This is a genomic window from Moorena sp. SIO1G6, from assembly GCF_010672795.1.
Classification (GTDB): Bacteria; Cyanobacteriota; Cyanobacteriia; order Cyanobacteriales; family Coleofasciculaceae; genus Moorena; species Moorena producens.
Genome location: NZ_JAAHFZ010000008.1, coordinates 194,324 through 251,994, shown reverse-complemented (window position 1 = coordinate 251,994; position 57,671 = coordinate 194,324). Strand labels below are relative to the sequence as shown.

Annotated in this window: 37 protein-coding genes and 3 pseudogenes (1 of these 40 cut by a window edge); 21 read left to right on the top strand and 19 right to left on the bottom strand. The window is 44.2% G+C overall.

Annotated elements, in window-relative coordinates:
• The 7 genes and pseudogenes from F6K63_RS10375 to F6K63_RS37735 all read left to right on the top strand — a co-directional run.
• Window positions 1-764, top strand: a pseudogene (locus tag F6K63_RS10375) (hypothetical protein); its annotated part reaches 193 nt to the left of the window's first position; the annotation flags it as partial.
• A gap of 139 nt (window positions 765-903) precedes the next feature.
• Entirely contained in the window at window positions 904-2,115 is a 1,212-nt protein-coding gene (locus tag F6K63_RS10370) for an RNA-guided endonuclease InsQ/TnpB family protein (RefSeq protein ID WP_008181204.1), read from the top strand.
• Between the two features lie 27 nt (window positions 2,116-2,142).
• Entirely contained in the window at window positions 2,143-3,126 is a 984-nt protein-coding gene (locus F6K63_RS10365) for a hypothetical protein (protein ID WP_287311982.1), read from the top strand.
• A gap of 384 nt (window positions 3,127-3,510) precedes the next feature.
• A complete protein-coding gene (locus tag F6K63_RS10360) occupies window positions 3,511-3,879 on the top strand; it encodes a hypothetical protein (RefSeq protein WP_287311981.1) in 369 nt (122 codons plus the stop codon).
• Between the two features lie 66 nt (window positions 3,880-3,945).
• The gene (locus F6K63_RS10355) at window positions 3,946-5,049 is read left to right on the top strand and encodes a mechanosensitive ion channel family protein (protein WP_287311980.1); all 1,104 of its coding nucleotides are present in this window, start codon (window positions 3,946-3,948) and stop codon (window positions 5,047-5,049) included.
• A gap of 14 nt (window positions 5,050-5,063) precedes the next feature.
• Window positions 5,064-5,465 (top strand): annotated as a pseudogene (locus tag F6K63_RS37740) (DUF8459 domain-containing protein); the annotation flags it as partial.
• 273 nt (window positions 5,466-5,738) lie between these two features.
• Complete coding sequence (locus F6K63_RS37735; protein ID WP_502708298.1) at window positions 5,739-6,839, top strand: mechanosensitive ion channel family protein; 1,101 nt, start codon at window positions 5,739-5,741, stop codon at window positions 6,837-6,839.
• A gap of 7 nt (window positions 6,840-6,846) precedes the next feature.
• Here the strand turns inward: F6K63_RS37735 and F6K63_RS10345 are convergent, their stop codons facing one another.
• The 5 genes from F6K63_RS10345 to psaA all read right to left on the bottom strand — a co-directional run bounded on the left by F6K63_RS10345 (window position 6,847) and on the right by psaA (window position 16,275).
• Window positions 6,847-7,305 carry a pentapeptide repeat-containing protein gene (locus tag F6K63_RS10345; RefSeq protein ID WP_287311977.1) on the bottom strand — a complete coding sequence of 153 codons (459 nt, stop codon included), beginning with the start codon at window positions 7,303-7,305 and terminating at the stop codon, window positions 6,847-6,849.
• A complete protein-coding gene (gene corA, locus F6K63_RS10340; protein WP_287311974.1) occupies window positions 7,298-8,458 on the bottom strand; it encodes a magnesium/cobalt transporter CorA in 1,161 nt (386 codons plus the stop codon). The genes F6K63_RS10345 and corA overlap by 8 nt, the downstream gene beginning before the upstream one ends.
• Before the next feature lie 137 nt (window positions 8,459-8,595).
• Entirely contained in the window at window positions 8,596-11,097 is a 2,502-nt protein-coding gene (locus F6K63_RS10335; protein ID WP_287311971.1) for a bifunctional serine/threonine-protein kinase/ABC transporter substrate-binding protein, read from the bottom strand.
• Window positions 11,098-11,661: 564 nt separating this feature from the next.
• Entirely contained in the window at window positions 11,662-13,878 is a 2,217-nt protein-coding gene (psaB, locus tag F6K63_RS10330) for a photosystem I core protein PsaB (protein WP_287311969.1), read from the bottom strand.
• Between the two features lie 174 nt (window positions 13,879-14,052).
• Window positions 14,053-16,275 carry a photosystem I core protein PsaA gene (gene psaA, locus F6K63_RS10325; RefSeq protein ID WP_287311967.1) on the bottom strand — a complete coding sequence of 741 codons (2,223 nt, stop codon included), beginning with the start codon at window positions 16,273-16,275 and terminating at the stop codon, window positions 14,053-14,055.
• 685 nt (window positions 16,276-16,960) lie between these two features.
• On the opposite strand from psaA, the gene F6K63_RS10320 reads away from it, so the two are divergent.
• Entirely contained in the window at window positions 16,961-19,018 is a 2,058-nt protein-coding gene (locus F6K63_RS10320) for a hypothetical protein (RefSeq protein WP_287311965.1), read from the top strand.
• 104 nt (window positions 19,019-19,122) lie between these two features.
• On the opposite strand, the gene F6K63_RS10315 is transcribed toward F6K63_RS10320, so the two are convergent.
• Complete coding sequence (locus F6K63_RS10315; protein WP_287264680.1) at window positions 19,123-19,248, bottom strand: hypothetical protein; 126 nt, start codon at window positions 19,246-19,248, stop codon at window positions 19,123-19,125.
• A 289-nt stretch (window positions 19,249-19,537) separates the two neighbouring features.
• On the opposite strand from F6K63_RS10315, the gene F6K63_RS10310 reads away from it, so the two are divergent.
• Window positions 19,538-20,074 carry a retropepsin-like aspartic protease family protein gene (locus F6K63_RS10310; protein ID WP_287311964.1) on the top strand — a complete coding sequence of 179 codons (537 nt, stop codon included), beginning with the start codon at window positions 19,538-19,540 and terminating at the stop codon, window positions 20,072-20,074.
• Here the strand turns inward: F6K63_RS10310 and F6K63_RS37160 are convergent.
• Together F6K63_RS37160 and F6K63_RS10295 are read right to left on the bottom strand one after the other, a co-directional pair.
• Complete coding sequence (locus F6K63_RS37160; RefSeq protein ID WP_353812991.1) at window positions 20,052-22,970, bottom strand: VIT domain-containing protein; 2,919 nt, start codon at window positions 22,968-22,970, stop codon at window positions 20,052-20,054. The genes F6K63_RS10310 and F6K63_RS37160 overlap by 23 nt on opposite strands.
• 139 nt (window positions 22,971-23,109) lie before the next feature.
• Window positions 23,110-23,298: a CPXCG motif-containing cysteine-rich protein gene (locus F6K63_RS10295; protein WP_008181174.1), complete on the bottom strand. Its 189-nt coding sequence runs from the start codon at window positions 23,296-23,298 to the stop codon at window positions 23,110-23,112.
• 222 nt (window positions 23,299-23,520) lie between these two features.
• On the opposite strand from F6K63_RS10295, the gene F6K63_RS10290 reads away from it, so the two are divergent.
• Both F6K63_RS10290 and F6K63_RS10285 read left to right on the top strand, forming a co-directional pair.
• Window positions 23,521-23,991, top strand: coding sequence for a GNAT family N-acetyltransferase (locus F6K63_RS10290; protein WP_008181172.1), 471 nt, complete (start codon window positions 23,521-23,523; stop codon window positions 23,989-23,991).
• A gap of 144 nt (window positions 23,992-24,135) precedes the next feature.
• Complete coding sequence (locus tag F6K63_RS10285; RefSeq protein WP_008181167.1) at window positions 24,136-25,404, top strand: cyclic nucleotide-binding domain-containing protein; 1,269 nt, start codon at window positions 24,136-24,138, stop codon at window positions 25,402-25,404.
• Window positions 25,405-25,528: 124 nt separating this feature from the next.
• On the opposite strand, the gene F6K63_RS10280 is transcribed toward F6K63_RS10285, so the two are convergent.
• Both F6K63_RS10280 and F6K63_RS10275 read right to left on the bottom strand, forming a co-directional pair.
• The gene (locus F6K63_RS10280) at window positions 25,529-27,046 is read right to left on the bottom strand and encodes a serine/threonine protein kinase (RefSeq protein ID WP_008181165.1); all 1,518 of its coding nucleotides are present in this window, start codon (window positions 27,044-27,046) and stop codon (window positions 25,529-25,531) included.
• A 1,034-nt stretch (window positions 27,047-28,080) separates the two neighbouring features.
• Window positions 28,081-28,356 carry a hypothetical protein gene (locus tag F6K63_RS10275; protein ID WP_008181161.1) on the bottom strand — a complete coding sequence of 92 codons (276 nt, stop codon included), beginning with the start codon at window positions 28,354-28,356 and terminating at the stop codon, window positions 28,081-28,083.
• 91 nt (window positions 28,357-28,447) lie between these two features.
• On the opposite strand from F6K63_RS10275, the pseudogene F6K63_RS10270 reads away from it, so the two are divergent.
• Window positions 28,448-28,759, top strand: a pseudogene (locus F6K63_RS10270) (hypothetical protein); the annotation flags it as partial.
• Window positions 28,760-31,083: 2,324 nt separating this feature from the next.
• Window positions 31,084-31,620: a hypothetical protein gene (locus tag F6K63_RS10265; protein ID WP_008181158.1), complete on the top strand. Its 537-nt coding sequence runs from the start codon at window positions 31,084-31,086 to the stop codon at window positions 31,618-31,620.
• 176 nt (window positions 31,621-31,796) lie between these two features.
• Here F6K63_RS10265 and F6K63_RS10260 read toward each other — a convergent pair whose 3' ends face one another.
• From F6K63_RS10260 to F6K63_RS10245, 4 genes are all read right to left on the bottom strand, one after another.
• The gene (locus F6K63_RS10260) at window positions 31,797-34,973 is read right to left on the bottom strand and encodes a hybrid sensor histidine kinase/response regulator (protein ID WP_008181157.1); all 3,177 of its coding nucleotides are present in this window, start codon (window positions 34,971-34,973) and stop codon (window positions 31,797-31,799) included.
• Between the two features lie 47 nt (window positions 34,974-35,020).
• Window positions 35,021-38,443: a methyl-accepting chemotaxis protein gene (locus tag F6K63_RS10255; protein WP_287311962.1), complete on the bottom strand. Its 3,423-nt coding sequence runs from the start codon at window positions 38,441-38,443 to the stop codon at window positions 35,021-35,023.
• A gap of 152 nt (window positions 38,444-38,595) precedes the next feature.
• Window positions 38,596-39,129 (bottom strand): chemotaxis protein CheW, encoded by a 534-nt coding sequence (locus F6K63_RS10250; protein ID WP_008181153.1) that lies wholly within the window; start codon window positions 39,127-39,129, stop codon window positions 38,596-38,598.
• A 223-nt stretch (window positions 39,130-39,352) separates the two neighbouring features.
• The gene (locus tag F6K63_RS10245; RefSeq protein WP_287311961.1) at window positions 39,353-40,423 is read right to left on the bottom strand and encodes a response regulator; all 1,071 of its coding nucleotides are present in this window, start codon (window positions 40,421-40,423) and stop codon (window positions 39,353-39,355) included.
• A 1,450-nt stretch (window positions 40,424-41,873) separates the two neighbouring features.
• On the opposite strand from F6K63_RS10245, the gene F6K63_RS10240 reads away from it, so the two are divergent.
• A complete protein-coding gene (locus F6K63_RS10240; protein WP_008181150.1) occupies window positions 41,874-42,023 on the top strand; it encodes a hypothetical protein in 150 nt (49 codons plus the stop codon).
• Window positions 42,024-42,029: 6 nt separating this feature from the next.
• Window positions 42,030-42,329, top strand: coding sequence for a hypothetical protein (locus F6K63_RS10235; RefSeq protein ID WP_008181148.1), 300 nt, complete (start codon window positions 42,030-42,032; stop codon window positions 42,327-42,329).
• A 404-nt stretch (window positions 42,330-42,733) separates the two neighbouring features.
• Here the strand turns inward: F6K63_RS10235 and F6K63_RS10230 are convergent, their stop codons facing one another.
• Window positions 42,734-42,877 (bottom strand): hypothetical protein, encoded by a 144-nt coding sequence (locus F6K63_RS10230; RefSeq protein WP_154659709.1) that lies wholly within the window; start codon window positions 42,875-42,877, stop codon window positions 42,734-42,736.
• A gap of 176 nt (window positions 42,878-43,053) precedes the next feature.
• Between F6K63_RS10230 and F6K63_RS10225 the strand changes: the two genes are divergently transcribed.
• On the top strand, window positions 43,054-43,341 hold the full coding sequence (locus F6K63_RS10225; RefSeq protein ID WP_008181143.1) for a 2Fe-2S iron-sulfur cluster-binding protein: 288 nt from the start codon (window positions 43,054-43,056) through the stop codon (window positions 43,339-43,341).
• A 142-nt stretch (window positions 43,342-43,483) separates the two neighbouring features.
• On the opposite strand, the gene F6K63_RS10220 is transcribed toward F6K63_RS10225, so the two are convergent.
• Entirely contained in the window at window positions 43,484-44,239 is a 756-nt protein-coding gene (locus F6K63_RS10220; RefSeq protein ID WP_143764197.1) for a hypothetical protein, read from the bottom strand.
• Between the two features lie 651 nt (window positions 44,240-44,890).
• Between F6K63_RS10220 and F6K63_RS10215 the strand changes: the two genes are divergently transcribed.
• Complete coding sequence (locus F6K63_RS10215; RefSeq protein WP_131826959.1) at window positions 44,891-46,525, top strand: porin family protein; 1,635 nt, start codon at window positions 44,891-44,893, stop codon at window positions 46,523-46,525.
• Window positions 46,526-46,750: 225 nt separating this feature from the next.
• On the top strand, window positions 46,751-49,102 hold the full coding sequence (locus tag F6K63_RS10210; RefSeq protein ID WP_008181137.1) for a tetratricopeptide repeat protein: 2,352 nt from the start codon (window positions 46,751-46,753) through the stop codon (window positions 49,100-49,102).
• Between the two features lie 225 nt (window positions 49,103-49,327).
• Here the strand turns inward: F6K63_RS10210 and F6K63_RS10205 are convergent, their stop codons facing one another.
• Window positions 49,328-50,950, bottom strand: coding sequence for a cation:proton antiporter (locus F6K63_RS10205; RefSeq protein ID WP_008181135.1), 1,623 nt, complete (start codon window positions 50,948-50,950; stop codon window positions 49,328-49,330).
• A gap of 96 nt (window positions 50,951-51,046) precedes the next feature.
• On the opposite strand from F6K63_RS10205, the gene F6K63_RS10200 reads away from it, so the two are divergent.
• Window positions 51,047-52,288, top strand: a complete 1,242-nt coding sequence (locus F6K63_RS10200; RefSeq protein ID WP_008181133.1) for a tetratricopeptide repeat protein — start codon at window positions 51,047-51,049, stop codon at window positions 52,286-52,288.
• 119 nt (window positions 52,289-52,407) lie between these two features.
• On the opposite strand, the gene F6K63_RS10195 is transcribed toward F6K63_RS10200, so the two are convergent.
• Window positions 52,408-53,385, bottom strand: a complete 978-nt coding sequence (locus F6K63_RS10195) for a metal ABC transporter substrate-binding protein (protein WP_287311959.1) — start codon at window positions 53,383-53,385, stop codon at window positions 52,408-52,410.
• Between the two features lie 235 nt (window positions 53,386-53,620).
• Here F6K63_RS10195 and F6K63_RS10190 point away from each other — a divergent pair, with 235 nt between their 5' ends.
• Window positions 53,621-54,439, top strand: coding sequence for a metal ABC transporter ATP-binding protein (locus F6K63_RS10190; protein WP_287311956.1), 819 nt, complete (start codon window positions 53,621-53,623; stop codon window positions 54,437-54,439).
• A 145-nt stretch (window positions 54,440-54,584) separates the two neighbouring features.
• A complete protein-coding gene (locus F6K63_RS10185; protein ID WP_287311954.1) occupies window positions 54,585-55,472 on the top strand; it encodes a metal ABC transporter permease in 888 nt (295 codons plus the stop codon).
• A 162-nt stretch (window positions 55,473-55,634) separates the two neighbouring features.
• Here F6K63_RS10185 and F6K63_RS10175 read toward each other — a convergent pair.
• Window positions 55,635-57,671, bottom strand: a 2,037-nt coding sequence (locus tag F6K63_RS10175; protein WP_502708294.1) for a lectin-like protein, incomplete at its 5' end; no start/stop codon positions are given.

Below are 57,671 nucleotides of genomic sequence, written 5' to 3'. Positions count from 1 at the left end.
CTACCAAGTATAGGAATCAGTGGACTCCTGAATTGGAATCAGAATTCTGGGTGCGAGCCAACCAGGCAATTCAGTACTACGATGGGTTAGGTTATGGCAACAACTACGGGGAAAATGAGAAGCGGTCTTATCCCTATGCCATGTTTGATTTTATTGTTGGCAATCGGGACAAAGCCCTAGAGTTTCTGCAATCAGAAGATGCCCAAGCTCAAGATAACCAACATACTGAGGGTATTGACTACTATTACGCTTTCACCCTCAAGGGACAAATCCGAAAATACTTCTTCTTTGGGCAGTTTCTCGACCCGACCTACAAACAGCGAATGTTTGACGGTGCCAAAACCTGGACAGAAACAGACCCCAATGGGCGTCCTCACCCGATTTATGGTAAGGGAAAAGGTGGTGATGGTTGGGGACCGGATGTGCGAGGAGGTTGGGTGGATGGACGCAACACGGACAATCTCCGGGCAATGCGAGAGATTTCCGTTTATCTGATGGCGGAGGAAACCGGAAATGAAGAGACTAGGCGTCTGTATAAAAAGAAAATTCAGCGCTATGTCTGGGCGCTATACAACATTGGTATGGGAGAGTGGGACTCAGAGACTTACCATGGTCACACCTTTGCGGCTTACCTAAATCTCTACGACTTTGCGAAGGAGCCGGAGGTGAAACAACTGGCCAAAGCGGCTCTAGATTGGATGTCAGCGGCGGCAGCAGTGAAATATTATCGAGGTGGTTTTGGTGGACCGACTAAGCGGGATTACAAAGAATCAACGATGCTTTCAGCCCCGTGTCTAAAGACTGGGGATGAAAGCGAGATGGTGGCTTTAGCCGCCGTGAAAAATATTCAGAGATTTTCCGGAATCTTGTAGAATAAAATAAAGCAGTTAAAGGTCCAGACTGATGATCATTCTGGAGTTCAAGGCATACGGCAAAAAACCTCAATATTTGGCTATTGATGAGGCGATTAGGACAGCCCGTTTTATCCGAAACAGTTGTCTCAGATATTGGATGGACAACAAGGGCGTCAATAAATACGATCTGTCGAAATACAGCAAAGTTTTAGCCCATCAGTTCCCGTTTGCTAATGAATTGAACTCTACTGCTCGTCAGGCCAGTTCTGAACGGGCATGGTCATCAATTTCTCGGTTCTTTGACAATTGCAAAAAAAAGGTACCTGAAAAAAAAGGTTTCCCAAAGTTCCAAAAGCGTGGCAGATCGGTTGAATACAAACAGTCTGGCTGGAAATTGTCCCCAGATAAAAAGTCGATCGTGTTCAGGGACAAGAAGGGAATTGGGAAGCTCAAACTCAAGGGTAATTGGGACTTGTGGCGCTTTGATAAGAAGCAAATTAAGCGGGTTCGGATAGTTCGACGAGCTGATGGCTACTATGTCCAGTTCTGTGTTTCAGTTGACATAACGGAAGAACTGGAGCCAACTGGAACAGCCATCGGGTTAGATGTCGGGCTGAAGGATTTCTACACGGATTCCGTTGGAAAAACTGAACCTAACCCCCGGTTTTATCGGATTGGTGAAAAGCGCTTAAAGTTTTATCAGCGTCGGGTATCTCGAAAAAATAAAGGCTCATCCAACCGCAAGAAAGCTGTTAATAAACTAGGTAGGACACACCTTAGAATAAGTCGGCAACGTGAAGAACACGCCAAGAGACTGGCACGTTGCGTAATCCAATCTAACGATTTGGTTGCCTACGAAGATCTAAGGGTTAGGAATTTGGTTAAAAATCATTGTCTGGCCAAGTCTATTAATGATGCGGGTTGGTATCAGTTTAGGAAATGGTTGGAGCATTTTGGAACTAAGTTTGGCAGGGTCACTGTTGCAGTCAACCCCGCCTACACTAGCCAGAACTGCTCTGAGTGTGGTGAGGTCGTAAAAAAGTCTCTATCAACTAGGACTCACACCTGCAAATGCGGTTGTCAATTAGACCGCGACCACAACGCTGCCATCAATATCCTCAAGAGAGCCTTGGGTACGGTGGGGCACACCGGAACCTGGATCCTAGATCCGAACGTTTTGGGAGATTTGGCCTCTACTTTTCCTGGTTCCGACCTGGTTAAGCAAGTCGAGTCTGCGAACAAAGAATCCCCGCGTCTTTAGACCGGGGAGTGTCAAGGCAAAAGTAATGTGGTGTACGGAGCCAGTGCTGCCCGTCTGTTCTGGCTTTATTTTGGCGATGTTACCTTAGTCAATCCTAAGCCAGAACGGGATGTGATTCACGTAATTACTAGCGCCTATCGACCTCCCCAGGCAGTGGTAAAGTTAGCTCGTAAGCAGTTTCAGAAGCCTGTGGAAATTCTGGCTAGTAAACCAGTCTACGAAAATTGGAAACCTGGAGGTGAAGATAAACCAGGATATTGGGAAACTACCTTCTTTGGTCATACCTATCAGTTGGGGAGTTTGGCGGGTGAATTCCCCGATGGTGATGTCGGGCCATTCAAGCTAATGGCATACAATCAAGAGCGGGGTGTGGATTTTTTTGTTGCTAATACCGGTGGTGATTGGGTGAAGCCAGGAAAAAATCAGGGAGACCAAGTTGGGCAATACCGTAACCTAGTTTTGTGGTTAAGACCAGCAAAGGATAGACCATTCTTTTTCCAATTACCTAAGATGGCTCAAGCAGAAATAGAAGACGGTATTTGGTTCTTTAAACTGGAGAAAACCTGGTTAGCGATTCGCTCGATTAATTTGGATACTTATACTGAGGTGGCTATACCGAACCAGAAATTCGCCCAGCTCTATAGTCAGGAAAAAACTCTCAAGGCAACAACCCTAGGCAATAGCTATGCTGGCTTTGCTCTAGAAGTAGGAGAAGAGGAATCTCATGGTAACTATGAGGATTTTAAACAGGCAGTTAAGGAAAAAAGTCAGTTAGATTTACGTGAAATTGACCTAGGTAAAGTGCAGTGGATTGGTAGCACTGGTGAGAGTATTGAACTGACCTACAATCCTAAAAATGATTTGCCAATTATGAAGCGAAATGGGAAAGAACACGACTGGTCAAAACACCTTGATCTCTACAAACCAGTTAATGGTAATGGACCGATTTCTCTAGGTTGGAAAACAGGTAATCTCCGGGTTGAAGCAGGGGATTTGGTGTTTCAAAATTGATTGTTGACTGTAGACAGTGAATATAGGTGACTAGACCAGGAGAGTTAGCCGAGGCTAACTCTCCCCTAACCAACGGAAGCTAACTCTCCCTGATAAGCGATCGCAAAATCTCCTGTAATAGGAAATCCTGGTGTATACTTACTGTATACGGGAGGCTAACAATCCCCTAATCAGCGGAAGCTAACTCTCCTCTAATCTGAAATCTGGGTGTATATTTACTGTATAGCTGAAGTTCCCATAGCATTTTGGTAATGGCAAGCACAAACACATTCTGTTAAGCGTTGACCAAGCCTGGTGGCAAACCAGGGACTTGGTAGAGTGGCCGGAAGGGGTAGATTGAGAATTTCTGCCCTCCTACTCCCCTCAAGGCTAACTACTCAGCCAATGAAACCTTTGAACAGTTACTGCCTTAGGGTTTTCCCGGATGGTTCTAGACAGTTTGTCAATATAGAACCACCGGCCATTAACATCATTGTCTACTTACAATCAGGGGAAACAGCAGTTCGATATGGCGTGAATACCCAAGCCTACAGTTGTAAACCAGGAAATCCCCTGGAAATAACCGCTACTCCCGATACTCCCATCAACCAACTCTGGGCAGAAAATCTCTCGGAGCAGCAAGTGGAACTGAAAATTGATGTTTTGGAAACTGCAGTCACTGCTGCTGAAGATGAAACTATAACTCCAAAAAAAAATTTGAGTACAACAATTGAGTCAGAGAATCTAAAATATAAGCTCAAGAGTAATTGCTAACAAAATTTGGACGAGAATTTCTCTGCCAATCCTTATTCCTTATTTTCGTTTATTTGGAGTTGATTGATGCTTGAGGCTTTGCCAGAAAACCTTATTCTTATCGACATAAGGTGGTTACTAATTCCAGTAGCATTAGCTGGAATAGGTTTAGTTATTTTCAGCTTCTGGTTTGTCCCCAAACTTTTGAGGCAGTTACAAGAGCTTTTGATCCATTCCCAGATCTACGCGGCCTATCAAAAAGTGGTTGTTCCCTACAAAGGCTTAGTGTGGTTGGTAAGTAGTTTAGCGATCGCTGATGTAATTCTTATCAATAAGTCTCAAGTCTCTTTCCTGAGACTTATTGAAATTTCAGTTAGCTTATCACTATTAATTATACTTGGCTGGATATCTTCTCAGTCATTTAACTATTTTTTTGATGTCTATCTACTAAATAGTACCCTCAAAAAAGGAGGCAATATTAACAGTGAACTATTAATTTTAATTAAGTTAATAGCTAATTTTTTGATAGTCGTCATTGCTATTATCACTTTTGCTCAAACTCACCAAATCAATATTTTTGGTTTGATCGCCAGTTTAGGAGTTGGTGGTATTGCTATTGCCTTTGCTTCTCAAAAAACCTTGGAGCAGTTATTGGGGGGAATTATTATTTACATTGACCGTCCCTTTATTGTCGATGATTACATTGGTCTGCCGGATGGAACCTTTGGCAGAGTTGAATCTATTGGTTTGCGCTCCACCAAAATTCGCACTTCTGGGAAGGGAACTTTGATGGTAGTTCCCAATAACTATTTAACTCAGGTAAATATTGAAAACTTCACGGGTGCTAAAAAAGTAATTTCAATTCTATATCTCACTTTTTATCGAACCATAACCAATGATGATAGAGCCTTAATTCGTCAGGTAATTTTAGAAAGCACTGGCGATATACCCGGAATTAATTCCGGACGTACAGACGTAGTATTTAGAGTTTTTTCTAGTGCAGAGCATCAAGAAATAACTCAAGCACAAACTACCTTTTTTATTCTAGGTGCTGGAGAAGTTTCCATGGAGTTACGTCGCCAACTACTTGATATTGCCCAGTACAATATTAATAATAAATTGCAAGAATACGGCATTGAATTCGATATTGAACAGCCAAGTATTTATGTTGATTCCCCGATTACTATCTGACGGAGATGCATTGAATGATAAACAAATATTTTAAGGGCAAATTCTACCAATCTCAGAGCTTCAAATTTCTGAAAATCCTAGGAATTACTATTGCGCTACTGTTAATGGTGTTGTTAGTTCCAACGACAGCGCAGTCAAAAGAATTAGCTCCTGTAGTCTTCGATGGTCGGCAACTTTTTGAGGTCAGTAACTCTGAACCATTTACTGCTCAGGGAAGAGCAGACTGGATTAACTCTCAACTCCAAACTCTAGTAGAGTCCGAGGAACCTCCCAAAATCGAGATTGAGCAACGCAATAAGTCTCCAATTATTCGTATCAATGGTCGCTACCTATTGACTGTAACTCAAAGGGATGTGGTTTTGGAGAACTCTCCTGAAGAACAAGCCGTAATCTGGAGCCAAACCATTGACCAGGCGGTGAAGAAAGCCCGGAAAGAAAGGAGTAGCCAGTTTCTGTGGCAAGCATCGTTGTTAGTTTCTGGAAGTTTAGTGCTGGCAATCTTCCTACATTGGGGCTTGGGCAGGTTGTGGAGATATTCTCTGGTAGGTCCACGACAGTTACCAGCAGTAGATGACAACACCCAGGAAAGGCAATCCCTAGCATCAAATCTCTATTCTAACCTGACACTGTTACTAGCACGAACAATAGTTTGGGTGTGGGTAAGCCTATTCTCCCTCAACTTGTTTCCCATCACCCGACAGTGGAGCTACCGCCTTGGTGAGGATTTACTGATTACCTTAATTTTCTTCCTGCTCTCAATTTTCTTTTCTGTCATAGCTGGACAATATAGTCCTTCACTGGTAAGGGCAGCTATCTTGAGATTTTCACCGGAACCAATAACGAATATTTATGAAAACTTCGTCGAACCGATTATTAACTTGTTTAGACTAACTGGTAGTTTAATTTTACTTTCTTTATCTTTATTTTGGCTAAGCAAATATGAATTGATTTATGGTTTTATTCGGTTCTTTATGGATTTAGGATTAATTGTCAGTCTAGCTTGGTTACTTTCACGCTTGTTCCGGCAATTTATCCGGATATACGGAATTGACATAGTCCGCAAGTTAGGGTGGGAAGTTGATGAATTAATATTAGTATTTGAGGCTTTAGCCAATGTAATTATTGGGTTTATCGCCATTCTCGCCTTTGCCCAGGGTCGTTTTGATTTGATTGGCTTATTAGCTGGTTTAGGAATAGGAGGATTAGCGATTGCTTTCGCCGCTCAAAAGACTTTGGAGCAGCTTTTGAGTACTATTGTTTTGTATTTAGACCGTCCTTTTGTATCTGGAGAATATATTCGTTTACAATCAGGATTAAATCCTCAAGGTTTGTTTGGTCGAGTTGAATCGATTGGTTTACGCTCTACCAAAATTCGGACTCCAGCCAAAAGTACGTTGTTCGTTGTTCCTAACTCTATTTTCGCGAATCTGGAAATTGAAAATATTAGTAGAGGTAAGAAGATCATGGTTTTACTATACCTAGATTTTTCCCAGTTACTAGCAGCTCCCGAACAAGCTTTGGTGCAGGAAGTAATCAAGGAAAGCACAAACTCTTTGTTTGGTATTGACCCAGGTAGTACTAAGATCAATTTTCTAGACCTACCTGAGCCAAAATTTACCCGTGCTAGAGTGACCTTTTTTATCCTTGGCTCCAGTGAGAATTCAGTGCAACTGCGTAAGCGTCTACTGGAGTTGGCGAATGCAACCATGTCTAAGAAGCTGATAGCTTATGGGATCGACTTTAAAATGGAGGAACCAACAATTTATGTAGAGTCCCCTGTTACTATTTAAAATCACCTTATTCACAACCGCGATGGGAGATAGTGCCATCAGGCATCAGAGCATTGCATAGATTAGCACCGTTCAAGTTAGCCCCACTTAAGTTAGCACTAATTAGCTTGGTGTTAACTAGCTGAGCGCTAATCAATTTGGCGCGACTCAAGTTAGCGCGATTGAGATTAGCATTATTAAGGTTAGCTCCCGTAAGATTGGCTCCCGTTAACTGAGCACCACTGAGGTTAGCACCATTGAGATTAGCTTTCTTGAGTTGAGCATAACTTAGATTAGCATCCTTGAGGTTAGCGCCATTTAACCGAGTGTAACTCAGGTTAGAGTAACTTAGATCGCAGCCTGGGCAATTCGCTGCTTTTGCTTGTTGGGTTTCAATTTCAGAGTTTTTTGATTCTTCAGCTACCTTAACGCAACCTGAAACGCTCATTCCTACCAATATAACTAACACTAGAACTGAATTAACCATTGTTGATTTTAGAAAAACTCGAAAACCAGCCACACCGCCAAAAAAAGTAGATTAGCCCAGAAGCAATCACTATCATCACAGCCCAACAAAGTGGATACCCCCAATACCAGTTTAGCTCTGGCATGTTCCAGGGAGAAGCTTCCGGGTTAAAATTCATCCCATAGATTCCAGCCACAAAAGTCAGAGGAATAAAAATAGTTGAGATTACTGTCAGCAGCTTCATGACCTCGTTCATTTTGTTGCTAACCGAGGACAAGTAGACATCCATCAAACTCGATGCTAATTCTCTGTAGGTTGACATAATGTCTAAAAGTTCAACGGTATGGTCATAACAATCTCGTAAGTAAATTTGCACATCGGGACTAATCAGAGGACTTGGGTCTCGAATCAGGGTACTAATTGCATCCCGTTGTGGCCAAAGAACACGACGCAGTGCCAGTAATTCCCGCTTAAGTTGATAAATTTTTGCTAAGGTTTTGTTGGTGGGGTTGATCACTACTTCATCTTCTAATTCATCAATTTGCTCACCGTAGGCTTCTAGTACGGGGAAAAAGCTATCGATAATTGCATCCCATAGGGCATAGGCTAAATAATCAGCTTGGCGCTTGCGGATGATGCCTTGGTTGTGGCGAATGCGCTTCCGAACTCGGTTAAAGCAATCTCTTTCTGGTTCTTCCTGGAAGGTGAGCAAATAATGTTTCCCCAAAACAAAACTCACTTGTTCAATCCAAAAACCACTAGCTTTTTCCTTGGGCATGACCATCTGGGTAATGACCACTAGCTGCTCTTCATAGTTTTCCACTTTCGGTCGCTGAGGTACATTGACCAAATCTTCCAGCACCAGCGGATGTAATTTGAAAACTTGACTCAAGCCCTTTAAAATATCTTCACTACCTAAGCCGAGTACATCAATCCACGAAACTGAATTTGTTTCTAGGTAAGAGCCACAAGCTTCTGGCGTTAGGTTAGCGATGCGTCTGACTTGCTCTTGATTATAGTCAATTAGAACGATTGTGGATGGTCTAGCATCTTCGTCAATGCTGATTGTTCCCGGTATCGTGCCTGGTTGATCGTAGAAGTAATCAAACAAGTCTTCTTGTTCTTCATCGGTTGGTGTGGGTACACCAAAAGACCCAGAAAGTCTTTGTGTCATGTAATTTAGCTTGGAATTCCCTCGAAGAGTATCAACTAGAGTTTAGACGAAACTCCAGTGGCAAGAGGTTTAATTTTTTAAATTAGACAATTATTACACAATTAGAGTAAGCTATTAGCTAACTAAAACTACTCAAACTAATTAGAAGGTATGGGAAGGAAATCGTAACCGCTGGAAGTGCTCGGATTCGGAAGAATTTTTACCAGTTGGACTGAGCCATTGCGATCGCCTGAACGCAAAAACCGAATCGAACCAGATACTCCAGGCGCTACAAAGTCTGAGGATGATAGGGCTTCTTGAACACCAGCACGAGTAGGATTACGTTTCAGGGCTTCTATCAAAGCTTGGGTTCCATCGTAAGCCATGGCTGTGCGCCAGTTAACCTCGGCATTCCAAAGGGCTTTGGATTTACGGACAAAGTCTGACTGAGGGTTGCTATCAATATCCCAAAAAACAGCTACCACCATTTCACCAGCATTTTCTGCACCTTTCTCTAAGGTCTTGGGAGAATACATTACATCTCCTCCCAACAGAATTAGACGTTTACCATTGACCTTAACAACCTCCAAAGCTTGATCTAGAACTGCTGAGTTAGGAGCTAAGAATAGCACCTGTGCTCCCCGCTGAATCGCTTGTTCTACAGGTATAGCAGGATTAAAATCTGGATTGGAGATGTCAACCTCATCAACAACTTGTCCTCCTCCTAGGGAAACTGCTGTGACAAATTCAGTTTTGAGAGATTTGCTGTAGTCACTCTTAGAATTATAGAAAACCGCTGCATTCTGCTTCTTCAACTGTGTGATCATGTAGTTAGCTAAGGCTCTGGCTGAAAAAGCATCATTTGGTACTGAGCGAAATACATAGGGGCTAAAGTTTGACAACTTTACTGAAGTACTAACGGCAGACATGGCTGCTAGTTTACCGGAATTATATACTTCTCCTGCAGCTAAGGTTACACTGCTAGCAGAATGACCAATTACACCTAATATTTCCGGATTGTTGACCAATTCTGACGCAATTTTTTTAGCAGTATCGGGATTTTGATCATCACTCGTAATGACTACTTTGAGGGGTACGCCATTAATTCCCCCAGTTTTATTGATTTCATCTTGAGCTTGAGCAACGCCACGCAAAATTGCTAATGTGCCATCGGGGTCAGTAGCAATCGGTCCAGCAACAGCAATAGTATAGGATTTCTGATTACCAATACGAGCATTATTGAGATAAATTAGAGTTTCAGGAGCGTTGGGGTATTTCCGAATTGCTGCTTCAAAGTCACTCACCGCTTTGTCATAATCACCAGCAGCCATGGCTGTCATACCCTGTTGTTTGGCAGCTTGGAATTGGAGATTTGGAGTGCCTACCTCTTCTGTTTTAACTAGGGACTTTTCCCCAAGGCTAATTCGAGCTTGAATATTACTCTGATCAGGTGTTGAAGTTGGAGTAATTTGAGCATTCGTAGCAAGAGGTGATGGGTTGGGTGACTCCGTAGTCTTGGGAGTGTTATTAAATAAAAATAAGCAGATTAAATAGATAAGGATGCCAATAACAGTAGTGGCGACACCGATGGGAAGCAATAACCGACGAGGGTTTTGAGAGCCAACTCCGGAAGACTGAGACCCACCAAACGGTTGCGGCGATGAGGCTGGTGCTGGGGAAAGTTGAGATGGTGGTAATGAAATCTCTGTGGGTTGAGGTTGCCCAGACTGTGGTATCGATGGAATCCCTGTTGAGGGGATTGGAGAGTTCTGTTGCGGAATTTGTGTCGATTGTATTATTGTCGGCTGTTGTACTGATTTGTGTTGTGGTACTGAGACTTGTGGGTATGACTCCAGAGCCTGTATAACCTCTGTGGCAGACTGGTAACGTTCCCTAAAATGGTAGCGCACCATCTTAGATAGAATCCTCTTTAAGTCATCGCTGATCTTTGCCCAAGGTTCCCAAATCACTTCTCCAGTATTAGGGTCTTCTTGAATTTGATTAATCGTTAAGCCAGTTACTGCCTGGATAGCAATCATGCCAAGGCCATAAATATCACTGTTGGCACGAGGATTACCTCTACCTTGTTCTGTGGACATATAACCAGGGGTTCCAACGGCGATTGTGCCACTGACCTGATTGTTGGGTCCGCGAATTTGCTTGACTGTGCCAAAGTCAACTAAAACCAGCTTATTGTCTCGATGTCGTCGGATGATATTATCGGGCTTGATATCACGATGGATAACTCGATTTTGGTGGATAAAGCTGAGAGCTCTCAACACTTCCTGAAGCATTTGACGAACTTGGCTTTCAGACCAGCTTTGACCAGGTTGGATTTCTCTGCTGAGGGTGTTTCCTTCAATAAACTCTTGAACCAGGTAAAACTCTTCATCTTCCTCGAAGTAAGCTAAAAGCATTGGAATTTGGTCATGCTTCCCCAGTCTCTCTAGAGTTTCGGCTTCAGTTCGGAACAAACGTCTGGCATTTTCCAAGGATTTGGGATGGTTGCTAGGTGGCTTCAGTTGTTTGATAACGCACTGGGGATTAGTGGGTCGGCGAGTATCTTCGGCAATGTAAGTTTTTCCAAATCCACCCTGGGCTAGGGTATCAATTACTCGATAACGCCGATCAAGTAAATCATTTGGCTTGAGGTCTGTCATAAAAGTTCGGATCTCTGAACTACGGATCAGAGAATTACAGAGGTTTTACACTTCTGGATGGATCAGTCCTGTACTTATTTATCTATCTGCCAATTCTTTGTGATTTATGAACATTAGCAGCGACCCCCTGACGACCTGACACCCTCAGTACTAAGTACTACTGTCGAGATTGAATGGCAGGATTCAAGTAGAGCAGAGTTACCTGATTGTGGGGCAATCAGTAACTAAGGGAGATAGTTGTTCATTTACATGATTCACTGGTTGTCTTTTTATTACCACATTTTATAGTTTTTGTCAATATTATTTTCGCTGGATAATCACTGACGTTTATATCGCGCTATAGTTTTGTGCCTGCCAAGCCATGGAATTCTATTCAATAGATGGTAAAGCTGACAAAATAATCAGGGTTTCAGCAATTGTTTTCCTGTTCCTAATCTCCGTTCCCGTAGCGTGAGCTAAGGTCAATCCCTTTTGGTAGACAACAAAAAATCCCCCACCGGAAGGCAGGAGATTTAAATTAATTACCTACAATTTAAATACCTAAAAAGCTAGTTTCAGCAACCATTAGCCAAATGCACCAGCTGTCGAGGCTATCAAGAATGCGGCGTAGGTAAGTATATAACCTACCGTGAAGTGGGTTAAACCAACCAGACGAGCTTGAACGATGGACAGCGCAACAGGCTTATCCTTCCAGCTAACCAAGTTAGCCAGAGGAGTACGCTCGTGTGCCCAGACCAAAGTTTCGATTAGCTCTTGCCAGTAACCACGCCACGAGATCAGGAACATGAAACCAGTTGCCCAAACTAGGTGTGCGAATAGGAACATCCAAGCCCAGACCGACAGGTTGTTCGTAGCATAGGCGTTGTAACCATTGATCAACGGAGCAGAGTTAGCCCACAGGTAATCCCGGAACCAGCCCATGAGATAAGTAGAGTTCTCATTGAAGCTGGCTAAGTTACCTTGCCAGACAGACAGATGCTTCCAGTGCCAGTAGAAGGTCAACCAGCCTAGGGTGTTGAGCATCCAGAACATGGCGAGGTAGAAGGCATCCCAAGCAGAGATGTCGCAAGTACCGCCACGACCAGGACCATCACAAGGGAAGGCGTAACCGAAGTCCTTCTTATCGGGCATTAGCTTGGAACCACGGGCATCCAGGGCACCCTTGACTAGAATCAGGGTGGTGGTGTGCAGACCTAGAGCGATCGCATGGTGTACCAAGAAATCGCCAGGACCAATGGTCAGGAACAGGGAGTTAGCTCCGCTGTTGATGGCATCGAGCCAGCCAGGAAGGTAAGCTGCACCAGTGCCAGAAGCTATGCTATCGGGATTCGATAGCAGAGTGTCAAAGCCGTATAGCAGTTTACCGTGAGTCGCTTGGATGAACTGAGCAAATACTGGCTCAACCAAGATTTGCTTTTCGGGGGTGCCGAAAGCAACCACGACGTCGTTGTGGACATATAGTCCTAAGGTGTGGAAACCTAAGAACAGAGTTACCCAGCTCAGGTGAGAAATCAGAGCTTCTTTGTGTTCCAGCATCCGGGCTAACACATTATTCTTATTAGCCTCTGGGTCATAATCCCGCACAAAGAAGATAGCACCATGAGCGAAGGCTCCAACCATCAAGAAACCAGCAATGTACTGATGATGAGTATACAGTGCTGCCATCGTGGTATGGTCCTTTGCTATGAAAGCATAGGGCGGCATCGCATACATGTGTTGGGCTACCAAGGAACAAACCACACCCAAACAAGCTAGGGCTAACCCTAACTGGAAGTGGAGAGAGTTGTTGATGGTATCATATAAACCCTTGTGACCCTCACCTAACATGCCCCCAAAGGGAGTACTTGCCGGGGGATTGTGGGCACTATGAATCTCCTTGATGCTGTGACCAATACCCCAGTTGGTGCGGTACATATGACCAGCAATGATGAAGATCACTGCGATCGCCAAGTGGTGATGAGCCATATCGGTCAGCCACAAGGACTCAGTCTGGGGATGGAAGCCACCCAAGAAGGTCAGAATCGCTGTCCCTGCACCGTCAGAGGTACCAAAGATGTGTCCAGCGGTATCTGGGTTCTGGGCATAGACTCCCCAATTCCCGGTAAAGAAAGGTCCTAATCCAGCTGCATGGGGTTTGACACTCAGGAAGTTATCCCAACCAACGTGCTGTCCGCGAGATGCGGGGATAGCCACGTGAATCAAGTGACCTGCCCAAGCTAAGGAGCTAACACCAAACAAACCTGCCAAGTGGTGATTCAGCCTAGATTCTGCATTCTTGAACCAGCTCAAGCTGGGGCGGAACTTAGGCTGTAAGTGCAACCAACCTGCAAACAGTAATAGGGATGACAACAATAACAAGAACATGGCACCACCATGCAGTTGGTTATTGGTTCTCATACCAATGGTGTAAAACCAGTGGTAAACACCGGAGTAGGCGATGTTTACGGGGCTAGAAGCACCAGCTTGGGTGAAGGCATCAATTGCCCCTGAGCCAAATTGGGGATCCCAAATCGCGTGGGCGATGGGCTTAATAGTTTCAGGATCTTTAATCCACTCTTCAAAGTTACCTTGCCAGGCTACGTGGAACAGGGTGCCAGAAGTCCACAAGAAAATGATTGCAAGATGGCCGAAGTGAGAAGCAAAAATCTTTTGATATAGATTCTCCTCGGTCATGCCATCATGGCTTTCAAAGTCATGGGCGGTGGCAATCCCGTACCAGATTCGACGTGTTGTCGGATCTTGAGCGAGGTCCTGGCTAAATTTTGGAAATTTTGTTGCCATATGCTTTAAGGAAATTCTCCTCGCTGACCTATGAGACTTATGCAATCATGCTGCTCATTGTTTTTTCTTAATTAACCCCCTGGAACCGAAGTTCCAGGTTGCTTAGGGTATCGACAGGCGAGACACAGGTTATGGTATCCCACTCAAGGTTTGGCATCGATTCCTGGTAAGCAGTTATCCCACTGACAGGATGCGTGCTATGAAGAATGCCCAGGTAACGACGATTCCTCCTAGGAGGTAGTGAGCTACCCCCACAGCCCGACCCTGAGTGATGCTCAGAGCACGAGGCTGAATCGATGGGGCTACTTTCAATTTATTATGAGCCCAAACGATGGATTCGATCAGTTCTTGCCAGTACCCGCGACCACTAAATAGGAACATCAGGCTAAAGGCAAAGACGAAGTGACCAGCTAGGAACATTATGCCGTATGCCGACAGAGCTGAGCCGTAAGATGTGATTACATTTGAGGCTTGTGCCCACAAAAAGTCCCGTAACCAGCCATTGATAGTGATCGCACTTTGGGCAAAGTTGCCATTGGTAATGTGAGACACAGTCCCATCCGGGAATACTGTTCCCCAGACATCAGATTGCATCTTCCAGCTGAAGTGGAAAATAACCACAGAGATGCAGTTATACATCCAGAACAAGCCTAGGAACACATGATCCCAACCGGATACTTGGCAGGTACCGCCACGACCTGGACCATCGCAGGGGAAGCGGAAGCCTAGCTCAGCTTTATCGGGGATCAGACGTGACGAACGGGCAAACAGTACCCCTTTGAGCAGAATTAGTACAGTGACATGGATGGTGAAGGCATGGATATGGTGGACCATAAAGTCCGCTGTACCCAGCTCAATCGGCATCATTGCCACTTTACCGCCTACTTCTACAACCCCTCCGCCAAAGGCATAGCTAACTGTTTCCAAAGCATTGGGAGCAGTTCCTCCCGGCGCTAGGTTGTGGATGTTTTGAATCCACTGAGCAAAGATTGGCTGTAGTTGAATCGCCGTATCAGAGAACATATCCTGAGGGCGACCCAAAGCGCGCATCGTATCGTTGTGAATGTAAAGACCAAAGGAATGGAAACCCAACCAGATACACACCCAGTTTAGGTGAGAGATAATGGCATCCCGGTGACGGATCACCCGGTCTAGTAGGTTGTTCACATTCTTGGCTGGGTCATAGTCCCGCACCATGAAAATAGCACCATGGGCTGCACCTCCTACAATCAAGAAGGCACCAATCCACATATGGTGGGTGAATAGGCACAGCTGAGTACCATAGTCTGTGGCAAGGTACGGATACGGAGGCATCGCGTACATATGATGAGCCACAATTATGGTCAGGGAGCCTAGCATGGCTAGGTTAATCGCTAGCTGGGCATGCCAAGAAGTAGTCAGGATTTCATAAAGACCTTTGTGTCCTTCGCCAGTGAACGGACCCTTATGAGCTTCTAGAATTTCCTTCATGCTATGACCAATACCCCAATTAGTACGGTACATATGGCCAGCAATGATAAACAGGACTCCTAGAGCTAGGTGATGGTGAGCAGTATCTGACAACCACAATCCACCGGTTACTGGATTCAGACCACCATGGAAGGTGAGGAAGTCAGAGTAGACGCCCCAGTTCAGGGTGAAGAAGGGGGTTATGCCCTTAGCAAAACTGGGATAAAGATCTACCATCAAGCCCTTATTTAATATGAACTCATGGGGCAGTGGAATCTCACTAGGAGCCATCCCAGAATCCAAGAGCTTGTTGATGGGCAAAGACACATGAATCTGGTGACCTGCCCAACCCAGGCAGCCGCAGCCCAGCAGCACTTGTAAGTGGTGGTTCATCATCGACTCCACGTTCTGAAACCATGACAGTTTCGGAGCCTTCTTGTGGTAGTGGAACCAGCCAGCAAATAGCATCAGGGCTGCCATTACCAGACCACCAATGGCTGTTACGTACAGTTGGTAGCTATTGGTGATACCGGAAGCACGCCACAGCTGGAAGAAACCAGAGGTGATTTGGATGCCGTGGAAGCCCCCACCAACATCGCCATTCAAAATGCCTTGACCAACCACAGGCCAAACCACTTGAGCACTGGGCTTAATAGTAGTGGGATCACTCAGCCATGCTTCGTAGTTGGAAAAACGAGCACCATGGAAGTACATGCCGCTCAACCAAACAAAGACAACGGCTAGGTGACCGAAGTGTGCACTAAATATTTTGCGAGAAACGTCTTCTAAGTCACTGGTATGACTATCGAAATCATGAGCGTTAGCGTGAAGGTTCCAAATCCAAGTGGTGGTTTTGGGACCTCTCGCTAGGGTTCGATCAAAATGACCTGGCTTACCCCACTTCTCAAAGGAAGCTGGTACCGGGTCGTTATCGACCTCGAGTGGCATGAGGAATCTCCTCTCTAGACAAGGAACGACTAATACCCCTAGGGGAGTTTTATTTTTATGGATAAGAAAGCACTTTTTTAATCACTGCTTTCTAACCGAAGCAAGGACCTGTTCTGAATTTACGTCAAAACGGATACCTCCCTTAGAAGATAATAGGTCTTGCTTCAGGCGCTTTTTGAATTCAGTTAAAAATAGTTAACAATTTTTTGGATAATCGTTAACTATTCTCAATTAGCAGTATTAATAGGTATACCACTGTTTGTGTCTAAGCCGCCATCACAACAAATCAAAACTAACTATAGAAAAATTCAATGATAATTTTTTCAAAATGTTAAAAAATGTAAATAAATGCTAAATATTTTTTGAAAAAAGTGTCCCCGATCTAGACGGACGACCCTCAAGGGTTGAAGGTGTAGGGGTATGGTTGATAGAGAAGCGGAAGATTTATAGAAAAGCGGAACACTTGGAAGAGCGGTGGGACCCAGGCTAGGTAACCTTGCCAAGGAAATGCGCACCAAGAGGGGGAAAGTTAGAACAGACTTGATCATCCTGCCAATAGGCAACCCCAACGCTCATAGACCAACACCTAAAGACAAGGAGCAAGACTAGAGGTCAACCTGTAAGTTAAGATTAAAGGCTGGTGATCAAAGGAGATGGCTTGTTGGGTAGGAACAGCCAGATAATCATGGTGAAAAGACTTTTTTTCTTCCTAATCACAACGATTTTAGTTTGGGGTCTGGTGGCCTGCGGTAGCGATCGCATCAAGACATCGAAGCGGTTTGGCATCGATGCCAGCTCCCAAACCAACCAAGTTAATCAGTTATCAGAAGTAGGGCCACCCCTAGCTATTCAAGAGCTTAGTCAGAGCCTAGAGGCTTACCAGCCTCAAGTCATCATTGTCAGACCTGGTGATGACATGGTGCTTGAAGATACAACAGTATCAGTGAAATTTCAGGTTCAGGACTTGCCAATTTTCCAAGATCCCGATCTAGGTATAGGTCCTCATCTGAACGTCATCCTGGACAACCAACCTTACCAAGCCATCTATGACCTAGACCAACTTCTAATCCTAGAGGATTTATCCCCTGGCACCCATACCCTGCGGGCATTTGCCTCTCGCCCCTGGGATGAGAGCTTCAAAAATCAAGGTGCCTATGCCCAGACCACATTTCATATCTTTACTAAAACTGACGACAACAACCCAGATCCAGCGCTGCCACTCCTAACTTACAACGTTCCAAAAGGCGACTACGGAGCAGAGCCGATTCTGCTGGACTTCTATTTGACGAATACCCCCTTGAGTAATACCCCTCTCCAGCTAGTGGCTCAAGACAATCTAGATGATGATAGTGTTGATTGGCAGATTCGGGTTACTGTGAACGGTCAAAGTTTCCTACTCGACCGTTGGGAATCGATTTATCTGACAGGGTTTAAAGAGGGCAAAAACTGGGTAGAGTTAGAGTTTCTCGATGGACAGGGCAACCCAGTCAAGAATGTTTTCAACAACACAGTACAGGTGATTAACTACCAGCCTAACGGTGAAGACACCCTTTCCCACCTAGTATTGGGTCAACTCTCGGCTGAGCAAGCTGGTGGTATTGTAGACCCCAACTATCAGCCACCGGCAACCCCAATACCTGTACCAGAAGAGACACCAGCTCCGAGTCCATCATTGACTACTTCGCCTACAGTAGAGCCAACACCAATACCCTCGGTTGTTCCGATAGTTGAAGAACCTCTCACCTCTGAACCGACCTCCTTAGAACAAGAAACTACAGAAGAAGACACTACACCACCAGGGGAATTAGCACCCACTGAAACAGAGCAAATACCAGAACTAGAGGAATCTGTAACACCCAGTGAACTACCAATAACTCTGGAGGAACCAACTCCTGAGATTGAGTCCAACCTACCTGAGGTGGAAACAACTTTGGAAGCAGAAGAGCTAGTTCCTGCCAGTGAAACCCCAGCACCAGTTGAGGAAGCAACTACTGGGGCTGAATCAGTAACCCCTCTACCTGAACCGTCAAAAAAGGCAAAATTAAACATCTGGAGTCGCTTTGGCAGTTTCTTCGGACGTTCCGCTGTCACCCCTAGCCCCTCACCTGAAGCGCCAGAGAAACTCGACATTACATCAGAGAAACCTGTGGTAGCTCCAAAGGAATCTGAGTCCACTACTGTTGTTGAGGAGATCTCGGAAGAAGCGGTAGTAGAGACCGGGGAGTCTGAGTCCACTACTGTGGTCGAAGATAGTTATGAACAAAAGGCGGTAGCACCAAGGGAATCTGAGTCCACTACTGTTGTTGATGAGATATTGGAAGAAGCGGTAGTAGAGACCGGGGAGTCTGAGTCCACTACTGTGGTCGAAGATAGTTATGAACAAAAGGCGGTAGCACCAAGGGAATATAAATTCACTACTGTGGTCGAGGAAATATCGGAACAACAGGCAGTAGAGACCGGGGAGTCTGAGTCCACTACTGTGGTCGAAGATAGTTATGAACAAAAGGCGGTAGCACCAAGGGAATATAAATTCACTACTGTGGTCGAGGAAATATCGGAACAACAGGCAGTAGAGACCGGGGAGTCTGAGTCCACTACTGTGGTCGAAGATAGTTATGAACAAAAGGCGGTAGCACCAAGGGAATATCAATCCACTACTGTGGTCGAGGAAATATCGGAACAACAGGCAGTAGAGACCGAAGAGTCTGAGTCCACCAATGTGGCAGAAGATAGTTCTGAATAACCGATAGTGGCCACACTTGAGTGCGATCGCACTATCACAATAGACAGTTAGCCCATTGCTAGCTCAACTGTTTGAGCACTAAAGGCGATCGCTTTTAGCGTGGCCTACGGCCAATCGCGTAGCGTGCGCCAATGGGCAATCCCTGACCTAGTGGGGATTGCTGGCCGATGGTCGATGTGCAGCTGGCGCTGACTCCCCTGTTCCCTTGCTGCATCGATTTCAGTACTCAAATCGATTGTTATGACTTCCTTTATTAAGTTTTTTTGTAATAGTGCCAGCTATCAGCATAACTCCCCAAACTTTTCCCGATAACGAGCCAACAACGATTCCCTATCTGCTAATTGATTTATTACCGATTAGCTATTATTAAAGTGTATCTATAAACTCTCTCTAAGAGTAGTGTTGGTTTAAGAGTTTCCCTGGGTAATCTAGGATTAGGCGATAAGTCCAGAGTCAGCCTTCATCCTTAATCCTTCCTAAAAGTTTGTACTAATCAAAATACTGGAGTAGATAAATCAGGTGAAACCCTATTTACCAATCCAACTATTAACAACATTATTTGTAATCACAACCAGCACCCTGACTCCTGCTGTTTCTAAAGCTCAAATCGATTTACCCTGTTTCATGCGGGATGCCAATGGCAATCTGATTGACCTTGGCAAACTTTGTGGCATATCAAAGCAAAACAGTTCAGGAGTGATTACAATCCCGATCAAACGCCGAGTCTATAACACTCCTGTGATTGATGTCACTTTTAATGGTAAACGAACCTTTGAAATGGTGGTTGATACAGGAGCATCCGTCGTGACAATTACCCCAAAAATGGCAAAAGCTTTGGGATTGAAACCAGAAGGAACTGCCACGATGGATACAGCTAATGGTACAGTTGATGTACCCCTGGGTCGCTTGGCCTCCGCTGCCGCAGGAGGTATTGTGGCTAACAACCTACTGGTTGCTGTTAGTCCATCCCTGTCAATTGGACTGCTAGGACACAATTTCTATCAAGATTATGATCTCACGATTAAGCAAGATGTCATTGAGTTGCAGCTTCGTTAATCCGTAAGGTTAAACACACGCTCTTTACAGAGGTTTCCGGAACTCGCCAACAAGAAAGCGATCGCTTAATCAAATCAATCATTTGGGCTTCGGTCAGGGTAGAGGCTGCTTCATCCCACATCACCCTGATCACGCGACCTCTACGAACTAGGAACTCGAAGACAATTTCACCAGCTACCCCTAGGGGTAGGTTCAATCGTTGCAGATGTTGGGTTAAACAGGTTGTCCCTATTTCATCTAATCCCTTAACTCTGACCAACTGTAACCTGTGATGGCTGATTGCCGCTGAGCTTAATATCTCTGACTTCACCTTTTTAATCAATCTAGGACAGACCAAGGTCAATTCAAAATTATCTGGTGATTGATTGGCTAAATAGTCCTCAGTAATAATTTTTGATGCCTGATGGGTATCATAGGGATTATCATTATCAGTGAGGCTATCCTGAACTGTCTTAGAAAGAATATAATCCTGAGGGCTCATTTCTGATGCCTGATGGGTATCATAGCGATTATCATTATTACAGGTTAGCTTAGATTCTTGGTACCTGTTTTGCCTATACTCTGACTGTTGAATCCAAGCTTTGCTTTTAACCCCCAATTTCCTATATTCACTTATTGGTAACACAGATCTTGGGATAGGAGAAGACCAGGCGGTGCCAGAAGATAAGGGAGAGAGGGAAAACAGTAACGATCGGTTGATCTTAGAGTTCTTCGGTTTCCCCTTTTTCCCCTGCTCATCAGGCAAGAATTTGGAATTGATGTCAATTGCTGCTTGTCTCCTGCTCTCCTTATCCCCTGCTCTCAACCCTGAACGCCACTTCTGTAGCCTGAGTCTATCCTGAATTGCACTAGCAAAAGTACTTTTGATCATGCCTTCCCAGTTAACTCCTTCTGGGATTGTTACTGGTACTTGCATCGATATGAGGTGGCTTTCACCTGCAACCGGTACCTGATCACTGACAGCCACAAAAGCGGTGTACTGGCACAATAGTTGATAACTCAACGCTGTTTCCGTCACTGCCTCTACCCCAGCTTTAGTTTCACAGCTCAACATTTGCTGCATCAGGTGTTTAATCCTTGCTCTACCCCACAGCTGGGCAATAGCTGGATTGTTGGCTTGATCAAAATTGAGGTTAAATCTTTTCTGGTAGTAACTACCATCCCCCCTAGTACCCGTAATCCTGAGAGTGCCAGTAGGGGTTGTTCGGGTAGCGTGGCCTTTTGGCCAAGGTTGGTTTGGGGTTAAGGTTGAATGTTGTTTGGTTGAAAGTTCTTCAGCTGTAACCTTCGAGTCCGGTAGGTTATTCTCCAAACTTTTAACCTTCAACTTGCTAACCTGCAACTGTTCTGCCTGGAACTCTTGAATGGGAGAAATACGTCCACAGATAACCAAAGGCTGCTGGGTAAATAGATCCGGAGTGGGATTGGGATAAATTATCGCTTCCCCTAGGCCTTCCCAGGTAACGTGAATATTGGTTAGCACTGGGTTATTAATTTGACGGAAAAACTGTTCCGCTACTGCTTCAGTTGGTTCATCCTGACGCACGATTCTAGCTATTCCCCGTCCAATTTCAGCTAAGCGATTCAGCAGAAACCGGTTCGGAGAACTGCCGACACCAAAGCTATAGATGCGATTTCCAGGTTTAAGCTGTTGCTGTACTTCTGCTAGTACCTGATTCTCATTGCTAATGTAGCCATCACTTAGCAGTACAATACTCCGTAGTCGTCCCTCCGGTGCAGCCGGTAAATTCAGCAAGTGACGAATACCTTTGAGTAAATAAGTACCACCGTTGGCTTTTAATTGATTGATGTAGTTAATCGCCTTTCTACAGTTTTGGGGGCTATTCGATAAGGGTTTGGTGGATAGCTGGGTAGCCCTATCTGAAACATCAATAATGGTAAAGGTATCCTTCGGATTGAGTCCATTAATAAACCGACGCATCAATTCCTGAGACTTTAGCAGAGGATCCCCCATTTGAGAACCAGAGGTATCGATCACGAACACCACATCCTTTGGCACAATCTCATCGGTGCTATAGTCCAACGCAGGGATAAGATACACAGCAAAATGATTGCCTCGTTGATCTGAGTGGGTAAGTAGTGTTGTCTGAGTTTGCTCCTTGGCAATCCCATAGCGTAGAATCAGGTCTTTGTTGGGAATCGTGTCTTCCTGACTCAGTTTGACCCGCAGGATTGCCCCCTGTTGTTCAATGTTGAGTTGTTCAATGTTAATCTGATGGGAGGTAGAATAAATCTCTGTAATTGCTACTCCAGCGTCAATCTCAACGGTTACCCCAATGTCATGACCTGAGCGAATGTCTGGGGGAATCAAGGGTGGAGTGATTCGGGAAGCATCGGGAACGAAGTCAGTATCCCCACTCTCATCAATGGGAGTACCAGGGATAAAACGGGGGCCAACTACCATTGGGAAGACAAATTCATAGTTACCCCCCTGGAACTGTAGCTGATCGGTATAGCGAAGGGTGACCTCAATTTGCTCCCCTGGTTTAATGTGAGCTAGAGATTGAGTAAAAATATTATCCCGTTCTTGCTCTAAGAGTCCCGCACTCCGCCCCTGACTGCAAGCTTGCTCGTAGATAGTTTGAGCGTCTTCCCGTTTTTTGATATTGCCCTCAATTATGCGATCGCTTAATTTAATCTCCATCTGATCCACTGCTGCTTCATCCGGTAGTGGAAAGATATAGACCGCTTCTAAGGGTTGGCTGAAAGGATTCTCAAAGGTCTGTGTCACCTCTACCCGTGACAGGTGACCGGTAATTTTGGCGTAAACGTCTGTATGTTTCAGAGGAAATACCGAATGTTGCTCCTCTTCGTTAACGTATAGTCCCCCTAGCAACTGCTTGGAGCATAATAGTGCATGAGTGGGCATGGGCATTTACCTTAAGATTGAGCAAATGGGTGAGTTTCGCCACTGTCCCTATCAGTAGCAAGGTTCTGGGTAGACGCACCATGCTAGCCACAAATCTAATCATAAATCCTTACCAAGAGTGAACTTGGGTCAATCTGCCTTTTAGTTAGCCATCATAATCACTGTCAATCTCAATATCGAGAGTTTCTTGATCTACCCTTACATACAAAATATTTGGACGACAGCAGACTTGACAATCTTCGATATAGGATTGCTGTTCACCAGCGCTTAGATCTACAAAGGTCAAAATGGTTTCACCATAATAGGCACAGGAATATTGAGCAGTCTCTTGCATTCACTACAGAATTTTCTTTGAGTGTAGCAATAATTGTATTGGGTCAGGACTGACGGAGATCACAACTGACCTATGAAATCGGTAACTGATAAATTGGGATGCTGATGGTTTGTTGTTGAGTGCTTTGTTATTGAGTGGTTTGTTGTTGAGGTTTAACGGTTGACGGTTGACGGTTGACGGTTGATGGTCAACCATGAACAAAAATTCAATTTATAACAGCTGATGAGTAAAGCATCTCCATCGTTACCACCAGGATGCATTTTCCGCCCTGCCTGTGCCAAGGATACCTGGGCAATTCTTAAATTAATTCTGATTGCTAAACTAGAGCCTACCCAGTTACGTTGGACCCAGTTTCGGGTGATTGAATTTGAGGGGCGTGTGGTGGCTTGTGGACAATTGCGCAACTTTCCCGATGCCCAAGAATTGGGGAGTTTGGTTGTGGCACCTAAGTGGCGCAATCGGGGCTTGGGGAGTTATCTGATGGAAAATTTAATCAAAGAGGCTGAGTTCCCTCTTTATCTCGAATGTATGGGTTGGCTGACGCCGTTTTACACCCGTTTCGGTTTTGTGTCAGTATCCTGGCAAGACTTACCTAAATCCCTTAAATTTAAGTTTGGCTTGTCCAAACTAGCCACTACACTATTCCGTATTCCTCTATCGATCATGACCTACCAACCAAAGGATGAAGGATGAAGGCACCTCAAGTAGCTTGGCCTATGGCCAAGGCCAAGGCTGAATTTTTTGGCATCCATGGTTTTTGTCTTCAGACTTTATACTTTGTATCGAGCTATTGTATGCAGCTATAAAATAAGCAGTATTGGAAGCAGCCAGCCGCCTATGGCAACCGCCGCATTTTTTCAAGGTATATTAGGAGCTTCGAGTTTGGCATTGGGAGCCTTAGTTGGGGTTTTCTGGCAGCCGAACCGCACTGTTTCTGCTGCCATCATGGCATTTGGTAGTGGAACCTTAATTTGTGCGATCGCATTTGAAATCACCATACCTGCTTACGAAAATGGTGGATTTTTACCCCTCCTGCTAGGATTCCTAGTGGGGGGTAGCCTGTTTACTGGAATCACCACATATATCGACCAGCACGGTGGTTTTCTACGCAAACCTGCCTCTAGTCGTCGCTATTTAATTGAGCATACTCAGGAACAGGTATCCGATGTACTTAATCGCATTGCCCACGTGGAGGTGATGCAAAATATTCCCTCCCAGGAAAAGCACGCTATTGTTCCCTACCTCAAACCAGTCTATGCTCAACCTGGAGACATTCTTTGTCAGGAGGGAGCCCCTGGTGATCACCTGTATATGATTGTGGACGGAAAAGCGGAAGTCTTCAGAGGTGAAAAATTAATTAATACTATGGGTTCAGGGGAAGTATTTGGTGAAGTGTCATTGCTCACGGGAGAACCCCGTTCAGCCACTGTTATTGCCCAAACTCCCATGGAGTTATATCAACTACACCAAGAACATTTTAATCATGTGCTGAGTTGGTCTCCCCACTTAGCTTGGGCTCTCAGCCGTTCCTTAGCACGCCGACTCCAATTTGCCACTGACTCTAGGGTGGCCGTAGAACATAAGTTAGACCGTTGGCGACAACAGTTGATTGCTCAAGCAGAACTGGATCTATTAATTAGAGAAGATCCAGCTATACTAGAAAAATTAGTTAAGAATTCTGCTCCTTTTGCTATTGTCATCGGTACCTTGATTGACAATATTCCTGAATCTGCGGTTATCGGTATGAATGCTGGGGACTCTCACTTCAGCTTGTCATTTTTACTAGCAGTTTTTATTTCCAATTTCCCAGAAGCATTATCCAGTGCTACTGGGATGAAACAAGCTGGAACTAAAACCACTCAGATTCTTGGGTTATGGATGGGGGCGGTGATGCTGTGCGGAATCTGTGCAGTGGCAGGTCATGTTTTAGAAAGCCATACCCCAGAATTATTCATAGCCTTAGCTCAGGCTACTGCTGGTGGAGCAATTTTGGCAATGTTGGCTAGCACCATGATGCCAGAAGCCTATGAATTGGGAGGCAGTTCCGTTGTCTTATCCACGATTATGGGGTTTCTGTTCGCATTTTTCATGTCATCCATGAGCTGAGTTCTGAGTCCTGAGTTGCTGAATTTCGGTATTGATTGGTTTTTTATTTTGCCTTGAACCTTGTACCTTAAACCTTAAACCGTCAACCTTCAACCTTCAACCTTAAACCTTCAACCTTAAACTTTCAACCTTCTGCATTTGGTGATGAATCACTAGATTTGATATCTAACCAAGCTCGGATTTCTTCAACTAACCAATTCAATTCAGCTTCTGGTAATTGTTCGCCAAAGATGTAGGTTTGGGATTTTTGACCAAAGGGTGATGGTCGTTCTACCTGAGTAGTGATCGCAATCCCCCGATGGTATCTACCTTGTGCATCCCTATAGGCAGTAATATAAACCTCTTTAATTTGTGAATTTTCTCCTCGATCCCATTTTTTGCGGCTCAAAGATGCCTTAGTAATTTCAAATTTTTTGTTATCAAAACAAATACGAACTGCCTCAGAAAAGTCTTTTTCTGAGTTTAATGATGTTATCCACATCACTAAAAAAATTGGGATAGCTAAAGGCAGTAATGATACTGGAATTGCTAACAAAATTACTAATATTTGAAGAATAAGGTGCTTAAATAAGTCAAGTAAAATTGCTACGACTACTCCCAACCCAACACCAACTAATATCCGGTGTTGCCTAGACTTTTCTAAGGTCTTGAACCGCTGTAGTGAGTAAGAAAATACCCCCTTTAGCACCCCTCTAGCTTGTTTTAGGGCATGTTTGAGGGGTTTGAACACTATCATTTCCCAGTGGGAGGGGATATCAATGATCAGTTGTTCTGCTGATTTATGGATACGGACAACAGTGTCTGGCAGACCAGTTGGGGAGGTGTTGTTTGATGGAACCACTGGGTTAGTGTATAGCGCTTCAGTAGCTTGTTTAGCATCACTGAAGCGACGCTCCACAGCTGGTTCTGTAATTTTCTCTAGCCAGGTCACTAAGCCAGGCTCAACAGTAGAACCGAGTAGTTGACGAAATTGAATCCGCAAATTTTCCTGAGGTAACTCAGCAGGTGCCACTCCAGTCAGCAGTTCAATCAAGGTGACCCCTAAGGCATACAAATCAGAAGCAGGCACAGCTTGACCCCCAAACTGTTCCATGGGAGTATAACCATAGGTTCCCACCACTGTAAATGTGGCACCCGCAGTAGTTGGTTGAGCCTGCACTGCTCCAAAATCGATTAAATATACCTGCTCATCCTCACCCCAAATTAGATTGCTGGGCTTGATATCTCGGTGTAAGACTGGGGGGTTGAGCTGATGTAAGTACTGAAGAATTTTTAAAATATCAGCTGCGATAGTATTTACCTGCTGCTGAGAGAATCTAAACCCTTGAGACTGTTGTTGTTTCAGGGATAGACCAGGGATATACTCCTGAACCAGTCCAAACCACAGGATACTCTCATCGAGGGAAAAATAATCCCGATACTTGGGAATCCGAGGATGATCCAGTTGTTTGAGAATTTGCGCTTCCCGCTCAAATAGTTTCAAATCGTCCCATTGTACGGGACCACCTAAAGCCAAAAGCTTGACTACGACTTGCGTGTCAGACTCGGAATCCAGTGCTAGCCAAGTCTGGCGCACTGGATTGTCATTCAGCTGCTGCTGGAGGTAATAGCGATTTTGGAGGAGTTTCCCAGATTCTAGCATAGTGTAGTAGGCGTTGAAGCCAGTTCTTTTACTATAGCTTTTGGTGAATACAACTTACTATAAAGAAAAAGCCTTGTGAATAAGAGCAAGCAACCATGTCCTGTAGCAGTTACAGAAGTATTGGGGCGGTTGCTAATATATTGTTTGTCAAAAAATTCTGATTCCCCTAAATCCCTCTGGCTGAATAACCCCCTTCCGTCCGCCTTAAAAAGGCAGAGCTGTTTCAAGGGGTGCTAGGAAGGAGATAAGATACAGGAAGCTCTTAGTTGTTAAAATTTGCTTTATACACAGTCTATATTAAATATAATAGTAAGTACGTTTTAGGTAATTTTATTGTTGAAATTTAAGTTTTGATGATAACGATATTAACAATTAAACTATGTAAAAATGAAATTATTGCTCCAGTAAATATTCCTAAATACCTATTGTAATGGATAAGATAAGATGAGCAAGAATAATTTTTACCAAGGCTGGCTATTCTCTTGAGAGGATATCTGAAAAGTTTTTTGATACTGAATTTTGCACCCCTAGCCCCCCAAATTGGGTGCATCTCATATTTGTAAAAAAGATCTCAAGTGTGGGGCCCGGGCGCGGGGCGGGGGCGCGGGGAGTGTGGGAATTTTCTCCCGAATTTTTGCCTAATTGCAAAACTGAGATGCACCCCCCAAGCGAGGGATTGCTCGCTTGGGGGGAACAAGAATCAATTTGCTGGTAAAAGTCCCCCGAGCGAGGGATTGCTCGCTCGGGGGACCCACGGGGGCTTTTATGTAGCAAATGATACTTCTCAGAGGTTGTCTGAGAAGGCACAACAAATTGAATTGGCTTTAAGAAAGCAAGTTTCGACTCTGGATGGTGTATTTATATAAACAAGGGGATAAGTATGAAATTATAATAATGACAGGAACAGAAATCCATCAACCACCCTCACGGTTATTCAGTTGTTAAGGCGCGAAACCTTGCCACTTGTCCCTGAGTATGATATTTTACTTAAATGCTTATCGATACTGATTTAAAGCCAGCAAATCGCACACCATTTACCGCAGCATAACTTCTGGCGGGTGTTGTAATTTGTTTTTACCTGGTATTCGGTGTCGCACCTCTAGCCTCAAGGCCATTAGACTTGGTTTCTTAGGAACCGATTCTTGTTGGGTTCCAGAAGACAAAGATACTGAAGAGAATGTGAAATTATTCTTATGATTACTCACTCGGTACCCAGTAACTGGCGACTCAAGCCAGGTTATCTGAGCTATAGTGGCTCTCAGTTTGAGTCCGTTCACATTCTTTTGGGACGGTTTTTGGCCGATCGCCATTCGTCTAATCCTCTATCGACTCGCTCTTTACTGTCCGAGAATCCCAGCTGTGAATGGGGCAAGGGGCAGCCATTCGAAAAAGTGATCGACTCTCATTCCCAGCCTTCATATTGTGGCAAATAGTGCTTTGTATTGGCTGATCCAGCTCCCTGATGCTGTTGAAATTTTGTGCTCGACGGCGGATGATGATGAGGTTTTGACAGAGTGTTCTGCGACTTGCATCAATTACAGAGATTTTGAAAGTAAAACCGTTCGGCGATCGTTTACCTGTCAGTTTCATCCCGAATTGCTGGCAGATCTGCGGGTGGTGGGCTTGCGGCAGCCCCCCTCCTATGAAGAGCTGAAGCAGGATGATGGGGTACGGCTATTTGCACGTTTGTTGTATGCCGGGATGCAGGAATAGCGATCTCAATTCTACAGGCAGACAGCTCGATCATCTATCTCGTATTAGATTGGTGTGTTAGCGGTAGCATAACGCGCCCTACAAGAGGCCAATCGAGCTGAAAAAGGGGTGGCTGTTCTAATTAGTAAAGTGTTAGGTTTTTTTTGATAGTGGCTAAAACGAACATGAACCAGGTAACGGTACCTGGTTCATGGCTATACTTATTCAACAAAATATCTAGCTAGGGTTTACAGAGTCTTACAGCCGACGCTCAACAAAAAAGTATATTCCTCCATTACTTACTTTCCTGAGTGGTTTGGCTTTTGATGTTTTAACAGTTTGGCTAGCCTAAGACGCTGAATAAAGATACTTCAGATCATGAGCACTAGCTAGTTAAAACATCGACCAATTAGGGCTAGACATGGTTTTAGTTGTCTTGAGTAGGTGGGAATTAAACTGAATTACTCCCATTCATGATTATTTAACGCCTACCCTACCCTACCTGTCTTGTTAATCTCTACGACTAAGTTTCTAGGGCTGTAAGTTTTTCAGGACAGGAGGCACAGTCCTGAATTGCGATTGGTTTGTGTGCCTATTTATGAATGTATCAACTTGGCCGAACTTTTGGTAGGCTCTGTTCAGAGAAATTTGCTTAACTTAAACTTTGTTTAAAAAGCCTATGAATTCGTAACATTGGACAAATCCTATAGGACTTACGCCCCAAACCAGGTTATTGATGGTAATTACACCGATTTCAGCCTTTGACTGATAAGAGAAACCGGGTTTTAAGGGTCTTGGTGTCTAAGTCCTTTATTAAATTGATTGGAGAATATTCCACCCTCAGTAACTCTTCCGGAATCGAATTTGATCATGGGTATAGGGGTAAATGGGTAAATTAGGGCATGGGATGATATAGATTTTCGTTTGATTCATATGTTCAGCATTTTGTTAGCTTGTATTAGTTGACCAACGCTCTAAGGGAAAATCTGTCCAAAATTGATTAAATTTTCTCATCACCTGTCCTAGGTAGTGCCAATGGTTAACTGGAAGTGGAAGGCACAGCAATTTGGCAAAATAAAAATGAGGGGTGACACCCCTCATTGAATCTGCTATATTGTGATTATTTGACATCTCCCCCGGTTAAAACACGGGGGATTCTACAAGGTTGTTACGAGGCGGGTTGAAACCGCGCCTCTCCACTTCTTGTTCGGTATAAACCGATGTGGGAGTGTCAAACTCCCCTACCCACCTTGGTCAGAATTTAATCTAACTGTGTGGCTACTTTTTGGCATCAATTGCCTAGCAATTTCACGTCATACCTCTTTTTTTTGACGGTTTCCATCATTTGGGTTTTTCACCATTTTTTTTAGAGGCTGTCGGAGTCAAGGTAAGACGTAATACTTGTTTATTACTATAATCTTAGCAGATTTCTGCCTCAATGACTTGACTAAATGAAAACCGAAAGACTAATGATTAGGATTACTAGCTTCGAGAAACGACAACTAAAACAAGAGGCCGAACGGCGCGGCTTGAAGTTACCGTAAGAGAGGGCACAGACGCGCGCCTTGAAGAGGGTAGCCAGGCGACCCACTCTTACGGTTTCGTCTCCGGAATGACTCAGTCTGAATTGATCTCAAGCTTAATAGCCAGACTACCCGAACCCAAGTTAACGGATACGGCGGGTTAAAACCCGTCGCGTCCGGAGACGAAACCGATAGATAGGGTCGCCTTTATGGGTGAACGCGCCCCGCGTGGCCTACGGCCAATCTCTCTTGCATAAAAGGGTTAAATTTTTTGTAATAAGGCGACCCTATCCTTACGGTAACTTCTAACCGTTTCATCCTCCCTTTAAAAAAGGGAGGCTCTCACGTTCCCGGATTTTTTGGTAGATGCACCCTGATGATCAAGAGAGCTTGAAGACGGCTCTCTTATTTTTTTTTGGGGAAAGGGATCGATGCAGGATATCTCAAAAGCTGTGTGTACTCATTCAAAAACAACGCCAAACAAAAAACGCAAAATAAACAACGCAAAATAAACAACGCAAAACTAGCGAATGCGATCGCATACTCTGTATATATAGCAGTCGCCAGGGTAATTAGGACATGACAAAAGTCTCAAACTACAGTTTGGCTTGAGTTTAACTTCTGACTTCTGACTTCTGACTTCTGACTTCTGCTATATCTGTATATCTAATCAGGTATGAGAGGATGGGGGGTGAGTTTTCTGATTCCTCCACCCCTGCTCTAGGTGAAATTTATCCTCTTGCGTAAAAAGGAAAGACTTGGGTGATAACTATATAGGTGCATCCCAGATTGACTTGAGCAAGTTGTGATGAGGAAATAAACATGAAAAAAGCACTATTAATCGGAGCTTTATTGGCCCAGACTACAATATTTGGTGCGAGTAAAGCCCTGGCTCAGGTTCCTGATTGGGTGATGGATGGAGCAGGATGTGTTCCCATTGATTCTGCTATACAACAAGACCTTTATCTGATCACGGCGGGACGGATTAAGTTCAAACCAGGAAAAACCGGTTCAATTACTGTCATTTGTCCAGTGTCTGTTAATGTTAAAAGTGCCAACAACATTAGTGTTTCCTACCGTGATTCGACGGGAAGAAGTACGAATGCTCGTGTCACAGCAGCACTACGACGCATTAGAAAGCGTGATGGTGCTGTTAATACTGTCTCTGGATTAGTTTTTAATTCGGATACCAGAAGCGAAACTGCTTATACCTTCCAGGGAAGTTCAACCAGTAGTGAATCAGGTCATACCTTTGACCATTTCAATTACTACTACTATGTGCAGACTTCCCTGGTTCGGAGAAGCTCAAGCAATATCGTCGAGTTTGGTGGAGTTGAGCTAGGAAGAGTTATTTTTTAAGTCTGATCTCAATAGCACCCTCGTTAACGCTGAAACTTTGACTAAATAAGCGATGGAGTCGAGTCCGGTTAATCACTTCGTCTTTAGGTAAATCGTTAATTATTAATCGTTAATTATTAATTGACGAACAACTAAAAATGATAAGTAGTCAACCGGACATGATCTGACCAGCAATATTAAATCAATACGTCTTCTACAATCATTTCATTTAAAGTTTTCAATAAATCCCGCTCATTGTAAGGCTTAGAAAAATATGCAGATGCGCCTAAAGTCATGGCTAGTTTCCGATGTTTAGAACCACTCCGGGAGGTGAGCATAATAATGGGTAAGGTCTTTAAGCTCGGCTCTTCTTTGACCCGAGTTAAAAAGCCGTAGCCATCCAGCCGGGGCATTTCGATGTCACAAATAATGGCTTTCACCTCTAATCCCCGAAGCAGTTTTTCTATCCCATCCTGACCATCTTTGGCATGTTCTACAATATACCCAGCTTTTTCTAACCCCAATGCCAACATCCGGCGCACGTTAATCGAGTCGTCAATAATTAAGATAGTGTCTTTGGTACTTGGTTGTATCCCGAGGGAGGGAGGTTGTTGCTCCACAAATCCCTTTGAGGTGGAGCAATGTTGTGGGGATAAACTCTCTAGGTTACTGGTGCGCTGACAACTGATTATCCAGCGTACCATGGCATTGGCGTCTACCAGGGGAACCACTCGACCGTTGCCGAGAATGGTACAGCCGCTAAATCCATCAGGTAACCCTAGGGTTCCTTCTACTTGACGCACGGTAACTTCTCGCTCTCCCCAGGAGCGGTCTACACACAGGCCGATTAATTGCTCGGCTTGATTGATAATTAGAATAGTAGGTTCGTTAATGCTCGGGGTTTCTTCTAGGGTGGTGACCCGACGGCGACAGTAAAATTTCAGCCACTTTTTCAGGCGAATCAGGGACACCATTTTCCCTTGCCAGTTTATGACTTCGTTGCCTAGGGTGGTTAAGATTTGCTGGGATTTCAGCATCAGCATCTCTTGAATCACGTCGATGGGAAATGCCAAGAGCATACCGTTACTTTCCACTAAAAGGATGCGTGCTACCGATAGGGTAAAGGGGACGGTGAGGGTAAAGGTCGTTCCCCAACCGGGTTGGGTATCGACTCGGATATCCCCCCGGATTTGCTTGAGGTTGTTGCGCACTACATCCATCCCCACACCACGACCAGATAGGTCGGTGACTTGATCAGCGGTACTAAATCCGGGTTCAAAAATCAGGGACAGCAATTCCTGGTCACTGGCGCTGGCGAGCAGCTCCTGGTCTAATCCCATTTCCTCTGCTCTGGCTCGGATTTTGCTTAAATTAATGCCTTTGCCATCATCACGGAGGGTAAGCTGGGTCTGATTCCCTCTGTGGGTGGCTTTGATTTCAATAGTTCCCTTTGGCGGTTTCCCCATAGCCTGACGGGTGCTAGGGTCTTCAATGCCGTGGTCGAAGGCATTGCGCAATAAATGCATTAGGGGGTCACTCAGGGTTTCCAGGATGGTGCGGTCAATCAGGGTACCTTTCCCCATTACCTTCAGTTCTACTTGTTTGCCATGCTCGACACACAAGTCCCGCAAAGCTCGGGAAAATCGTCCCACTAAATCAGATAAGGGACGCATCCGAACCTGAGTAAGATTGGTTTGCAGCTGCTTGGCGGTTTTGTTTAATTCATGGGCAATGCTATCAGTATCGTCTAGGGTCAATTCCAAGTCGCTGGTAACTTCTTCAATTTGAACAATGGTTTCCATCACCTCCCTTGATAGCAGGTGCAAGTCGCTGTAGGAATCCATCTCTAAGGCATCAAACCCTTGAACAGTAATAGCTAGGGAAGCAGGGGAAGCAGGGGAAGTGTCAGAAGCGGCGGGAGAAGATACAGAAGATGGCAGGAAAAGTCCCTCAGATTTGCTGGTTTCCCCATCCCCCTGTCTTGCTGCCATTCCTCTTGGGGTGGCAATCTGGTCATAAGATGTGCGCAGCTTGTGATTGGAAGCTTCGAGAATATTGACCCGGCGGCTGAGGTTGTCTACTAGGGTGCGCAGTCGTCCCAGTTGCAGCGAAAGACCATTGCGCTCGATAGTCAGTTCTCCAAACAAGTCATTTAGTCGATCCAACTGTCGCACAGGAATGCGCACAGTATTTTCCTGGTGTGGGTCTTTTGAGGAGTCTTCCTGATTGTTCTCCCTCAGGAAGATGGGTTCAGGGGAAGGGGGGGAAGACAAGGGAGGGGGAGAAGACAAGGCAGAGGGGGAAGAGAAGGCAGAGGGGGAAGAGATGTTGAGATTGCTATCCACCCATTGAAATACCTTTACTTCCCCTTGGTCTGGCTGGTCTGGCTGGTCTGGCTGGTCTGGCTGGTCTGGCTGGTCTTCTTGGTCTTCTTGGTCTGGCTGGTCTGGCTGGTCTGGCTGGTCTGGCTGGTCTTCTTGGTCTGGCTGGTCTGCCTCATCCCCTTGTCCGACTAGTTCTGGCTGATCGGTTTCCAATTCCCCAACTAATATAGCTTCCTCTGCCACCCCTGGGTCTGTAACTCCTCCTTCATTCTCCTGAAACTCCCTAGGTTCCAGGCGGCGGGGTAAATGAGTCAGTTGACCTACCAGTACCAAAGCCTGGGATTGCCGCCACACCATTAGAGCTTGTTGGGCGATCGCTTCCACTTGGTGTGGGGCAGCTTCTAGCTGGTGATTGATGTCTTCGCACAACTGGCTAAAAGCCTCAAGCTGCAGCATTTCGCCTAACCCGCCTAATTCTTGAGCCATGATGGACACTTCTTCAAGCAAGCAGGGTCTTTCGGGGTCTGCTAACACCCCTTCTAGGCGAGCTAGACACCCTTCCACTTCTGTTTCAAACAGCATGGCAGTCACATTAGTGCCATCCTCTGCTCCTAGCATAGTCGTAGCATCATCTGCGACCGGGTCCCCTAGAATCTCGTGCAGTTGATCAAATACTGGGTTAGCTATGGTTTCTAGCCACTGGCAGTCTACCCGATTGCCCTGGCGGTTGATATCAAGTACCTGGCGCAGACAGTCTACCCCCTGTAGGAGTAGAGTTTCGAGTTGGTTTTCGATTGCGATCGCATTTTTCTTAGCCTTGAGAACTTTAAATGAATCCTCTAAGCGGTGAGTTAGGTGACTCAAGGTGCCATATCCCATCATCCCAGCTCCCCCTTTGACAGAATGAACTGCTCGCAGAATCCCATCCATTTTCTGACTATCAATGGGAGCGCTGGCTAAACCCAGCAGCACCGATTCAATGGTATCTAAGTATTCCTTTGCCTCTTCGAGAAACTGTAGCTGAATTTCCAGTTCTTTGTCCTGTGACATGTGTAGTGGTTAGTGGTTAGTGGTTAGTGGTTAGTGTTTATTGGTCATTAGTCATAATTCTGAGCAACTTTAAACTTGCCAACCGATGTTTGTAATTCTTCAGCAATACTGACAGTGTCTTGGAGGGAGTGGGAGATATGTTCTGTTGACTGGTAGGTGCGTTCTGAGATTTGGGCAATGTCTTTCATTACGTTTGTCACAGCGCTTGAGGTTTCCGCTTGGGAAACGGTAGCTTGGGATATGGATTGAATGAATTGGTCGATTTGGGTGGAGACGTTGAGGATTTGACGAAAACTGTCTTTGGCTTCTTGAACTAGATAGGTGCCTTCGACCACTTGGGTAGTCCCCAGTTCCATAGCTTCCACAACTTCGGAGGTGCCTTGTTGGATGTTGTCTACAATTTGTTCAATTTCTTTAGTGGCCGTGGCAGCGCGAGCAGCAAGTTCCCCAACTTCTTCGGCAACCACGGCAAATCCTTGCCCGTCTTCCCCAGCTCGGGCGGCTTCTATGCCAGCGTTGATGGATAATAGGTTGGTTTGCAGGGCAATTTGGTTAATAAATGCCACCACTTGGGAAATTTGCTGGGAGGATTCCCCGAGGCGCTTGACTTTTTTGGCAGTTTCTGCTATAGTATCTCTCAAAATTATGATACTGGCAACAGAGCGCTCAATAGCGTGGGTGCCGCTTTGGGCGGTGTTGGCAGCGGTATGGGCGACGGCAGCGGCTTGGCGGGCGTTGAAGGCTACCTCTTGAATAGAACGAGTCATTTGAGCCACAGAATCTAGGGTGTGGGTGATTTCCTGGGTTTGTTGGAGTGCGGCTTCAGACAGTTGATGAATAGCTCCGGCATTGTCCCCAACGGAGTGGTGTACTTGAGTGGCAGCAGTTTTGACTTGGGTAACAATCCCTCGTAGACTTTCGATTACGGCATTAAAAAAGTCAGCCACAGTGCCAATTTCCCCACTGAGGATCTCAGCCCTTACCGTGAGGTCACCTTGGGCAGCTCCTTCCACTTTATTGACCAGTTCTAACAGTTGCAACTGTAGTGCTTCCCGTTGTTGCTGTTGTTCGTGGGAAACTACTTCTGCAGCAGTGCGGGCTTGTTTGAGCTGGTCTACTAGCTTGGCTTGCTCAAGGGCAAAGCCCAATTGAATCGACATCTGCCTGAAAAAGTTGATATCTGATTCTTCCCAATGCCGGGTACCGGAACACTGATGGCCGACCAACAGTCCCAGTAATTTGTCCTCTGCTAAGATGGGGGCAACTAGGTTAGCTTTGACTTTAAACGGTTCAAGTTGACCCAAATAACACTCACTCAAGCCTGCCTGGTAAATGTTATCGAAGGCACTAACTCTACCGTGCTGATACTTTTCCACATATTGGTGGGCAAAGCAGGGGTCAGCAATTTCTGCTCCTAGGGATTTCGGCCAGCCATGACCCACGGATTCCGCAACAATGGTTCCTTGCCAATTTTCGTCAAACAGATAGACTAGAACTCGGTCAGTTTTCAGAGCTTCTCGGATGCCACTGGTGGCTGACTGGTAGATTTCCTCGACTGTGAAGGATTGCCGGATACGGGAGGTAATCTCAATGACTTGCCCAGCTCGGTCCGCTTCAGCGGTCTTCACTGTGGCGAGACTGGCACCGCTTAAAGCTAGTCCTAAGTGGGTGGCTAATTCCTGTAGAAAGTTAATCTCATCGGTGCGCCATACCCGAGTCCTAGAACACTGATGAGCTACCAATAAGCCAATTAGATTATCGACCCCCACAATCGGGACAACCAGGTTTGCCTTGACTTGCAGTCGGTTCAACAACTGCATATGGCCAGAGGAATATTTCTGTGCTTGGACATCACTGGTGGGCACAACCCTTCCCTTGCGGTAGGCTTCCAGCAATTTTCTGGGAATACAAGCATCGGTGATTTCATGGGCGATCGCTTTTGGCCAAGGGGAGTCTACCGCTTCAGCCACAATGCTTCCCCGATAGCCTGGGTCAAAGCCATAGATCACTACCCGCTCGGCGGCTAACTTTTCCTTAGCAGCATTAACCACTAAATCAAAGGCATGGGCTTTCTCATCAGGTTTGGCAGCATGGGTGACAACATCAGCAAATAACTGGGCCTTATTTAGGGAAGCTTGTTGGTTAGCAACTAGGGTCTGTAGCTGAGATGCCATGCGGTTGATATTTGACCCAAGTACCCCTAGCTCATCAGTTCCCACTAGCTCCAAACGGGTATCCAGTTCCCCTTCGCCCAGGGCTTTCACTGCGTTGGTAGCTGCTAACAGGGGACTGGTCAAACGGTTAGCGAGATAGACAGCTACTGCAGCAACTAATAAGGTGGTCAGGGAGGTTCCCAGGGTCAGAGTCAGGAGTAATTGCCGCTGGGGCAGAAATGCGATCGCATCTGGGGTGGCCATCACTGCGACCCAGGGCAGGTCTGGTAAATCGTTGATTTTACTTAAATCGTTGTTTTTACTAAAGGGGGTATACGCTAGCAGATCCTGATGCTTTTTGACCTGATCAGATGTGACTAGAGTATTTGGTTTATCAGCAGTTAGCAGTTCCTTGGCGTCAGGGAATACCTTGGTTAGGGGCTGATTAACGATATTGCTTTGGTTGGAGAGAAAAATTTTACCGTTGCTGGTGTTGATTAAGTAAAGTTCTTCGCGATCGCTGCCCATCAGGTTAATCGAATCTTGAAGGTATTGGATGGGCATCCGGGATTGGATAACTGCGACCAGCTCTTTTGTATTTTGGTCAAGTACCGGTGCAGCTAAGTAAAGGGATAACTGACCAGACGCATCCGACTGTGTCGGTTGACTAATCGCCGGTTGTTTGGTGTTGATCACCTGCTCAAAATAAGACCGGGAGCTGGGATTATCTACGGGAGTCTGATTAGATTTGGCAATGACTTTGCCTGTTAAGTCTAAAACAGCTATACTGTCGTAGACTTGGTAAATCTCTTGGTAGCGGTTTAATAATAAGGCTTGTCTTTCCGAAAGGGAGCTGGTCTGCTGTTGACTGGAATTAGTAAAAACTGGGAGCGTAGCTAGAAATCGAATATCCGCATAGCGTTCTTGTATGAAGCCGTTGAGTTTGTCTTCTAGGCTAACTACCCTAGCAATGTTGTTTTGGGAAATTTCTTCGGTAATAGATTGGTTGGCTAAGTTATAGGCAATAGAGCCAATCAGTAGTACAGGAATAGTGCCTAGGGTGATTAATAATGATGTTACTTTAGTTTTTAAGCTGAGTTTAAGACCCCCAGAGCTTTTGGAAGTGCTAGGTGGTTCAGTGGAGCCTATAAGCTCAACCCCATCCTGATTGGAGTTTTGGGTTACTTCTGTCCTAGTCACATTTATAACTGAGTCCAATTCGGCATGGTGACGATACCTGTCTTGGGTTACCCCCTGACTAGTTAAATCCTTATTAATTTCATTATTATATATTGATTTATCAAACTGTTTCACCATAAAAAAGCACCATTACCTGGCTACTTACTTAGTTTTTATAAAAGCATTGATATATCTATTATATTTAAAAAAAATGGTCTATTTTAGGATAGTATTAAATTAACAATCAACAATTAACAGCTCCCATTGAGCTTAAGTCAATTCCCGTTAAATTAGGTGTTGTGTAAAAGAGATGAAGCCATAATTGCCAAACCATCTAGTACTAACAAAATTTCTTGCTCTTGCAAAGCGCATCCCCGTAAGTAGGGAACCAAACCCGATGACACTTGTCCCAGTGGAGATTGAATACAATCGGGTGTTAGTCGCAACACCCCTTCAATGCTTTGGACGGCAACCCCTAAAGACGCTGACTGATTACGGAGCGTCACTATGTTGTACTGTTGAACATTGGTTTCTACCGTCGGTAAACCTAGCATTTGAGCTAGATCAATGACCCACAACACACGAGAACGCCGATTCATCAACCCCTGTACGTAGAAGGGCATATTTGGCATGGGGGTCAGACGCTCTTGGGGCAAGACTAGAACTTCCTGGGCTTGATGCATAGATATAACCGCAGGGGTTTGTTCATTTAACAAAAATTTAAGATAAGCATCCCCGATATTATTGTGTTCTTCAGATGGTTTGGTTATACTAGCTAACTGAGACCAGGTCTGGGGGGTATGGGCTAGGGCTGAGGTATTCATTAATTCACAAGTTAACCTATGTGAGGAGACCAATAATTGGTGAGTTTATAATTGGTGAGTTTGTCAAAGTATTGGTTAGGTCAACTATAACCAATAAAATAATCTATAGTAATAACCTATAGAGGGATATGTATTTATAAAACCACCCTAAATGTCTTAATAAATCAACACCGAATTCAGCTTTTTATCCTTCATAGATATAAAGTAGATAGTTACCCAATGATTATTTGAGATGTTTAAACACTATCTTGAGGAGATCGGATTGGTTAAACGGTTTAGTCAAGTAACCAGATGCTCCAACAAGTTTAGCCTTAGCTCGGTCTAGGAAACCAGTATTCCCTGTTACCATAATAATTGGGGTATGTTTAAAAAGTGAATGCTTTCGTAACAGAGAACATAGCTCATAACCATCTAAGTTTGGCATGGCAACATCGAGCAAAATTAGGTCAGGCTTAATGCGGATAACTTGCATTAATGCCCTAACTGGGTCATTAATCATGACAACAGAGAAACTTTTATCTTCTAAGAAGGAGTTGATGGCATTTAAAACACTTGTACTATCATCAATGCAAGCAATCTTGTAAGTTTTACTGGTAGACGTTGGTTGTTGATTAACCGAGGTATGATGCTGAAATCTCTGCTCTAATGGAGCCGAGTTATTTAGAGAGGATTCGTGAATTGAGTTCAATGGTGTAGAATTTCCGATTGGGACTACAGAATTAGAGCTATAGGGATTATTCACTGGCTTTGAGTTAGAAGAGTGCTGATGTTGTAACTGTTCGTAACAGTGTTCAACAATTGTGCGAAGGTCAAGCCTACAAAATTTAGGCAAATCCTCAGATGGATTAGTTTCCAGTAATTGGTAAGTTCCTTCTTTCTCTGACAGCAGAGAACCGATTACGTCTTCAGCCAATTCTTCGATCAGACTTGCTGCCTGAAGGTAATTCAGATAATGTTGATTGACCAACCAACAAATTGCTTGGTAATCTGAAGGATAATTTGAATGACTGTTTAAGTTGGCTTCAAAGATCAGGCGAACCTGAACCCGAACCGCACTAACAAGGGTAGGAATTCTACGACTTAGACGAGATAAGTAATGGTCTAGGCGATCAAAGGGGTTGATCGAGTTTGAGCCATAAATTAATTGACCATTTTCTAGATAGATTGACCAAGAAACTGAACCACTAGATACTTGTAAACATCCATTGGCATGGCGACTAGATAATTGAGCCAATAAGGAAAGGGGGTTTAGTTTTTTATCATGCCTGTAGCTATTGATGTAGGTGGAGTTCATTTTTCTCTAATCCGCTGTAAATCAATTGATGAAAAAAATCAATACTAATGATTGATTTGCTTGGGTTAATAGTTAGCTACATCCTAGCTAGAGTAGATTCCGGAAAGTTTTCTTGAAGTTAAATTATTTTTTTAACTAAAAATCGATTTTCTACACAAATAACAGCCATACCCAAACTAAAACTGTACAATAGGTCATGTGATGTGACTAGTAAAAATTACCTAATTAACTTAGGTAGTAGCTGCTTACCTGAATTCTATATCTCAGAAATGAATGGGAGCTGAGATTCAAAAATTAAACGGTTTTAAGTTTTTCCAAAAAAATTGAGGGGTGAATCGTCATTTGCATTGCACCATGACATCCAAGAGTGAAGGGTAACTATAGTAAACTTGGATACACCCTGTAGGGACAGAAAAACTTTCCCAACACTAGATTAACCAAAAATTCACTCGTTGTCCATTATCATAACAAGGTTGTCTATCATCTGTGTAAAGCTTATATAAATAGTTTTTTCAATGGATGAAGTTAGTGTAATTAATCAGTGACTATTTACTGGCTGGCAGAAAATATTACCTAACAAGGGGTCAGGGGAAAAGTCTCGGAATTTATCGTGATAGTCAGAAGTACTGCTCTAATCAATCAGGAGCTTAGCTAAAATCACTTTAAGATTTGGCTAATGACATTAACGACAAGTTAGTTAATATAACCAAAATTGCACTTGTCAATAGCATTATTTTCAAGTTATAGTTGGTGGAGCTCGAATCAGCTGTTACACACTTAACTTGCACACTGAAGTAGGACTAGCCTACGGCAAGTCGAAGAAAGCGTCTACATTTATATAGCCCCTATATAACCCTATTATGCACGAGTTTGGGGGGCTAGTGCAAGATATGAGGTATATTAGTATACTAATATAGTAATTACTTTGTGTGATTGCCAGCAAAGAAGTGCTTTCCATCAGCAGGGTGATTTGGTCAAGACGTTTCCCGCTCTACAGGGAGACGCAAAAAAAATAGTTAGGTTAAATAAGACGTTACTGCCGCAGTCTATCCTGGGAGTAATTGTCCCCCATTATAGGAATAACTTTAGGAATAAACTGATCTCGATGCTAGCTATCGTTAACAATTAACAATCAAGGCTAGGAATGCTGCGGAAGCAGTTCCTACCCCATATCTTGTCGTTTTATCAATTGGTTAGACAAGTATGGGAAGCTATTCATCCCTTACAAAGCCAGTTTAGGTTACATTTGAGCTGAATTTTTTCTCAAGTCCCATTAAATCGGGCTATAGCTATAAACTCAATTCCAAAGGGTGCATCTCATATTTGTAAAAAAGATCTCAATTGTGGGGCGGGGGCGCGGGGCGGGGGCGCGGGAATTTTCTCCCGAATTTTTGCATAATTGCAAAACTGAGATGCACCCATTCCAAACGTATTTTGCTGATCAAATATCATGACTCATTTTGGCATAATTTGTCCTGCTGCTTCTGGTCATCTTAACCCTATCACTACTTTAGGTTACGAACTGAAACAGCGTGGTCATCGCGTCACCGTATTAGGAATTGAAGACCCTCAACCAAAAGTTCTAGCCAGAGGATTATAATTTCAGGTGATTGGCAAGTCTGATTTTCCCAAAGGAACAACAAAAGACGTATTTACTCAACTAGGTAATCTGAGTGGAATTAAGGCATTACATTATACAATGAATTGGTTTTTAAATGTAGCCAAAATGTCTCTTAGGGATACCCCAGAAGTAATTAAAACAGCAGGTATAGAGGTATTGTTAGTCGATCAAGCTTCTCCAGAAGGAGGAACTATCGCTGACTATCTAAACATTCCTTTTGTTAGTGTATCCACTGCCTTAATGCTGAATCGGGAAATAAGTGTTCCTCCCTTTACCACATCCTGAAATTATGACCCTTCATGGCGGGAACTTCTACGGAACAGACTAGGTTATGCACTGGTTTCTTTTCTGGGTAAATCTCTGGGAAAAGTTATTCATGATCATCGTAAACAGTGGAATTTATCTCCCTATAATAAGGTGAATCAACACTATTATCAATTGGCTCAACTTAGTCAACAGCCTGCTGAATTTGAATTTCCCAGAAAAGAACTACCGTCTTGTTTTAATTTTACATGTCCGTATCATTATTCAAATTAAGTTAGTCTAGAATCAATTCCCTTTACTTCTGAAAAATTAACTTGATAACCGTTAATTTATGCTTCTATGGTAAATCTAAAAACTCGGCTTTTTGGGTTTTTAAAATGATTGCATAAGCTTGTATGGGATTAGATGTTCAATTAGTAATCACTTTAGGTTGGGGAGTTAATCCAGAATATTTGCCAGAATTTCCAGGCAATCCCATAGTTGTTGGCTATGCACCTTGCGTTGCTTAATAATGGAATGATTTTAAGAGTTTTTAGGTGCGCTTGACCTTGGCGAATTAAATTCGCCACGGGTCGCACCTGTGGAATGGGCATCTTGGTGGAACTGGCATCTTGCCAGTTTCAATATATTTTCCGGCGGGCAGGATGCCCACTCTACTCCTATTCATTCGAAGATTCAGCAACGCCCAAACTTGTGCCAGCTCCTGCTCCAGTAATGTTATAAATGAAAGACCCAAATTGTTGCTATGGTGAGTATTCACGTTGAAGACGATCAAAAAACCCTTGAGGTCGAACCTAACCAAAACCTAGCTGACATCTGCGATGAGCATCCCATTTCCCTTCTTTTTGGTTGTCGGGAAGCATCCTGTGGAACCTGTCTAATGGAGGTAGTCAGGGGCATTGAAAACCTGACACCTATCACAGCTGATGAGCAGGATTTGCTTGATGTGTTAGCTCCAGACAATCCTCACGCACGTCTAGCTTGCCAGTGTGTTGTGATGGGCGATATTAGTATCAGTACTCTCAAGGGGTGAGGGGATGAACAGATGAGGGGATAAACAGGTGAGGAAAATTCCCTTTCCACACTATCTTTTGTCCAAGCACAAGAACGGAGGGATGGAGTGATCACCCCATCACTCCATCACTCCATCACTCCATCACTCCTTAAACCAGATATCATTGTAAAAACTCAGGAGTTGAAAGGGGAGCATCGATTCGACGTTGACTAGGCTTGTCAAGCTTATAAATAATCGGTGGTTCTGGTAGCAGCAGATACCGCTTGCCCCAGCCATCATTAATATCCTCAGGTCTAGGTTCAGGTGGTTTGGTCTGACCGGTGGGTAAGGCAACGGACAGAATTTGACGTGCCTGGACATACCGTTGACCATCCGATGTATTGTTGATCAGGCTGCTTGCTAGGGTTATTCGCTGCTTCTTTAAGTCCTCTTCTAGTTCCCAGAGGGACTCTTTGGGGGCGAGGGTGGCTACAAAGGTTACTTCCTCTGCTGGTTTTAGTGATAACCCAAGTTTGGACTGATCCATTTGCCAGACTTCTTGAAACTGACCGTCTGGTGCAATTTGCCATAGTTTCAAGTCGGTCTGCCATCTTCCCTTCTTTACATCGACATTTTGATAAGCCAGAATTGAATAGATAAAATTTGCGTCTCTGTTGAAAGAGAGCTGTTGATTAGGGTGCAAATAGCGAATCGCTGCTACCGTGATGGGAATTTCCTCGGGAAGATTCGTGGTTCCTGCTACGGTGTAGATCCCCGGACGGTCTGATTTGGTCACCCTAAGCTGAAAAATTGCTTTGGAAGATTGACCGAGTAATCGATTAGTTAATTGCCGTCCTGGTAATGGAAGCTGGGTGCATCCATTACTTAAAAGTAAGAGTATAAAGATGCTAAATACCCCTTTTAACAAATGGGTCATATTTTGTTTGACTATTTTTTTTGTACAAATAAAAATAAAGGTTTTGTGCATAGTCGATAGTTGCATAAAATTGTGATTAAATTAAAGTTTAACAAATCAAAATTTATTTTGGTAATTTTTGGGGATGATTAATGTTAATGCTTGGCCTGGTTAATTTTTATTCATTTATATATATTTTTTTGTTAGGGTTTTAGCCAGCTATTTATATTATTTATATGATGAATATTTTCATTGATTTAAATATCCCCTAAAAATCATATTTTTTTTTGTTGTATGAATTTGAAAGTGACATTAAGTATAGTAGCATTGGTATTCAATAACATTCAGAAGTTACCAAACCTTATGATATCGGATTAAACCTAAGACTTTGAAAAAACTAATCAAGCTTACTTAATTATATGATATAATTAGCCCCAATTTTAAAAAAAACGGAGCAGCTTTTCTCGGCTGGTAAAACATTTACGGCGGTTTGCATAACTATCAGGTACACAGGATTGTTTTCTCTCTTCCCTCTTCCCTCTTTCCTGCTCCCAGCTCCCAGCTCCGAAGCTCCCTAAAAACCCAGAACTTTGTACCTAACTGAATTGCAAACCGCTGTATTGGCCATAAATGTTAACTAAGCACAATTATATTTCATTGATTGTGGTGCTCATGAGAGACATAAATCAAATCCCTATTGCTATTGATACTAATAATCAACCAAGCATGAGCGCCTCAAAGCGTTCCGTTGAGCTAAGTTACTTATTATCCATTGGCTCGACTTCCCCCTTAGCCAAATGGGGTTTTATAGCCCCGATCACCCTATCACTCTTGTTAGGTGTTGCTAGTCTGAAAACAGAACCAGCCCATGCTTATTTTTCGGGGCTATGTCCTAGTCTTCCGGATCAAATTGTTTCGGAAAAACCTCTTAGCCCTAAGAGCGAAACGTCGAAACCATCACAGCATAACGTCTGGAGCAATACAGACCAAGACCGGCTGGACAGGTTCAACTCTAGCAATTTGTCTGAAAAGTCCCAGGAGGACTGGTCTGTTAAGGATTCATGCAGGAGGATGAGGGCTAGGTTTCAAGCAAACCCTAACAGCCAATACTACTCGGTTAGCAGCGGACAAGGAATTGGTTGTGGCTACACAAACGAAAGCTGCCTGAGGTACTTTGATAGGACTGTAGGTTTATCCAAGCAATATGACCCTAAGAGCTTCCACCCCAGTGAAGATGATTGGGTATCGATTGAGCCTAAGAAGCTGGCACAAACTAACTTTGAGGAAGCACCAGAGCGTCCATTAATTCCAGAGATTGAGCCTAAGGATGATAACCCTTTAGCTCCGACCCTAAACGTACAAGGTGCCTTTCTGAATCAGGTAGACACATCAGCGAGACTACGGCTGCAAGGAACTTATCCCCTTTCTCCCCATGCTTTGTTTGGTGCCACAGTTGACCTCACCACTGGGGATGGCTTTTCCGACACCGAAGAAACGGGATTAAGTCTCAATGAACTTTACTTTACCACTTCTGTGCCTAGCTATTCTAATCTGCGCTTTGTAGTTGGTCTAATGGATTTGACATCTTATTTTGACCGCAATAGCTTTGCTAAAGATAGCACGACCCATTTCTTTAACCCGGTGTTTCAGACGAATCCTGCTCTGGCAGCAGCAGGTATAGCGTCCCGTCCGGGGGTGCTGCTCAACTGGAATTTAACCGACAACCTGGAAGTAAGAGCTGCGGGCTTTTCTTCAGACCGAGACCTGGATGATTTTGCCTTTGATGGGTTTTCTTCAGAGCTAGCTTTCCGGGTAGGTACAGCAATCATTCGGGGGACTTACCTATCGGCTCGGGATGCTCAGAAAGATGGATTCCAGGAAATTTTTTCTTTGAACCGAGGGGATAACGAGTTTGGTCCGAAGTCCTCTGACCGCGAAGAAGCTTACGGGATTAATGGAGAACTATATATTCCTGCTCTCAAGATGGGACTGTTTGGGCGCTATGGTTGGTACGAAAATCTTGATTTAGATGAAAGCGGGGATACCTACAGTGTGGGTCTGAACCTCTTAGATTTGTTTATGGATGATGACCGACTAGGGCTTGGCTATGGTCGGCAATTGTCTAATGATGACTTGCGCCGGGACGAAGGTAATAAAGTACCAGATGTTTGGGAATTGTTCTATGACGTGCGTGTTTCACCTAATGTGCGTGCAGGTGTGACTTTGCAAGGACGAGATCAGTTTTCAGATACAATTCTTGGTGTTCGAGTCAGGGCTGATTTTGATGTGAGTGATCTCTGGGATTGAGTGCTGAGTGCGTGAGTGCGTCAGTGCGTGAGTGCGTCAGTGCGTCAGTGCGTCAGTGCTGAGTAATGGGTTTTTAAAGCTACTCGCTCATAGAATTACTCAGATAGATAGAACATAGACACTGATTCATCCTTGATAGTTCATCCTTGATAGTTCATCCTTGATAGTTTATCCTTCATCCTTGATAGTTCATACTTCATTCTTCATACTTCATGCTTTTGACCAATGAATAACGATTCTCTTGGCAAAAAAAATTTCCACTGGCAGCGTTGGTGGGTCTTTTTGATGGTTTTTGGGTTAGCAGGAGTATTAATCTTCAGCCCAGTTGAATCGGTGGTACCAGCGCTCCAAGCACAAGTTACTTCTGCAGTACGCCGAGGTTACTCTCTGTTAAAGAAAGGATGGGTGGATAATGCGATCGCAACCTTTGAACAAGCTCTAAAAGGCTCTCCCCAATCGAAGGAAGGGAGGTTAGGTCTAGCGATAGCGTATCAGCGAGCAGGGCGAGATGCAGATGCTTGGGCTGCTTATCAACAAGTCCTAGCCATCGACCCAAACAATAAAGAGGCTCTGGAAGCGGTAGGAGAATTGGGAGGTTATCGTCCTGAATGGCAGCCGGATGGGATTGAAGCCCTAACGACTTTATTAAACCTAAGTCCTAATGATACTGCTGCTCTTGCTCAGCGGGCTTTACTGCTGGGCTACCAAGGTCGTTTTCCGGAAGCCCTAGCTGATTATCAAATTGTGCTGGAGAGCAATCCTACACCAGAAATCATTCTTGGTGCTGCTCAAATCTATACCTATAGTGGTGACTATCAGCAAGGGCTGGAGCTATTTGATCGTTACCAAGCTAGCGGTAAGCCAATTCCGGGAAATGCAGCGGGAGCCTATGCTCTGGCTCTACGAGAAACTGGCAATCCTGCTCAGGCGGTAGAGGTACTGGAAGCCCAGCTCAATCAATTTTCCCAATTCTATGGCAATGATAGCTATCTACGGGCTGATTTAGCTAAAGCTTATCAAGCCTCTGGGCAACTCACAGAAGCTTTGTCTGTCCTAGAACCGTTGCGAGGGAGGGATGAAGCGGCTTTACCCTTAGCCCGGGCCCTTTCAGAAATTGGTCGTCGTGAGGGTCGCTCTGACCTAACCGAAGACGCGGTTACTCTCTACCGTCAGGTACTGGCCTCAACATCAAAGCCATCTTCTGCTTTAGTCAGGGAAGTGGCTGATGTGATGAGTGAGGTACCAACCCAGTGGGCATCAGCTCTAGAGCTTTATCAGCAGTTGACCGAGGAGCAGTCGAATAACCAAAGCTTGTTGGTGAAGTCGAATAACCAAAGCTTGTTGGTGAAGCAGATTATTCTAGAAGGTAAATTGGGTCAGTTATCCCGAACTCAACGGCGACAGCGGCTGCTTGAGATAACCCAAACCCTACCGAGTGAAGCAGCTCAGCAGCGAGATTTAGCCCAAGCTTTGTTGCGTCTAGACCCTCCTGATCCAGAACTGCTGAGTGTTTACCAAGATTTGCTGGCTACAGGGGTAGATGTACCGTTTTTGCATTTCCGTGTTGCTCAGATTTTGATAAAGCAGAATCGACTAGCCCAGGCAATAAGTGCGATTGATAGTTACAGGGCAACCTCTACTGGTGAATCGGACCAGAGTACGGAATTATTGCTAGCAGAGATTGACCGTCGCCAGGGAAATCTCGATGCCACTATCCAGCGGTATCAGAGAATTATTCAGAGTAACCCAAATAATAATTTGTTCTATGGTGCTTTGCGGGGGTTAGCGGGAATCCACATTGCCCAAGGTGATCCACAGAAAGCTCTGGTTATCTATGACCAGCTGCTATCTCGCGATCGCAATGATTTATTAGCCCAGCTGGGGCGCAGTAGTTTAGCATATCAAACTAAACGTATTGACCAAGAGGAAGCGGAAGGGGTACTCAATCAATGGCTACAGACTCAGCCTTCTATTGATCCACCGCCGGAATTGTTGAGTTTGGTGGGTGTTTTGCCTGCTGACCCAGAACGAGAAACCCTGTACATTACTCTACTAGAGGTCTCACCAGATAATGCTCCTGTACAATTGCGACGGCTACAGGTTTTAGCACAGCGAGACCCTAAGTTAGCTAAAGCTGAAATAGCTGAGTGGATTGCCGGTAATCCTGATAATATCGATGCCTACTTTGTGCAGGGAGAATTGGCTATGGGATTGAGGGATTTGCGATTAGCTAGCAATGCTTACGAAGAAATTTTAGAACGGGAGCCTGATCAAATTGGTGCCTTACTAGCGTTGGCAGGGATTAGCTTTACTCAACAGCACTATGCTAAGGCAACGGGGTTTTATAAACAGATACTAGAACTGGAGCCCAAGAATTTATCGGCTCGCCAAAACTTGGCTGAATTAAGTGTTGCCCAAGATTTTCCGTTTACAGCCCTCCAACGGTTTGAAGGACTCAACTCGGAAGAGAAAGAGTCTACAGGGACAGCTAATCCTAAGCTCGATAATCGCATCCTGCGGCTGGAGGTTGATATTCTGAAACGACGAGGTTTTCAGCCTTATTGGGAGCGGTACTAATGTAAGTATTCAGCAGTCAGCCGTCAGGGCTCAGCTTATTTTATTCAAAATCACCGATTGCGCTACGCGCATTAGCTGATAGCTGATAGCTTAAGTACTAATACCCTGTCAATTTAGTTTTTATGGTTAGGGCAAGATGTTAGATTTTAGGTGTTAGATTTTAGGTGTTAAGTTTTAGTAATTAAAGCTTAGCACCTGATAGCGTTTCGAACACTACAATACTTGTTATTTGCTAGGATAAGTTACTTTGGTTCGTTCCAATTCTTCAACCAAAATTACTGGAATTGGACTGGTTTCTAACACTGCCTGAGATACGGAACCGACCAGCACTTGCTGCCAGGGTTGATGTCCCCGTTTTCCGATCACAATATCTGTTACTTGATGCTCTTGGGCTATGCGAACAATTTCTTCGGGAATCGAACCGGTTACGGTAATAAACTGATGCCGAATATCCAAGAGCAAGCGTTTGGTTTGGTTCTGTAACTGCTTGACTTCTGGCTGATTTGATGTTGTGATCACATGTAAAACAATAACTTCCCCATTACTTCGTCTTGCTAAATCTGCTACTTTAGTTAATACGTGGGTGGCTAAATTAGAGGTATCGACAGCGGCTAGTAGCAGAGTATGAGAGGCAACGGTTACTTTGGTGGGGTCTACAGGGTCTTGGGATAAGAGTTTAGGGGCAAAGGTGGGAATTGCCCAAGCCCCTAGAGGTGCAGTAATCAAAATTGAGAGGGCTGCGATCGCTAAAATTGTCTGACCTCCTTCTAGCCCTTGACTCAAGGGAATACCACCAATGGCTGCTTGTACTGTGGCTTTTGCGGAGTTTCCGGGTAACAAAAACAGTTTCTCTCGCCAAGTCCAATTACTCCCCAATGTGGAGAGATACCACCCGACCATCCTACCGATACATAAGCCAATGGCGAGGATTAAAATGCCAGGTAACAGGGTTGTTTCTAATACCCGCAGTTGGATACTAGCTCCCATCAAGACAAATAGAATAATCTCTGCTACTACCCACAGATGGTTAAATTCCACTCGCAAGCGTCGTGCTAAGGGAGGGTCTAATTGTATTAGGAAAAATCCCATTGCCATGGTAGCTAAATAGCCAGAAAAGTATGGCAGACTTTTAGCTAACACTACTAATAATAAGGCAATTGCTGCGGTAATTAAGGTATCTTGGACGATAGTCTCGGTCCAATTTTGTTTGGTTAATAGGAAAATAATTAACTGAGCAGCGATATATCCAATTAAGACACCAAGGGCGACCTGGATTAGAACTTGCAGGGGCAGGAATTGGATAGCATTACTGTTGATCGTTCCTTGTGCCAAGAAATTCACCATCAAACTAAAGAGTAGCAATACTAGGACATCGGATAAGGCACTCCCAGTTAGAATCACATCCGGTATCCCTTTAGCTACGCCCCAGCCTAAACTTTTGAGTCGCAGCATTCCTGGCACAATCACGGCGGGGGATTCTGCTCCGACTACACAACCTAGGAGTAATCCAGTGGGAAAATCGAAATTAAACAGTATTATCGCAGCAACAGCTACTGCGATCGCTTCGGTGATGGCGGGCAAAAAGCCTAACCTTAGCGCAACAGTTCCTTGCTCCAGGAGTTTCTCGAGATCCAATCCCAGTCCTGCCCGCATTAAAATGACCATAACTGCGAAGGTGCGTAGGTCATCAGCAATAACTAGGACTTGTGGTGCGATCGCATCCCCCACTTCTGGTCCGATCACGATACCCACCACAATCATGCCAATCAAAGGAGGTGCTCCCAAGCGACGGGCAAGTTGACCCCCAAAAAAGCCCATCAATAAGATCCAAATTGTACTGCCTAGCATCCGAAATGTTCGTGCTCGTATATAAAATGTAATTACTTGTCGCTCAATTATAAAAACACAGTTGATTCGGATTGGCAACACTTGATATGAGTTGTTATGAAAATCAAGCCTAACCTTGCTATTACTTTGGCTACTTTACTGCTATCAGTTGAGGGGGCAATTGCTCAACCTAATTCATCATTTCCTAACGCTACACCACCAACTCCACTACTGTCGAACCAAGAACGGGAGGAAGTGGAAAGGTTAATTAATGATCATCTAGAGAAAAGTTACACAATTCGCAATCATATCCAATCGGAAGTTCATCGAACCTTTGACTGGACGATTAACCTGCTCAACCTTTTAATTACAGTACTAATCGCCATCCCTATTGTTACTAGTCTGGCAGTGCTCTTGCTACGTCGTAGCATCATCAACCAATTAGTGTCTGAGACGCAAAAGCAATTCCAAGAAGAAGCTGAACAAAAAATAAAAGAGCAAATTGATGCTGAAGTCACTACGGAATTAAAACGACAAGTTGAAGCTTTTAAGCAGGAGCTGGAAACGCTGAAATCTGATTTTGTTTCTCAACTCCAGCATCTAGTTGTGGCTGCTCAACATGAGAAAGAGCAGATTTTTAACGAAATTTCTCGAATTACTCCGTCGATTATCCAAGAAGAATTTGTTGCTCCAGAAGTCCAACAAAAACTGGAAGAGCTAACTAAACAGCTGGAGTCGTTAAAGTCTGCTAATCCCCAGCTATACTTAACAGTTGATGACTATATCAATCAAGGACACGCTCTGTGGATTGAAAATCGCTATCAAGATGCGATCGCATCCTATGAAAAAGCGCTTCAGCTCCAGCCAGATTCCGATGTGGCTTGGTCAGGAAAAGGCCAAGCCCTGCAGAGATTAAAGCGATATGAGGAATCCCTCGCTGCCCATGCCGAGGCGATTAAAATTAATCCGAACAACTTTAGGAGTTGGTTTGGACAAGGTTATACTCTCAGATACATGGAACAGTATGAAGAAGCACTGATTTCCTATGATCAGGTGATTCAGCTCAACCCAGATTTTCATCATGCTTGGAACCATAGAGCCTATGCCTTGATAAAACTTGGTCGCTATCAAGAAGCCTGGGACAGTTTGGAAAGAGTACGGCAGCTAAAATCAAATTCATCTAATCTTTACTACAATGAAGCTTGTTATTATGTTTTAAACGGTGAGATTGACTCAGCAATTGCCAGTTTAGAACAAGCGATGAGTTTGAATGATAGACTTAAGTCTATCATTAATATTGATGCGGATTTTGACATGATTAAAGACGAGCAACGGTTCCAAAACCTAATTAATCCATAGATCTGACCATTGTATTTATCTCTTCGTCTACCTTTGCTGGCATCTAGAGAGCAGGTAGCTAAATGATTAAAAACTCAAACAAGTCTCTGGCAATTAGTCAAGTACATTAGTCAAGTACATTACTCAACTGGATTAAACGTTTGATATTTCCCTCCTAAGCCTTCAACAACTGTGTGAGTATTAGTGATTAACATTTTGATATAAGTATCGGCTTCACTACCCGGTACACCTAAGGAATCAGAGTATAATTCTTGTGGCGCTAACTTCACTCCAGCTTCCTGGGCCACAGTGTTGATCAAAGCTGGGTTGATCGTGGTTTCGGCAAAAATCACCGGAACCCCAATTTTTTTGATAGCGTCTGCCAAACCCTTGACAGTCTGAGCACTGGGTTGTTCCTCAGTATTTATGCCAATTAAGGTTCCAGCCACTGGTATGCCATAGGCACGAGCATAATATTGAAAAGCATCATGAGTTGTGACTAGGTAGCGGTGCTTCTTAGGAATAGTTTGAATCTGCTGGATAATCCAACCATCAAGCTTTTTCAATTCAGCAGTTAGCTGTGCTGCATTCTTGGTAAATTCTTCCTTGTCCTCCGGTGAGAGTTCAATCAACTGATCCCGAATGGCATTCACCATTGCGATCGCATTTTTAGCATCCCCCCAAACATGAGGATCCGGTTCGGTCTTGCCTTCGTGTTCAAAATTCAAGGGTGACACCACTTCCGCAACTGCAAAGGTCTTGACCTTAACCCCAGCAGACTTAATCAGCTTAATCAGTGCTGGTTCCAGATTGTAGCCATTGTATAAAATCAGATTAGCTTGTTCCAATGCAATAGTATTTGCTGGGACTGGCTCATAGACATGGGGATCTGCTCCGGGTTTTAGGATACCCGTCAGTTCAATTTCATCTCCTCCTACTTGTTTCGTCCAGTCGGTAATGATAGTGCTAGTGGTAACTACATTGGGCTTATCATCGCCATCAATACCACTCTGGTTTCTTCCGGTGGTATTACACCCACTTATCCAGACTCCTAAAATGATTACTACTGTCAGCCACCATTGGCGCTTTCTACTGTAGGACTGAGTAATTACTCTCATCGGCTTAATCGTTATCTTTTGATCAGGACTTATGCACCAAGACAGCACCGGTAGTCGCTCATGGGGGGAACCCCCAAGACCGCGCTACCTCGCTGCATTGCTATCAATCAAAGGCTGAAATCAGTGTAATTCCCCTAAGAAAGTAGGTTTGCAGCATAAGTCTTATCATATTCTTTTCATTTTTCATGGTAAACTATTTTCATATTTGTTTCATTTTTTGCTTCCGGAACCCTCTATGCCAGATGCTGCCTCGGTTCATCACCTTGCTTCTCCCAAGAGGAAACATCAAGCTGGATATAGCAATCTTTCCCAGACAGGAACCATTACCCTGAGGCAACTGGGTGTACACTACCGCCTAGTAGAAGCACTCAGGGATATCAACTGTGAGATCAAACCAGGACGATTAACCGGAATTATTGGTCCAAATGGTGCTGGGAAAAGTACTTTGATCAAAGCCATGCTGGGGTTAGTTCCCACTGCCACGGGCAAAGCTATGTATCAGGGAAAACCGTTGATAGAACAGTTAGAAAAGGTGGCTTATATGCCACAGCGGACGCAAATTGACTGGACTTATCCCGCCACGGTCTGGGATGTTGTGCTAATGGGTAGAGTCCGGAAAACAGGATGGTTTCGTCGCTTTTCCACGGTATCCCGGCGAATTGCAGCAGATGCCATTGAACAAGTTGGCATGGGAGATTACCGCAATCGTCCGATTGGACAGCTATCGGGAGGACAGCAGCAGCGGGTTTTTCTCGCTAAAGCATTAGCTGAACAAGCAGATATATTCTGTTTTGATGAACCGATGGCTGGTATTGACAAAAAAACTGAAGCTGTAATTTTTACTATCCTCCATCAACTCGCCGATGCCGGAAAAATTGTGCTGGTAGTTCATCATGATTTGGGAGAAGCGATGACTCATTTTGATGATTTGATTTTGTTGAATCGGGAGTTAATTGCTAGTGGCTCTAGGCAAACGGTATTGAGTTCAGCTAATATGCAACAGGCTTATGGTGGTCAAGTCGTTTTTTGGTTAGATCCAGTTGCTGTAAAGTGAAATAAGGCAACAGGCAACAGGCAAAAGCTGATTTTTGATAGCACAAAAAAATCCTTCCATCCGTGTTTTCTACTGTTCCCTGTTCCCTATTCCCTGTTCCCTTGTGATCTCAATCTTATGTTGACATCTCACCTAAAAATGCTATATGTTAGAGGTTTTAATTGAGCCGTTGCACTATGGGTTTATGCAGCGATCGCTAATTACTGCGGTTTTAGTGGGTATCGTTTGTGCCGCAGTTGGTAGCTACCTGATGGTACAGCGACTGGCGTTACTCGGAGATGCTATTAGTCATTCTGTACTACCAGGATTAGCGATCGCATTTATGATCGGTGCTGACATTTTTGTGGGAGCGTTTATTGCTGGGGTGGTTAGCACTGTGGTGATTACTTGGATCCGGACGCGATCGCAAATTAAAGAAGATGCCGCCATGGGGATTGTGTTTTCCGCTTTCTTTGCCCTAGGTATCACCTTAATTACGGTAATGGAGAAAGATAACAAAATTGACCTTAATCATTTTTTATTCGGTAATATTCTGAGTGTCACCAATGAAGAAGTGATCAATACAGCCATTATCACCGCCATTGTACTATCAATTATTCTCCTGCTGTACAAAGAATTAATGTATTATACCTTTGATCCCTTAGGGGCAAAAGCAGCAGGTTTACCAACCAACTTGCTGAACTTTGGTCTGATGATCTTGATTGCGTTGACCATTGTCGCTAGCCTCAAAGGAGTTGGAGTGATCTTGGTGCTAGCCATGTTAATTACACCAGGAGCAACAGCTTATTTATTAGTCCATCGGTTGCACCAGATGATGATTTTGGGTTCAGCCCTTGGGGTAGTAGCTAGTATTACTGGTATGTACCTGAGTTATTTTTTTAATCTGCCTTCTGGACCAGCAATTGTTTTAGTAGCTTTTGGTTTATTTATGCTGGCATTTTTGTTTAGTCCCAGTCAGGGAGTTTTAACTCATCCGAATACTCAGTTAGGACAATCACAAATTTGGCAAGAAATTAAGCGGTTGTGGCGTTGATATAGCATTTTTAGTTCAGTTGTGAACATAGTCTACCTTGAGAAATGCAAAAGGCAAGAGGCAATAGGCAATAGGCAATAGGCAATAGGCAATAGGCTAGAGAATATAAAACCATTATCTTCTCTAGCTTAACACCAAATTTATGGAGATGTCTAATGTATCCTATACAATCAGGATATCACTATTTGTCAAGGCAGTTTTGTTAGAGAAATTCGCAACTTGTACAGCACCCAGTGTACCTGAACCGTCAGCATCAAATGATAGTAATCCTGATGAACGATCATAGATGAATCTGTCATTTGTATCTAAGGCGGCAGCACCTAAAACAAATTGACCCACATCTAAAATTCCTTGAACAAGACCACTGCCGAAGCCACTAGCCGAAATGTGTAGTTTATCCCCCTGCTGACTGACAAAGTCGCTAATGTAATCTATCCCTTCAGTAGGGATATTCAAGACAAACTTATCTGCACCAGTACCTCCAGAGAGGACATCACTTCCAGTACCCCCATTTAAAACGTCATCACCGGCACCACCATAGATACGATCATTGCCAGCACCACCATACAAGTTATCATTCCCTGCAATTTCTTGTAGAACTGACGGTAATTCGATAATGCCTCGCAGATATTGACTAGGATAATTTTGAAGGTCATTCCAGGCTTGATTACCCCAACCCATCGCAGCATAATCTTCACCATAGGGAATTGAGGAACTACGATAATCGTTAGGTTCACCGGGAGACCAGTTACGGTAGGTTGAGGTTTCACCACTAACCCATTTCCATTGACCTTCTATACTACGATCGCTCAGACCGATCCAAAACAGTTCATTAGTTCCAAAGGTGGTGTTTAGCCAGCTTTGTTCGGTGGCGTTGTTAATCGTAACTAAGTTACCACCAAGGCGTTGAGCTTCTGCTTGGGTAGAAAGCCAAGTTCCAGGTTGGCTCAATCGATAAGAGTGTCCATTGTTGGTAGTGAGATAATCGCCGTAAATAATATCATCACCATCACCACCATTGACGGTATCATGGCCACGACCCCCCCAAATGTAGTTACTGGCAGTGTTGCCATTAATCACATTATTGAAATCGTTACCATAACCATTGATAGAACTTGTACCTGTTAAGGTTAAGTTTTCTAAATGAGCACCAAGGTGATAAGTAATTGAGGCGTAAACTGTGTCAATGCCCTGGTCAGCATACTCAACTACCCTATCGCCTATGCTATCAACGACATAGCGGTCATTACCGGAACCTCCCAACATGTAATCGCTACCAGTTCCACCGTCTAAGTAGTCATTGCCAGAACCACCACTGAGGGTATCATTACCACTAGAGCCATAGAGATTGTCATTGCCTGTACCACCATAGATACGATCATTACCAGCACCACCATACAAGTTATCATTCCCTGCAATTTCTTGTAGAACTGACGGTAATTCGATAATGCCTCGCAGATATTGACTAGGATAATTTTGAAGGTCATTCCAGGCTTGATTACCCCAACCCATCGCAGCATAATCTTCACCATAGGGAATTGAGGAACTACGATAATCGTTAGGTTCACCGGGAGACCAGTTACGGTAGGTTGAGGTTTCACCACTAACCCATTTCCATTGACCTTCTATACTACGATCGCTCAGACCGATCCAAAACAGTTCATTAGTTCCAAAGGTGGTGTTTAGCCAGCTTTGTTCGGTGGCGTTGTTAATCGTAACTAAGTTACCACCAAGGCGTTGAGCTTCTGCTTGGGTAGAAAGCCAAGTTCCAGGTTGGCTCAATCGATAAGAGTGTCCATTGTTGGTAGTGAGATAATCGCCGTAAATAATATCATCACCATCACCACCATTGACGGTATCATGGCCACGACCCCCCCAAATGTAGTTACTGGCAGTGTTGCCATTAATCACATTATTGAAATCGTTACCATAACCATTGATAGAACTTGTACCTGTTAAGGTTAAGTTTTCTAAATGAGCACCAAGGTGATAAGTAATTGAGGCGTAAACTGTGTCAATGCCCTGGTCAGCATACTCAACTACCCTATCGCCTATGCTATCAACGACATAGCGGTCATTACCGGAACCTCCCAACATGTAATCGCTACCAGTTCCACCGTCTAAGTAGTCATTGCCAGAACCACCACTGAGGGTATCATTACCACTAGAGCCATAGAGATTGTCATTGCCTGTACCACC

Excerpts from the sequence above, each read along its gene's own strand:
- F6K63_RS10370 (WP_008181204.1), top strand. The coding sequence starts at position 904 with ATGATCATTCTGGAGTTCAAGGCATACGGCAAAAAACCTCAATATTTG.
- F6K63_RS10360 (WP_287311981.1), top strand. The coding sequence starts at position 3,511 with ATGAAACCTTTGAACAGTTACTGCCTTAGGGTTTTCCCGGATGGTTCT.
- F6K63_RS10355 (WP_287311980.1), top strand. The coding sequence starts at position 3,946 with ATGCTTGAGGCTTTGCCAGAAAACCTTATTCTTATCGACATAAGGTGG.
- F6K63_RS10345 (WP_287311977.1), bottom strand. The coding sequence starts at position 7,305 with ATGGTTAATTCAGTTCTAGTGTTAGTTATATTGGTAGGAATGAGCGTT.
- corA (WP_287311974.1), bottom strand. The coding sequence starts at position 8,458 with ATGACACAAAGACTTTCTGGGTCTTTTGGTGTACCCACACCAACCGAT.
- F6K63_RS10335 (WP_287311971.1), bottom strand. The coding sequence starts at position 11,097 with ATGACAGACCTCAAGCCAAATGATTTACTTGATCGGCGTTATCGAGTA.
- psaB (WP_287311969.1), bottom strand. The coding sequence starts at position 13,878 with ATGGCAACAAAATTTCCAAAATTTAGCCAGGACCTCGCTCAAGATCCG.
- psaA (WP_287311967.1), bottom strand. The coding sequence starts at position 16,275 with ATGCCACTCGAGGTCGATAACGACCCGGTACCAGCTTCCTTTGAGAAG.
- F6K63_RS10320 (WP_287311965.1), top strand. The coding sequence starts at position 16,961 with ATGGTGAAAAGACTTTTTTTCTTCCTAATCACAACGATTTTAGTTTGG.
- F6K63_RS37160 (WP_353812991.1), bottom strand. The coding sequence starts at position 22,970 with ATGCCCATGCCCACTCATGCACTATTATGCTCCAAGCAGTTGCTAGGG.
- F6K63_RS10295 (WP_008181174.1), bottom strand. The coding sequence starts at position 23,298 with ATGCAAGAGACTGCTCAATATTCCTGTGCCTATTATGGTGAAACCATT.
- F6K63_RS10290 (WP_008181172.1), top strand. The coding sequence starts at position 23,521 with ATGAGTAAAGCATCTCCATCGTTACCACCAGGATGCATTTTCCGCCCT.
- F6K63_RS10285 (WP_008181167.1), top strand. The coding sequence starts at position 24,136 with ATGGCAACCGCCGCATTTTTTCAAGGTATATTAGGAGCTTCGAGTTTG.
- F6K63_RS10280 (WP_008181165.1), bottom strand. The coding sequence starts at position 27,046 with ATGCTAGAATCTGGGAAACTCCTCCAAAATCGCTATTACCTCCAGCAG.
- F6K63_RS10275 (WP_008181161.1), bottom strand. The coding sequence starts at position 28,356 with ATGGCGATCGGCCAAAAACCGTCCCAAAAGAATGTGAACGGACTCAAA.
- F6K63_RS10265 (WP_008181158.1), top strand. The coding sequence starts at position 31,084 with ATGAAAAAAGCACTATTAATCGGAGCTTTATTGGCCCAGACTACAATA.
- F6K63_RS10260 (WP_008181157.1), bottom strand. The coding sequence starts at position 34,973 with ATGTCACAGGACAAAGAACTGGAAATTCAGCTACAGTTTCTCGAAGAG.
- F6K63_RS10255 (WP_287311962.1), bottom strand. The coding sequence starts at position 38,443 with ATGGTGAAACAGTTTGATAAATCAATATATAATAATGAAATTAATAAG.
- F6K63_RS10250 (WP_008181153.1), bottom strand. The coding sequence starts at position 39,129 with ATGAATACCTCAGCCCTAGCCCATACCCCCCAGACCTGGTCTCAGTTA.
- F6K63_RS10245 (WP_287311961.1), bottom strand. The coding sequence starts at position 40,423 with ATGAACTCCACCTACATCAATAGCTACAGGCATGATAAAAAACTAAAC.
- F6K63_RS10240 (WP_008181150.1), top strand. The coding sequence starts at position 41,874 with ATGACTCATTTTGGCATAATTTGTCCTGCTGCTTCTGGTCATCTTAAC.
- F6K63_RS10225 (WP_008181143.1), top strand. The coding sequence starts at position 43,054 with ATGGTGAGTATTCACGTTGAAGACGATCAAAAAACCCTTGAGGTCGAA.
- F6K63_RS10220 (WP_143764197.1), bottom strand. The coding sequence starts at position 44,239 with ATGACCCATTTGTTAAAAGGGGTATTTAGCATCTTTATACTCTTACTT.
- F6K63_RS10215 (WP_131826959.1), top strand. The coding sequence starts at position 44,891 with ATGAGAGACATAAATCAAATCCCTATTGCTATTGATACTAATAATCAA.
- F6K63_RS10210 (WP_008181137.1), top strand. The coding sequence starts at position 46,751 with ATGAATAACGATTCTCTTGGCAAAAAAAATTTCCACTGGCAGCGTTGG.
- F6K63_RS10205 (WP_008181135.1), bottom strand. The coding sequence starts at position 50,950 with ATGCTAGGCAGTACAATTTGGATCTTATTGATGGGCTTTTTTGGGGGT.
- F6K63_RS10200 (WP_008181133.1), top strand. The coding sequence starts at position 51,047 with ATGAAAATCAAGCCTAACCTTGCTATTACTTTGGCTACTTTACTGCTA.
- F6K63_RS10195 (WP_287311959.1), bottom strand. The coding sequence starts at position 53,385 with ATGAGAGTAATTACTCAGTCCTACAGTAGAAAGCGCCAATGGTGGCTG.
- F6K63_RS10190 (WP_287311956.1), top strand. The coding sequence starts at position 53,621 with ATGCCAGATGCTGCCTCGGTTCATCACCTTGCTTCTCCCAAGAGGAAA.
- F6K63_RS10185 (WP_287311954.1), top strand. The coding sequence starts at position 54,585 with ATGTTAGAGGTTTTAATTGAGCCGTTGCACTATGGGTTTATGCAGCGA.